A 57,671-nucleotide genomic window follows, 5' to 3' on the forward strand; every position below is an offset into this window, starting at 1 on the left:
AGATCCATCACTTTCAGCTCGCGCTCCAGCACGTCCTGATAGGTTAATTGTTCATACAGCGTCGCATCCGGGTTTTTCACCGGATCGGCGGAGTATACGCCATCCACTTTGGTGGCTTTCAGCACCACGTCCGCTTCGATCTCGATGCCGCGCAGGCAAGCTGCGGAATCGGTGGTAAAGAACGGGTTGCCGGTACCGGCGGAGAAGATCACCACGCGGTTGTTGCGCAGCAGGCTGATAGCCTCTGCCCAGCTGTAATTATCACATACGCCGTTCAGCGGGATCGCTGACATCAGGCGGGCGTTCACATAGGCACGGTGCAGTGCATCACGCATAGCCAGGCCGTTCATCACGGTAGCCAGCATTCCCATGTGGTCGCCCACTACGCGGTTCATGCCGGCTTGCGCCAACCCCGCGCCGCGGAACAAGTTCCCGCCGCCAATAACTACACCGACCTGAATTCCCAGTTCGACCAGCTCTTTCACTTCCTGAGCCATGCGATCCAAAACGCTGGCGTCGATACCAAAACCTTCTGCACCTTGCAGGGCTTCGCCACTCAGTTTAAGCAGAATACGCTGATATACGGGTTTTGCATTGGTTGCCATGGTGTTCTGTCCTAAGAAGCAGTATTAGTATTGGGGATTTCAGCCGATGAAACGCGCCTGAGGTGAGCATCACGCTGCAGGGCCTGCCACCGGTGTAATTCTGGCTGGATAGTATGGAACCGCCAGACGGCGGTTCCATCGACAGTCATTAAGACTGTTTGCTCATCGCGGCAACTTCAGCAGCGAAGTCGGTTTCGACTTTCTCGATGCCTTCGCCCACTTCGAAGCGAATGAAGTTGGTCACGTCAGCGTTGTGCTCTTTCAGCACCTGAGCAACGGATTTGCTCGGATCCATAACGAAAGGCTGACCGGTCAGAGAAACTTCGCCGGTGAATTTCTTCATGCGGCCTTCAACCATTTTCTCTGCGATTTCTTTCGGCTTGCCGGACTGCATGGCGATGTCCAACTGAACCTGGTACTCTTTTTCTACCACTTCAGCAGACACGTCTTCAGGCTTCACGAACTCTGGCTTGCTCGCCGCAATGTGCATTGCGATTTGCTTAACCAGCTCTTCGTCAGCGCCTTTAGCCGCAACCAGAACGCCAATGCGCGCGCCGTGCAGGTAGCTGCCCAGCACGTCGCCTTCCAGGGAAGCAACGCGACGAATGTTGATGTTTTCGCCGATTTTTGCCACCAGCGCTACGCGCTCTTCTTCGAACTGTGCTTTCAGCACGTCAACGTCAGTGATTTTGCCGGCCATAGCGGCATCCAGCACTTTGTCGGCGAACGCCTGGAAACCGGCGTCTTTCGCAACGAAGTCAGTCTGGCAGTTAACTTCCAGAATGATGCCGTAGTTGCCTTCGATCTTGGTTTTGATCACGCCGTCAGCAGCTACGTTGCCTGCTTTTTTAGCGGCTTTGATCGCACCGGACTTACGCATGTTTTCGATTGCCAGTTCGATGTCGCCGTTGGATTCAACCAGCGCCTTCTTGCAATCCATCATGCCAGCGCCGGTACGCTCGCGCAGTTCTTTTACCAGGGCAGCGGTAATATCAGCCATTTATTTTTCCTCGGTTATCTCGCGTGGAGACAGTTCTCATTCAGATAAGCAAAGGGGGCCTTTACAGGCCCCCCTAACCAACATATGTCAATACCTGGTTAATAAGGGCTCAGTGACGAGCTTGCCTTATTATTCAGCTTCTACGAAGCCTTCTTCCGCCTGAACGGCCAGATCTTGAGAACGACCTTCACGCACAGCGGCAGCAACAGCAGTCAGGTACAGGTTTACTGCACGGATTGCGTCGTCGTTACCAGGGATGATGAAGTCAACGCCGTCTGGGTTGGAGTTGGTATCAACGATAGAGAATACCGGGATACCCAGGTTGTTGGCTTCTTTGATCGCGATGTGCTCGTGATCGGCATCGATAACGAACAGTGCGTCTGGCAGACCGCCCATATCTTTGATACCGCCCAGGGAGTTTTCCAGCTTGGCCAGTTCACGAGTGCGCATCAGCGCTTCTTTCTTGGTCAGCTTGTCCAGGGTGCCGTCTTGAGACTGGATTTCCAGATCTTTCAAACGCTTGATGGACTGACGAACGGTTTTCCAGTTAGTCAGCATGCCACCCAACCAGCGGTGGTTCACGAAGAACTGGTCACAGCTGTTCGCAGCGTCTTTTACCGCTTCGCTTGCTGCGCGTTTGGTACCAACGAACAGGATCTTGCCTTTACGGGAAGAGATCTTGCTCAGTTCAGCCAGAGCGGCGTTGAACATTGGTACGGTCTGCTCCAGGTTGATGATGTGAACCTTGTTACGAGCGCCGAAGATGAAAGGCTTCATTTTCGGGTTCCAGTAACGGGTCTGGTGACCAAAGTGAACACCAGCCTTGAGCATGTCGCGCATGGAAACAGTTGCCATGATTAAACCTCTATAGATTAATTGGGGTTATGCCTCCACGTATCCCATAACGCCGACCCTGGCGGCGACAAGTCACCTCAGGGCACCCCGGCGGATGTGCCGATACGTGTGTGTTATTTACACAAAATGAGTGCAGTTAAAGTATTTTCGGCTCATTCCCGCCAGGTCACAAGAACCAAGACACGGATCGCCGGCGCGCTTTATACCATAAACCCGCCGCCGACACCAACTTTTGTTGCGTTTCGCCGGGCGTCAGGAAATGAAATTTGGCAGCCCCCGGCCGGGCTGATACCATAAGTCACTGCTTCTTATTGTCGACGATAACGACACCTGCGGACGAATTTCATGGCAATCTCAATTAAAACACCTGATGACATCCAAAAAATGCGCGTGGCCGGCCGCCTGGCCGCCGAAGTGCTGGAGATCATCGAGCCGCACGTCAAACCTGGCGTGACCACCGGCGAGCTGGACCGTATCTGTCACGAGTACATCACCAACGAGCAGCAGGCCATTTCCGCCTGCCTCGGCTATCACGGCTTCCCGAAATCCGTGTGCATTTCGGTGAACGAAGTGGTGTGCCACGGCATCCCGAGCGACGACAAAACGCTGAAAGACGGCGACATCGTCAACATCGACGTGACCGTGATTAAAGACGGTTTCCACGGCGACACCTCGAAGATGTTCATCGTCGGCAAACCGACCATTCTGGGCGAGCGCCTGTGCCGCGTTACTCAGGAAAGCCTGTATCTGGCGCTGAAGATGGTCAAACCGGGCATCCGTCTGCGCACCCTGGGCAAGGCTATCCAGCAATTCGTCGAAGCCGAGAAGTTCTCCGTGGTGCGCGAGTACTGCGGCCACGGCATCGGCGAAGTGTTCCACGAAGAGCCGCAGGTGCTGCACTATGACGCGGACGACGGCGGCGTGGTGCTGCAGCCGGGCATGGCCTTCACCATCGAACCGATGGTCAACGCCGGCGACTACCGCATCCGCACCATGAAAGACGGCTGGACGGTAAAAACCAAAGATCGCAGCTTGTCGGCGCAGTATGAGCATACTATTGTGGTGACTGATAACGGCTGCGAGATAATGACGTTGCGCAAGGATGACACCATCCCCAACATCATTACGCACGAGATGTAAGCACCGCGGCGAACGCCGCGTGCAGAATATCACCAGGCCGGCTTATGCCGGCCTTTTTTATGGGCTGCGCACTATGTCTGACAATCTTCTTCAACAGGCGGCCCCGGCCGTGCCGATGCCGCCCGCCTCCCCCAGCGCCTACGGCGACGACGAGCTCACCTGCCCGGTGCTGAAACAGCGGCTGGAACAGTTTCAGCTGTGGCTGGCGGCGGCGTTCGACGCCGGCTCCAGCGCAGAAAGCCTGGTGGCGGCGCGCAGCGACTTCATCGATCGCCTGCTGCGCCGGCTGTGGACGTTCTACGGCTTTGAAGATATCCCGGAAACCGCGCTGGTGGCGGTCGGCGGCTACGGCCGCGGCGAGCTGCACCCGCTGTCGGATATCGACGTGCTGGTGCTCAGCCAGCGCCGGCTGACGGAGCAACAGTCGCAGCGGGTCGGCGAATTCATCACCCTGCTGTGGGATCTCAAGCTGGAAGTGGGCCACAGCGTGCGCACCCTGGAAGAGTGTCTGCTGGAAGGGCTGGCGGATCTGACCGTGGCCACCAACCTGATCGAATCGCGCATGATCTGCGGCGACGTCGCGCTGTTCCTGCAGATGCAAAAACATATCTTCAGCGACGGCTTTTGGCCTTCGCCGCAGTTTTTCCACGCCAAGATCAACGAGCAGCAAGAACGTCATCAGCGCTACCACGGCACCAGCTATAACCTGGAGCCGGATATCAAAAGCAGCCCCGGCGGCCTGCGCGACATCCACACGCTGCTGTGGGTGGCGCGCCGCCACTTCGGCGCCACCTCGCTGGACGAAATGGTCGGCTTCGGCTTTCTCACCCAGGCCGAACGCAACGAGCTGAACGAATGCCAGAGCTTCCTGTGGCGCATCCGCTTTGCGCTGCACTTGGTGCTGCCGCGTTACGACAACCGTCTGCTGTTCGATCGCCAGCTCAGCGTCGCGCAGCTGCTGCGCTATGAAGGCGAAGGCAACGAGCCGGTCGAGCGCATGATGAAAGACTTCTACCGCATGACGCGGCGCGTCAGCGAGCTGAACCACATGCTGCTGCAGCTGTTCGACGAAGCCATCCTGGCGCTGGACGCCACCGAAAAACCGCGTCCGCTGAACGACGATTTCCAACTGCGCGGCGCTCTGATCGATCTGCGTGACGAAACGCTGTTCATCCGCGAGCCGCAAGCCATCATGCGCATGTTCTACCTGATGGTGCGCAACCGCGAGATCAAAGGCATTTACTCCACCACCGTGCGCCAGCTGCGCCACGCGCGCCGCCACCTGAAACAGCCGCTGTGCACCATCCCGGAAGCGCGCGATCTGTTCATGGCCATCCTGCGCCATCCCGGCGCGGTGTCGCGCGCGCTGGTGCCGATGCACCGTCACAGCGTGCTGTGGGCCTATATGCCGCAGTGGGGCAAGATCGTCGGGCAGATGCAGTTCGATCTGTTCCACGCCTATACCGTCGACGAACACACTATCCGGGTGCTGCAGAAGCTGGAGAGCTTCGCCGATCCGCAAACCCGGCCGCGCCATCCGCTGTGCGTGGAGCTGTATCCGCGCCTGCCGCACCCGGAACTGCTGCTGCTGGCCGCCTTGTTCCACGATATCGCCAAAGGGCGCGGCGGCGATCACTCGATCCTCGGCGCGGAGGACGTGGTGGAGTTCGCCGAGCTGCACGGCCTCAACTCGCGAGAGACCCAACTGGTGGCCTGGCTGGTGCGCTGCCACCTGCTGATGTCGGTCACCGCGCAGCGCCGCGATATCCAGGATCCGACGGTGATCCAGCAGTTCAGCAGCGAAGTGCAGAGCGAAACTCGCCTGCGCTACCTGGTATGCCTGACGGTGGCGGATATCTGCGCCACCAACGAAACCCTGTGGAACAGCTGGAAGCAGAGCCTGTTGCGCGAGCTGTATTTCGCCACCGAGAAACAGCTGCGCCGCGGCATGCAAAACAGCCCGGATCTGCGCGAACGCGTGCGCCACCACCGGCTGCAGGCGTTGGCGCTGCTGCGCATGGACAACATCGACGAAGAGGCGCTGCACCGCATCTGGAGCCGCTGCCGCGCCGACTATTTCCTGCGCCACTCGCCGAATCAGCTGGCCTGGCACGCCCGCCATCTGCTGGCCCACGATTCCACCCAGCCGCTGGTGCTGGTCAGCCGCCAGGCGACGCGCGGCGGCACCGAGATCTTCATCTGGAGCCCGGATCGTCCTTATCTGTTCGCCGCCGTCGCCGGGGAGATGGATCGCCGCAACCTGAGCGTGCACGACGCCCAGATCTTCACCAACCGCGACGGTATGGCGATGGACACCTTTATCGTGCTGGAGCCGGACGGCAGCCCGCTGGCGCAGGATCGCCACGCGGCGATCCGCCAGGCGCTGCTGCAAGCCATCACCCAGCGTGAGTACCAGCCGCCGCGCGTGCGCCGCCCCTCTTCCAAGCTGCGCCACTTCAGCGTGCCGACCGAGGTCACCTTCCTGCCGACCCACACCGATCGCCGCAGCTACCTGGAGCTGACCGCGCTCGACCAACCCGGCCTGCTGGCGCGGGTGGGCGAAGTGTTCGCCGATCTGGGGCTGTCGCTGCACGGCGCGCGCATTTCCACCATCGGCGAGCGGGTCGAGGATTTGTTTATCCTGGCCGACGGCGAGCGGCGCGCGCTCGACCAAGAAACGCGCAGAAAGTTGGAGCAACGGTTGACAGAGGCCCTCACCCCAAACGATAAAATGTGATACAAGTAACTTTTTACCGACAACATCAGGAAAGAGAACAGCATGCAGCAATTACAGAACGTTATTGAAAGCGCCTTCGAACGCCGTGCGGACATCACCCCGGCGAACGTAGACACCGTAACGCGCGAAGCGGTAAACCAGGTGATCGGCCTGCTGGACAGCGGCGCCCTGCGCGTCGCCGAGAAGATCGACGGTCAATGGGTCACCCACCAGTGGCTGAAGAAAGCCGTGCTGCTCTCTTTCCGCATCAACGACAACAAGGTGATGGACGGCGCGGAAACCCGCTACTACGACAAAGTGCCGATGAAATTCGCCGACTACGACGAAGCGCGCTTCCAGAAGGAAGGCTTCCGCGTCGTGCCGCCGGCCACCGTGCGCCAGGGCGCGTTCATCGCTCGCAACACCGTGCTGATGCCGTCTTACGTTAACATCGGCGCCTACGTCGACGAAGGCACCATGGTCGACACCTGGGCCACCGTCGGTTCTTGCGCGCAGATCGGCAAAAACGTTCACCTGTCCGGCGGCGTCGGCATCGGCGGCGTGCTGGAGCCGCTGCAGGCCAACCCGACCATCATCGAAGACAACTGCTTCATCGGCGCGCGTTCCGAAGTGGTGGAAGGCGTGATCGTGGAAGAAGGCTCGGTGATTTCGATGGGCGTCTACCTCGGCCAGAGCACCCGCATCTATGACCGCGAGACCGGCGAAATCCATTACGGCCGTGTGCCGGCGGGTTCGGTGGTGGTTTCCGGCAACCTGCCGTCGAAAGACGGTTCTTACAGCCTGTACTGCGCGGTGATCGTCAAGAAAGTCGACGCCAAAACGCGCGGTAAAGTCGGCATTAATGAGTTATTGCGTACTATCGACTAAATTGAAATAGCGGGTGATTCACCCGCTATTTTTTTGTCTGCGTTTCGCTGGCAGTCACAGTCGCAGATCTCGCTTTCCGCCATAATCGCAGTCGTGGAATATAACGATCACATCTAAAGAGGGCGCAGTATGTACGATAACTTGAAGAGTTTGGGCATCAATCAACCGGAAGACGTCGATCGCTATAGCCTGCGTCAAGAGGCCAACAACGACATCCTCAAGATCTATTTCCGCAAGGACAAGGGCGAGTTCTTCGCCAAGAGCGTGAAGTTCAAGTATCCGCGCCAGCGTAAAACCGTGGTGGCGGACAACGCCGGCCAGGGCTACAAGGAAATTCACGAGATCAACCCGAACCTGCGTTACGTGATCGACGAGCTGGATCAGCTGTGCCAGCGCGATCAGGTGGAAGTGGATCTGAAGCGTAAAATCCTCGACGACCTGCGCCATCTCGAAGGCGTGGTGTCGCACAAGATTGCCGAGATCGAAGCCGATCTGGAAAAACTCACCCGCGGCAAATAATGCGGATCGGTTGACCCGCATCATCGTTAAGGCGCCCTTTTGCGGCGCCTTTTTACGTTATGACTGCAGCAGCGTGCCCCACTGCTCGACCCACGGGCAGGCGGCCACTTCCGGCTCCGGCTGTTCCATCGCATCGATTTCCAGCACTTCGCCAACGCGGGTGGCGCCCTGTTCCTGCAGCAGCGCATCGAACGTGCGCCCGGCGCCGCAGAAGTGGTCATAGCTGCTGTCGCCGAGGGCGATCAGCCCATAGCGCAGCTCCGGCTGATAGCCAACCTGATCGCGGATAGCGTGGAACAGCGGCGCGATGCTGTCCGGCAGATCGCCCTGCCCGGTGGTGGAGGTGATCACCAGCGCGTAGTGCTGACGATAAAACTGCCAGGCCTCCAGCGTGCCCTCTTCGAACAGTTTGACCTCATGGCCCTGCTCGCTGAGGATGTTTTGCGCCTCTTCCGCCACCAGCAGCGAATTGCCGTAGACCGTTCCCACGAAGATACCAACCTGAGCCATGGCTCCTACTCCCTTCATTACCTTTAAAAATTGTCAGCTATCCTGACCGTTAGCCGCGCTAAACTCAACCCCGGCAAGTTCAGGGAATACCCCCGCCCAGCCGAACTGCGCCATCACCCCTTGCCAGGCCTCGTCCCAGCGCGCCGTTACCTGCAGCGGCTCGCCGGTCACCGGGTGCGTCAGCTGCAGATGGCTGGCGTGCAGCATCAGGCGCGGGCAACCGAAATGCTGCGCCATCCCGCGATTCTGCCGCAGATCGCCGTGCTTGCTGTCGCCGATGATCGGGTGGCGCAGGTGCGCCATATGGCGCCGCAGCTGATGTTTGCGGCCGGTTTCCGGCTGCAGTTCCACCAGACTGTAACGCGCGCTGTCGTAGCGGCCGACGGCCACCGGCATCTCTACCTGCGCCAACGGCCGGTAGTGCGTCACGGCCGGCTGCGGCCCCTTGTCGGCATCGGCATGTTTATCGGCGATTTTATCCAGCTCCGCCGTCAGCGGGTAGTCGAGGGTCGCCTCCTCCTGCACGTAACCGCGCACCACCGCATGGTAGGTTTTCTGCACCTGATGCTGCTCGAACTGCTGCGACAGCAGGCGCGCCACCTCGCTGGAGAGCGCCATCAGCAGCACGCCGGACGTCGGACGATCGAGACGGTGCACGGTAAATACGTGCTTCCCGAGCTGATCGCGCACCGTCTGCATCATAAAGCGAGTTTCATGACGGTCCAGCCAACTGCGGTGCACCAACCAGCCCGACGGTTTGTTCACCGCCACCAGGTGTTCATCCTGATACAAAATCTCAATCACATCGCATTCCCAGGTCAATAGCCGTTTCGGGCGCGAGTATAACAGGCATGAGACGCAACGCTAGTTCACCCATTCGATGGTCACCAGGCGCGTATCGGCGCGGCCGCGATCGTCCACCGCCCGAATGCGGTAGCGCCCGTTGTTGATCGGCCGCCAGTCGATCGGTTTTTTGCTGGCGCTGCTGCCGAGATAGATATCGTCGACGAACCAGTACACCGTCTTGCTGTCGGCGTCCGTCACCGCATTGAAGGCGATTTTGTCCCGTCCCTGTTGCGACTGGCGCAGGGTATAAGTGGTGTTTTTCAACGGCGAGGTGATGCGCGGCGCGTTGCCGCCGACGGCGATGCCGTTGTCCTTGCAGCGATTGACCGGCGGCGCCCGCTTCGGCAGCCCGGCCTGGGCGAACACGTTGGCCAAATCGGAAGGCCAGAATTCAAAAATTTCGGTGCGGGTCTGCGCCGCGTCATACGGCGGGCAAACAACCTCGCCGCTGTGAATATCCAGCACCACCGGCCGGTAGACGCTGTCTACCTTGATCGGCGACTTGCCGGGAATGAACCAGGTCTTGCCCTTTTGCTGGCACCACGGCGTCGGCAGATCGCCGCTGGCGAGACAGATGTCTACCCGCCGCAGCCGCTTGGGGAACGGATGTTTCGGTTCCCGCAGGGCGGGATAGCTGGCGTTGACGCTGTCGATGATATTGAAAAACAGCGGCGCGGCCGCCTCGGCGCCGACCAACGCATTGTTGCCGCGCCCATCGAAGTTGCCTTCCCACACCACCAGCACGTAAGGGCCGAAAATCCCGACGCTCCAGGCGTCGCGAAAGCCCCATGAGGTGCCGGTCTTCCAGTACACCGGCAGCGACGAAGAACGCTGCGCCAGCGTATCGCCCGGCCGCCGGTGCTGGCGCAGCATATCCAGCGTGATGAAGCTGGCCTCCTCGCTCAACAGCCGCACCGGCCTCGGTTCACCCTCGTTCAGCCGCAATCGCAGCGGCCGCAGCTCGCCGCGGTTCGCCAGCAACGCGTACAGCTTCGCCAGCTCCTGCGCCGTCACCTCGCCGCCGCCCAGCACCAGCGACAGTCCGTAGTGGCTCTCATTGGCCATATTGGCGACGCCGGTCAGGCGTAAGAACTGATAAAAAGTCGGCTGGCGCAGCTGTGAGGCGACATAGACCGCCGGGATGTTACGGCTGAAATTCAGCGCGTCGGTGGCGGTCACCGGGCCGAGAAAACGCCGGTCGAAATTTTCCGGCGCATAGGCGCCGAACGACGAAGGCACGTCTTTCAGAATGGTCATCGGATGCAGCACGCCCTGCTCCATGCCCAGCGCGTAGATGAACGGCTTCAGCGTCGATCCCGGCGAACGCTTGGCGTTGGTGCCGTTCACCTGCCCCTGGATCGGACGATTGTAATAGTCCGCCGAGCCCACCAGCGCGCGCACCCCCATATCGCGGCTGTCCACCAGCAGCACCGCGGCGTTTTGGATGCCGCGGCTGCGGTTGCGGGCGATAAAGGCGTTGACCTGCCGTTCGACCAGCCGCTGCAGCCCGGCGTCCAGCGTCGTGTCTACGCGGGTATCGCGCTGCACCAGTTGCTGCGTCTGCAGGCGCAGCTGTTCGATAAAGTGCGGTGCGATATAAGGCACTTGTTCAGGCTGCCGCAGCGCCAACGGCAGGCGGAACAGCGTTTGCTGGCTGGCGTCGGTGGGGTAAACCCGCTGCCAACGCTGGAACAGACGATTGCGCGCCTGCGTCAACGCCGCGCCGAGCACGCCGGTTTTCGGCTCCAGACGGTAGCTGGGTGACTGCGGCAAGACCGCCAGCGTCAGCGCCTCCGGCAGAGTCAACTCCCGCGGCGGCTTGGCGAAATAGATCAGGCTGGCGGCGCCGATGCTTTCAATGTTGCGGCCGTAGGGCGCGTAATTCAAATAGGCTTCCAGGATATCGCGCTTGGAGTAGCTCAGTTCCAGCTGCACCGCACGCAGCACCTGCAACACCTTGCCGCCCGGCGTACGGGTATTGAGATGCCAGCGCATCCGCGCCAGCTGCATGCTGATGGTCGAACCGCCCTGCATTTTGCCGCCGGCGACATAGCTGCGCCAGAAACCGCGCATCAGGCTGACAGGGTTAAAGCCGGGGTTATAGTAGAACCAACGATCTTCGTGCAGCAGCAACCCGCGCACCGCCAGCGGCGACACTTGCTCCAGCGGGGTCCACAGCCGGTAGCGATCGTCGTTGGCCAGCGTAATGCGCAGCAGCGCGCCGTGCCTGTCGTAATAAACGGAAGACTGCGGCAGCCCCTGCCACAGGGGCGGATGCGGCCACAGCCGAATTGCGGTCAACAGCAGCGCCAGTAAAAACACCGCCATCAAGCCGTTTTGCAGCACGCGCCCGGTCAGGATCTTCATACGTTCTCAGCATACCGGCGCCAGACGCTGGCCTGGCGCCGGATACGGCCTAGCCGTTGCCCGCCGGCACCACCACCAGCTTGCCGCCGCCGGCCGACATGGCCTGCACTTCTCGGTCATACATGGCTTCGCCGTAGGCCGGTGGAATAATAAAGCTGCCGGTATTGGTGGCCTTGATCTGATAGACGAACTCCTGCACCTCGGTGCCGGCGCTGCCGTAGATAATCACCCGATCTTCACGGATGTCGCTGTAATCCGGCGCCCAGGTGGAGCCGGTGGCGGCCAGCGGCGACTGCCAGCCGCCGCGATCGTCGCTCTCCTCACCGGCATCGGCCGGTTCCGGCGGCGTCTGCTGCACCACTTCGAACCCGCCCGGCAGCAGATCGACAATCGCCAGGTTGCTCTGCCCCTCTTTCGAGTTGGCGCGCACCTTCAGATGGACGTTGATCTTCTGCCCCAGCGTCACCTGCGTCACCGGTTTGCCCTGTTCGTCGGTGTACTCGCGGACGATCTCAATCCCGCGCGACAGCGCTTTTTGCGGCGCGTTCAGATCGTAACCGGCCTGCGTCACCACATACCAGGCCGGCGCGCTGCCGCCGTTAGTGAAGCGCACGGCGGTGGCATCAGCGTTGAACTGCCCCTGAACGAACAGCCCCTGCAGCTCACTGATGCGCTGCGGGTCGCCGCCGCTTTTGCCCACCTGCACGATGCCTAATGCGTCCGCATTGGCGGATTGCGCCGCCACCTGGGCCGAATAGCTTTCCAGCGCCAGGATGCTCATTGCAGAGGAGTAGGTGGTGTAACGCTCTTCTTTCAGTGCCTTGACCATATTCTCCAGCACCTGCGGCGGAATCGACGCCACCTTCTCAGGGAAGTGACGGGTAATCAAATACAGCCGCGTCGCATCCTGCACCAGCGGATCGAAATAGTTCTGCGTCCACCAGGCGCTGTCATAGGCTTTGCTCAGTTGCTGCCAGCTGGGTTGCAACAGCGCGGCGGCTTCGTCGTCCATCTTCAACAAACGATAGGAAGAGGCCAGATACAGCGCGCTCAGATCGGTTTTCCACTCTTCGCCATAGCGTTTTTGCAGCGTATCCTGCACGGCCGCCAGCGAGTTGGTGGTCACTTCGCCCTGCAGCGTCAGCAGGTAGACCGCCCAACTGCGCAGGCGCAGCAGATACAGATCGTCGAAACCGCTGGCCGCCAGCTCGCGCAGCGCGCCGTTGGCTTCGTCCAGCATGCCTTCCGGCAGGGCGTAACCCGCCGCTTTGGCTTCGAGCAGATATTGCACCACATAAGGCGTGACGAAAGGATCGGCATCCGGAGACGAACGCCAGGCGCCGATCGCCCCGCTGTCGTTCTGACGAGCGCGCAGCACGCCCAGCAGGTTGCGCAGCTGCTTGCTGACTTCCGCCTGGCTCAGGCTGCTTTTCATCTCTGGATGGCGGCTCTGCAACATCAGCGGAATGGAACGGCTGACGATCTGCTCGGAACAGTAATACGGATAATCCGCCAGGTATTGCGCCAACCCGCTGGTCAGCACCAGCGGCGAATTCGACACCGCCGCCCGGCGCTGCGCGAAAGCGTCGAACATCTGGCGCAGGCCATCGACGTTCTGGCTGCCGCCGCTCATGCGCCCCATCACCGATTGAGTACGGTACGGCGCCGCCGGCCGCACCGAGGTGCTGACGGTGCGACGGCTGGCCTGGTCGCCGTAACGGGCGTCGAACACCAGCGGCGCATCGCCCAAAACGGCTTTGGCGCGCAGACGGAAGGCGATCACGCCCTCGCGTTTTTCCGCCAGCGTCAGGCTTTGCGTCGCGTTGCCCACCACCTCCAATTGCGGCGGCGGCGTCAGCAGGACGTTGATGGCTGCCGACTGGCCGTTCAGCCCTTCGAGATTGTTGCTGACGCCCACGCTGACGTCGAACTCATCGCCCGGCGCCACCATCGCCGGCACGTTCGGCGTCATGATGAAGCTGTCGCGCACCGTAGCGGCGGTTTGCGCCTTGCCGATTTTCTCCGGCGTCACCGAAATCGCCATGACGCGGATCTTGCCGTTGAAGTAATCCGGCACCGGGTAGACGAACTGCTTCTCGCCGCTGACCTCGGTAATGCCGGACCAATAGGCCACCGGCTTATCGCGCTTGCGCTTGAACGGGTTGAGGTTGAGATCCAGCCCTTCGCCCGCATCGCCGCCCGGCGCCGCGGTCAGCGCCATCAGCTTGCTGAATTCCGGCAGGATCAAATCGAGGATCTGCGAGCTGCTCACGTTCAGTTCGCGCTTGCTGAAGAAGAACTCCAGCGGATCCTTCAGGCGATAACGCGCCACCTGCAAAATGCCCTCATCGACGGCGAACAGCGCCACCTGCTGCGGCGCATCGGTCTTGACCGTCATCGTCAGGTTTTCACCCGGTTTGATGACCTCCGGTGCCGTCACCTCAAGGCTGTTTTGGCGCGCCCTGGTACTGATCTTGAACGGCATCACGCCATAGCTCAGCGGGCTCATGAAGATCTCGCTGGAGTTGATGTCGCGCACGAACTGCACGTTGATGTAGCCGTTGCCCTCCATGCCGGCCGGCACGCGGATCGTCTGCACCGAGCTGGTGGTGTCGGTGTGGAACCACTGCCAGGCGTAAACCTTGTCCTTCTCGATGGTGATCAAGCCGCTGCCGGTATAAGGCGCGTTGATCGCCACCTCGATCTCTTCGCCGGGCTGATATTCCGCCTGGTTGAGTTTTAGCTTCAGTTCGGCGTTGCGATCCAGCGAACGGCTCAGGTTGGCGTTGCCGGCCACGCTGTAGGCGACGCGGTTGAGCGTCTTGCCCTGCGCATCTTCGATCACCAGCACGAAGTCGCCCGGCTTATCGGTCGCCAGCCGCAGATCCGCGCCCTGATCGCCCAGCGCCAGCGGCTGTTCCGAGAGCTGCACTTCCTTCATCTTCGACTGGTATTTGTAAACGCCCGAATCCTGTTTGGTCAGCACCGAAATGTATTTCTGTTCGATCAGCACCTGCTTCAGGTTCGGCATGGCGATCTGTTTCAAGGCCGGATCGATGGCGATCACGTTCAGATGCCGCTCCGCATCGCGATTGATGTAGCCCAGATCGCCGTCGGCCTTCACCCCAATCAGGTAATCGTAAGGCGAAACCAGCGTACGGGCGGTAGCCGCCACCGAGCGACCGCCGCCGGCAACGAACGCCTCCGACAACAGCTGCAGCTGATAAGTGGCGTCGGCGTAAGATTTCAGATCGAGCGGAATATCAGCCGCGCCGTGTTCATCGGTGGTGCGATCTTCCAGCTCGGTTTCGAACCCGTCGCTGTTTTGTCGGTTTTCGTAGAACGCATAATCCGGGAAGCGATCGAAGCTCGGATACATTGGCCGCAGCGTCAGCCTGGTGGTCACACGGCGATCTTGCGCCGGGGTGCCGAACAGGTTCTGCACATCGATGCTGGCCTTCAGCTCAGACGGTTTGACCCAGCCTTGCTGGCGGTCCGGCGTCAACGCCAGCTTCACTTTCAGCTGATCCGGCTCGAACTCCTTCACATTGACTGCGGTATGGCCGAGCAGCGTGGAGGTGTCGTTGTTTTTGCCGATCAGATACAGATAAACGTTCCACTCGCCGGTGGGCGAGTTTTCATCGGTGGTATAGCTCAGTTCGTTGAAACCGCTGGCGCCCAGCGTCAGCGGCACGGTGGACATCAGCTTGTCGCGCGGATCGCGAATTTCGGCGCGCACCGGCACGCCGGCGAGGCCAACGCGCCAGTCGGCGGCGCGAGTGATCAGGCCGATATTGAAGGTGTCTCCCGGCCGATACACGCCGCGGTCGGAGAACAGGTAGCTGCTGAGCGTGCGCGGATCGGTCGGCGTTTGTTCACCGGCAACGTCGAAGCGCGAGAAATCCAGCCCGCGATCGTTAGAGCTGCCGGTCGGCAGGAAGGAGACATCCCCTTCTTTCTCCACCAGGAACATCACCGGCTGGCGCTCGTTGGTGTACACATCCAGCGCCGGGAAACGCACGTGGCCGTCGGCGCCGGTGGTTTGGCTGAGCAGCGTCACGCCGTTTTTGGCCACCACAGATACGTTGGCGCCGCTGACCGGCGCACCGCTTTGGATCGACTGCACGAAGACGTCGCGCGTCTTATCCTGCGAGCTCTTGGCGACGATGCCCAGATCGGTCACCACCACAAAACGCGAATCGCCGACGTCGGGCTGTTCTTCCCCTGCGCTCTCGTCCTGTTCCTGCTCCTGCTCGGCGCCCGCCTCTTCCGCCGCCGGTTTGCGATTCGGCTGCCATTCCGACAGCGTCAACAGAAACACCCCGCGATGGGAACTGGCGTTGGTGGAGAGATAGCGGGAAAGATCGATGCCCTGATAGTTCACTTCCCCCGGCCGCTCGTTGTTGAGCGCCGTCTGGTATTTGAAATGCTCGGTGAAATACTCATCGTTGAGCCGGTTGAATTCCGTGGACGAGTATTCCCGGCTTTTGAAGGAAACAATGTGCTGCAGCTGACTCGGGATCACCCGCTTGATGTCCAGCCGCAGGCCCGCCACGTTGCGCGCCGCCACGCTGATCTGCTTGTCGCCGTTGACCGACAGCAGCGAGCCCTGCGACATGAACTGCAGCGATTTCGGGAACTCCGGCACTTCGACCACCCGATAAACCTTCTTCGGCATTTTGTAACCGCCGGCGGAGATTAGCTGGTTATCGATCTCGAGCAGCATAAAGCGGTGCGCCGGGGCGTCAAAACGGAAGCTGAACTGCGGCTGATAGGCCTCTTCCGCCTCGTTAAGCGTCAACGGCAGCGGCGTCGCCTGCGCCAGCACGTTCTTGCCGACGCTGTCTACCGTCCATGGGTAAAAGTCTTCAGCATCATTGGCGGCCTCGGCATCGCTCGGATCGTGCTGCGGCAGCAGCCAGGCTTTCGCGGCTCGCGCCAGCTCTTTATCCTTCACCGCATCGCTGAAACCAACCACCAGCGCACGCTGCCCTTTGCCGCCGTCGGTGTCCACCACCTGGGCGCTGGCGTCGCTCAGCGCCAGGCTGTACAGGGTGGGAACCTTGACCCAGTTGCTTTTCGCCTCTTCGACCGCGTTGCCGGCCGCCGTCGATTTAACGCCCTTGCCGACGGTCAGATGTACTGCGCCGCCCTGATCCAGCGCCTGCAGCGGCTCGGAATGCACCCAGGCGTTCAGTTTTTTCTCGTCATAGACCAGAGAGAAATTCAGCTTCTTCTCGGAGGTGGCGCTGCCTTCTTTCAATCCCAGCGAAATCTGTTTTTCAAAGCTGGCGACGTCGACCGGCGCGTTGAACTGCAGATTGAAAATCGCGCTTCGTTTCTGCGCATTCTGCGGATCGCGGTAGTACTCGGCCTGCCCCAGACGGTAGTCGAACGCAGGCACGGTGAAGGCATAGCGGGTTTTGGCGAGTTTGACCTGCGGCGCCAGCAAGGCGGCGGGCTCGAGGGTCACGTCATATTTCGCGCCCATCGGCAGCGGCTTTTTCGGCGTGAACACCAGCGTCGATTCATTGTTCCACGCCCACTGTCCTTCCGCCGTCGGTTTGAGGGTGATGCCGGCGCTCACGGTTTTGCCCACCGCGGCGATCGGCGCGACCGAGCCGCTGAAGGCCAGGCTCACCGTTTGTGGCGCTTGCCGGGCGGCGGTGTAATCTATCGGCGCGGGGTTAGCCAGCGATGCGCTGACCTCCTGAACCACCATCGGCGCCGGTTCGATCGGCTGAGGCCGATTTTGCCACCAGTGCCAACCGTAAAACGCGCCGCCCGCGGCGCCTGCCAGCAGCAGCAGGCCCAGACCGATCGCTTTCGGATGTTTATCCACGCCGCTTTCCAGCCGCAGAAAACTGCGCGGCAGCGCAGCCCACCAGGCCGGCGCGCGCCAGCTGAGGTTGCCGACCAGCGGTCTCAGCAACCGCCCCAACAGCGACAAGACCCCACCCAACAGGCGGCAAACGCCCTTAACCAGGGTAAAAGGCAAACGAAGGATAAACCTTAATAAATCCATTATTGCAGCACCTCATCATCCTAATGCAGCCCCCGGTCAACCGCCGCGGTTTAACCGAGCCGAAAGACGCCGTCGGCTCTCCTGCCCGGCATCCGCGCGAGTACTCTACACTGCCGGGCGGCAAAAATCTGCGCGCCGCCGGCGAATTACGGCTCTTTATTCAACATCAAATCCAACTGCTGCAGCAGCACCAACAGCGGCAGACTGCTCGGCTCACGCTCCTTCAACGCCTCCTCGAAGTAAGGCGTGATGGCAAAACGCGTCGGCAGCGGCGCTTCGGCGTCCAACAGCGCATACATGCGCGGCAGAAACACCCACTGCAGCCAAGCCTCGGCCGACATGCTGTCGATGCAGAACGGCTCGGTGCTGGAGAAAGCCTCAGGCTCGGGCGGCGCGGCCTGCCACAAGGCCAAATCGCGCATGGATTGTTCAATCGCCTGCAAACTGCGGCGAACCTGATTATGTATACTCATCTGCATTCCCGATCTCTTTTCATCATGATATTCAGCTCGCTGGCTGAAAGGCGGCAAAGCATAGCATTTTTATAGCCCAAATTTGGCGCGCCTGAGACCGGCTGCCGTTTTTATCTGGTGGCGTGCGCCGCCGCGCGGCACAATAGGCCCACCGAATTCACCACACAGATAAAGATTCATGTCCGTAATAACAGAGAAAAAAAATCACGCGACGCCCGGTAAGGCCATGCTGGCCTCGGTCACCGGTTACGCCATGGACGGGTTTGACCTGCTGATCCTCGGCTTTATGCTGCCGGCCATCAGCATCGAATTAGGATTAACCTCATCGGCCGCCGGCTCGCTGGTCACCTGGACGCTGATCGGCGCGGTGCTGGGCGGCGTGATCTTCGGCCATCTCAGCGATCGCTTCGGCCGCATCCGGGTGCTGACCATCACCATCCTGATGTTTTCCCTGTTCACCGGCCTGTGCGCCGTGGCGCAAGGCTATTGGGATCTACTCGCCTATCGCACGCTGGCGGGCATCGGGCTGGGCGGCGAGTTCGGCATCGGCATGGCGCTGATCGCCGAAGCCTGGCCGGCGGAGAAACGCAACCGCGCTTCGGCTTACGTCGGCATGGGCTGGCAATTGGGGGTGCTGGCGGCCGCTTTCCTGACGCCGTTGCTGCTGGAACATATCGGCTGGCGCGGCATGTTCCTGGTCGGCCTGCTGCCGGCGCTGGCGTCATTCCTGATCCGCCGCACGCTGGGCGAACCGGAGGAATTCGTGCGGCAGAAAGACGCCGGGCAGCCGCTCTCCTTCCTTCAGCGTTTGCGCCTGCTGTTTAAGGATCGCGCCACCAGCAAGGCCAGCATCGGCATCTTCATTCTCTGTTCGGTGCAGAACTTCGGTTACTACGGGCTGATGATCTGGATGCCGACTTATCTGGCGAAAAACTTCGGCTTCTCGCTCACCAAGTCCGGCCTGTGGACGGCGGTGACGGTGGTCGGCATGACGTTCGGCATCTGGCTGTTCGGCGTCCTGGCCGACCGCTTCGCCCGCTGGAAGATTTTCGTGCTGTATCAGGTCGGCGCGGTGGTGATGGTGATCGGCTACGCCCAGTTGAGCGATCCGATGCTGATGCTGTTCGCCGGCGCAGTGATGGGCATGTTCGTCAACGGCATGATCGGCGGTTACGGCGCGTTGATTTCCGATACCTACCCGGTGCAAGCACGCGCCACCGCGCAAAACATCCTGTTCAATCTGGGACGCGGCGTCGGCGGCCTGGGGCCATTGGTGATCGGCGCGCTGGTGACGCAGGTATCGTTTACCGCCGCCATCAGCCTGTTGGCGGCGATTTACCTGCTGGATATCTACGCCACGCTGTTCCTGCTGCCGAAAAAACAGGGCGCAGGCGATACGCTGGGCGCGATTGGTTAACGCGGAAGAAGGATTGAGACGGGGCGCACGCGCGGCGGAATAGAACAAAAAGTTGGGGGCACTGCGTTAACAGTGCCCCCGGTTCGTTTTATAGCCATCCCGCTACACAGCATGCTCCCTGCTCAATCCTTGAAAACTTTTCCTGCGGCCATCCTGACCAAGTGGTCCTTGCATCATCCTGCAGCATCGTCCTGACGCGGTTCCTCAGCCTTCCTGACCCGCCGACAGTCCTGCGCCGGCTCTCAATCTCCGTCCTGGAGGTGTCCTTGGTTTCAATCCTGAAACATCCTGGGCATCTCCTGACGCCATCCCTCGCTCTTGCCTGAGCGCATCCCTTTCTTCTTCCTGAAGCTGCATCATCCTGATGCTTTCCTGCTCCGCCGGGTCCGTGCCGGTAATGATAAGATCGCTCAAATTTCCCGGAATCACAAGGGTTTGAGAGGTGTCTCACACTAAATTAAGACTAAGAGTTATCCTAAAGAAATTCTAACCAATTGATCTGGATAACAATAATCTCATGGTCCAAAGAGAGGTGAAAAAAATTAAGAGCGATCTCTCACAACCCGTGTGAGAGATCTCTTACACGACCGACGGCGAATCCGCCGCGCTTTAGTCCAGCACTGGGCGCAGCGCATCGAGGAAATTCCCCAGCGTCGCCGCCAACAAGGTGCGCTTATCGCTGCCAAACTGCTCCAGCACTACGTTGCCGCTGACGTTGCACAGCGACACCATCGTCATCTCGGATTCGGTGGTCGCCAGGAAGAGGGTCGGTGACAATTTGAGGCGCTTTTGCGTCACCAGATGGCCGATCAGATTCTCCTGCAGGCGGATGAAATCCTCTTCGCTCCATACCTGCAGCAGGCTCAGGCGATGCTCCCCAAATTGCGCGCTCATGTCACCGGCGTATTGCTGCGTGTAGAAACGGTGCGCATCCGGCTGCAAACGCAGCTCCAGTGCGGCCTCTACCTTCTCCAGCGTCGCCGCCGGTTCGAAAGGCTGCGGCAACCACAGCACGTCGTCCTCGCGATTCTCCACGATGCAGGGCGATGGCACGCCGTACAGCGCCTCGCTGGCCGGCGCGTGGCCGCGCTCTTGCTGCCACAACTCGACATAGCGTTGAGTGAATTCACGCAGAGCGTGCGATACATCATGGTCCATATTCTTTCTCGCATACGTTAAACTGACGGCCATTGTACCTATCTCTGACCGAGGTGACAGCAGATGTCCTCATATCAAGACCACCAGGCCCTGTCAGGGCTGACGCTGGGCAAACCCACCGCCTATCGCGATCGCTACGACGCCACGCTGCTGCAGGCGGTGCCGCGCAGCATGAACCGCGAGCCGCTGGGGCTGTATCCCGACAACCTGCCCTTCCACGGCGCGGACATCTGGACGCTGTACGAACTCTCCTGGCTGAACGCCAACGGGCTGCCTCAGGTGGCGGTGGGCGAGATCGGCCTCAACGCCGACAGCCTGAACCTGATCGAATCGAAAAGCTTCAAGCTGTATCTCAACAGCTTCAACCAAACGCCGTTCGCCGATTGGGAAACGGTGCGCAGCACGCTGCAACGCGATTTGTCCGCCTGCGCCCAGGGCGAGGTGAGCGTCACCCTGTTCAGCGTCGACCAACTGGAAGGCAGCCCGATCGCTCGTCTGGCCGGCGACTGCATCGACCAGCAGGATATTCGCATCGACAATTATGAGTTCAACGCCGACTACCTGCAGAACGCCGCCGGTGAAGAGGTAGTGGAAGAGCAATTGGTCAGCCACCTGCTGAAGTCCAACTGCCTGATCACCCATCAGCCGGACTGGGGCTCGGTGCAGATAAGCTACCGCGGCGGCAAGATCGATCGCGAAGCGCTGCTGCGCTATCTGGTTTCCTTCCGCCACCACAACGAATTCCACGAGCAATGCGTCGAGCGCATCTTCAACGATCTGATGCGCTATTGCCGGCCGCAAAGCCTGACGGTTTACGCCCGCTATACCCGCCGCGGCGGACTGGATATCAACCCGTGGCGCAGCAACGTCGCATTCGCTCCCGAGCACGGCCGCCTGGCGCGCCAATAAGTGCGAAACATTGCTCAACAACTGAGCTAACGAGCGGTTTGTGTTGGTAAAAGCGCAGGGACGGCGGTAAGGTTAAAACGAGGCTGCGGCCGGGCAGAGCGCCCGCTTCGCCGCAGCACGCCAACCATAACGAGATGCTGTTTTGCTGCGTATGGATTACTACCGCCCCACACCGGGTGCAAAGGAGTTACCTTGATTACACACATCAGCCCGCTTGGCTCTATGGATTTATTGTCGCAGCTGGAAGTAGACATGCTGAAGCGCACCGCCAGCAGCGACCTGTACCGCCTGTTTCGCAACTGTTCGCTGGCCGTGTTGAACTCCGGCAGCCAAACCGACAACAGCAAACAGCTGCTGTCGCGCTATGAAACCTTCGATATCAACGTGCTGCGCCGCGAGCGTGGCGTGAAACTGGAGCTGGTCAACCCGCCGGAAGAGGCGTTCGTCGACGGCCGCATCATCCGTTCACTGCAGGCCAACCTGTTCGCCGTGTTGCGCGACATTCTGTTCGTGCACGGCCAAATCGCCAGCGCCGGCCGTTTCCAACACCTGAACCTGGAAAACTCGGCCCACATCACCAACCTGGTGTTCTCGATCCTGCGCAATGCGCGCACGCTGCATCTGGATGAAGATCCCAACATGGTGGTGTGCTGGGGCGGGCACTCGATCAACGAGAACGAATACCTGTACGCGCGCAAGGTCGGCAGCCAGCTGGGCCTGCGCGAGTTGAACATCTGCACCGGCTGCGGGCCGGGCGCCATGGAAGCGCCGATGAAAGGCGCGGCGGTCGGTCACGCGCAGCAGCGTTACCGCAACAGCCGCTTCATCGGCATGACCGAGCCGTCAATCATCGCCGCCGAGCCGCCTAACCCGCTGGTGAACGAGCTGGTGATCATGCCGGACATCGAAAAACGTCTGGAAGCGTTTGTGCGTATCGCGCACGGCATCATCATCTTCCCGGGCGGCGTCGGCACTGCCGAAGAGCTGCTGTACCTGCTGGGTATCCTGATGAACCCGGAGAACAGCGAGCAGGTGCTGCCGCTGATCCTGACCGGGCCAAAAGAGAGCGCCGATTACTTCCGCGTGCTGGACGAGTTCATCATGAACACGCTGGGCGACGCCGCGCGCCGTCACTACACCATCATCATCGACGATCCGGCGGAAGTGGCACGGCAGATGAAAAAAGCCATGCCGCTGGTGAAGGAAAACCGCCGCAACACCGGCGACGCCTACAGCTTCAACTGGTCGATCCGCATCGCGCCGGATCTGCAGCTGCCGTTCGAGCCGACCCACGAGAACATGGCGAACCTCAATCTGTATCCGAACCAGCCGCCGGAGCAATTGGCCGCCGCGCTGCGCCGCGCCTTCTCCGGCATCGTGGCCGGCAACGTGAAGGAAAACGGCATCCACGCCATTGAGCAGTTCGGCCCGTACAAGCTGCACGGCGAACCGCAGATGATGAAGCAGATGGACAGCCTGCTGCAGGGCTTTGTCGCCCAGCACCGCATGAAGCTGCCGGGCAGCGCCTATGTGCCCTGCTACGAAATCGTCGCCTGATCCTCAATCCCGGGCGGCGTAACGGCCGCCCTGTTTTTTCTGACCTTACCGCCCATGATGATACACCTACTGATTGTCGACGCCCTGAACCTCATCCGCCGCATTCACGCCGTACAGGGCTCCCCTTGCGTCAACGCCTGTCGCCACGCGCTGCAGCAGTTGCTTCAGCACAGCCGCCCGACCCACGCGGTGGCGGTATTTGACGAGGACGACCGCAGCGAAAGCTGGCGCCACCAAATTCTGCCGGACTACAAGGCCGGGCGCTCGCCGATGCCGGAAAACCTGCAACAGGAGATGCCGCAGCTGCGTGAAGCCTTCGCCGAACTGGGCGTCGCCAGCTGGCATTCACCCGGCAACGAGGCAGACGATCTGGCGGCCACGCTGGCGGCGAAGGTCGCCGGCGGCGGCCACCAGGTGACCATCGTCTCCACCGACAAAGGCTATTGCCAACTGCTGGCGCCGAACGTACAGATCCGCGATTACTTCCAGAAACGCTGGTTGGATATGCCTTTCGTGCAGCAGGAATTCGGCGTGCAGCCGCAGCAACTGCCGGACTACTGGGGGTTAGCGGGGATCGGCAGCAGCAAGATCCCCGGCGTGGCAGGCATCGGGCCGAAAACCGCCGTGCTGCTGTTGCAGCAGTCGGGCAGTCTGGACGGGATCTATCAGCACCTGGAGCAGGTGCCGGAGAAATGGCGCGGCAAGCTGGAGCAGCACCGCGAGCTGGCCTACGTCAGCAAACACGTCGCCACGCTGCGCACCGATCTGTCGCTGGACGGCAACCTGCAGCAGCTGCGCCTGCCGATACAATAAGGGCGCTGCAAGCAGCGCCCTTCATCAGGTTTAACGCGATTAATCGCGCTCGTCGCGGCGGCCCGGCACCGCCGACCACATGCGGCGCACGTGTACGGTGATCTCTTCGCGGTCGTGATACAGCTGTTTGGCATGCACTTCAACGCTGATGCCGGCAGCGCCCAGCGCTTCACGGATGCTCATCAGGTTTTGCGACACTTCCTCGTAGCGTTTTTTCATCGGCAGTTTGAGGTTAAAGATCGCTTCGCGGCACCAGCCTTTCACCAGCCACTGAATCATCAGGCTGGTCACCTTCGCCGGTTTTTCCACCATGTCGCACACCAACCAATAAATTTTGCTGCTGTTCGGCTCGAACTTGAAACCGTCAGCGCGGTGATGCGTTACCTGGCCGGTTTCCATCAGGCTCGGCGCCATCGGGCCATTATCCACCGAATGCACCATCATGCTGCGCTTCACCAGCTGATAGGTCCAGCCGCCCGGGCAGGCCCCCAGATCGACCGCATGCATGCCGCTGGCCAGGCGCTCGTCCCACTCGTCGGCGGGGATGAACACATGGAACGCTTCTTCCAGCTTCAGCGTCGAACGGCTCGGCGCATCGGCCGGGAAACGCAGACGCGGAATGCCCATATAGAACGGTGAGTTGTTGTTGCTGTAGGAGTAACCGACGTAACAGCAGCCCGGCGCGATGAAGAACACGTGCACCACCGGGCGAGTCGGGTTCTCCCGCGCCATCAGCACCTTCTGCTCACGCATCGCGGCGCGCAGCGGCACCGTCAGCTTGCGGCAGAATTTCATCAGCTCCTTGCTTTCGTTGGTGTCCGGCACTTCCACCCGCAGCTCGCCGCCGCGATCAACCACGCCGATCAGCATGCCGACGATCGGCGATACCCGATCTTCCGGCGGCAGATCGCGCAGCAGCTCACCCACCACGATCATTTGGCGGGCGAAAATCAGTTCGCGGAACGGAATCTCCCGCGCCAGGCGGTCGGCATCGTCCGGCTGATAGCATTCGAACAACACGTAACCGCTGTGCTCTTTTACCCGCGCAAAGCCGTAAATCTCCAGCTGGGCGGCTTTATCGGTGATCTCCGCCGCACACTCTTTTTCGAAGCCGGGACGGCAGTACAACGCAATCTTATTCATGGCGCTCGGCCTTTTTCCTCAGACGCAAAGCGCCAATCAACATCAATATCCAGCCGATCAAGAAGCACACGCCGCCAACCGGCGTGATATATACCCAGACCTTCAGGTGCGACAGCGCCAGACAATAGAGGCTGCCGCTGAACAACACGGTGCCGAACGCCAACAGCGCTCCGCTCCAGTAAAACCACAGGCTCACGCGGCGCTGCATCGCGACCGCCAGCGCCAGGATAGCCAGGGTGTGGAACCCCTGATACTCCAGCCCGGTGCGGATCCAGGCCATTTCGTTGGCGCCCAGCGTGCCGCTTAACACATGCGCGCCGAATGCGCCCAGCGCGACAAACACAAAGCCGCTGATAGCGGCGAAAACCAGCATGGAACGGCTGCTCATCGTGATCTATCCCATTAAAAATCACCGACCGCGGCAAGGCGGCGGCCGGCCTTATTGTTCGTAGCGGAAGCGGAACTTCTCTTGTTCGCTGGCGGCACGCGCCAGGATCCACTGCCGGAAGGCGGCTATTTTACCCAGTTCTGCCTGGCTGTCATGACATACCAGATAAAAAGCATTTTTACTGACCAACACATCGTTGAACGGGCACACCAGACGACCGGCTTCAATCTCGGTTTGCGCCATCACGTTGTTCACCAGCGCCACGCCCTGACCGTGCACCGCCGCCTGCACCACCATGGCGCTGTGGCTGAAGATTGGCCCCTGCTGCACGTTGATGTGCTGCAACCCCAGCTGGCGCGTATAGGCCAGCCAGTCGCGACGTGAAACGTCATGCAGCAGCGTATGATAAGCCAGATCGTCTGCGGTTTTCAGCGGATGATCGCCGGTCAGCAGGCTCGGCGAACAAACCGGCAGCAAATATTCCGCATACAGGCGCTCGGCGCGCAGCCCCGGCCAATTGCCGCGGCCATAGAAAATCGCCACGTCGACGTCGTCCGCCAGCTTGTCCTCTTCACGGTCCACCGCCTGGATGCGCACGTCGATGCCCGGATAAGCTGAGTTAAAGCCGGACAGACGCGGCACCAGCCACTGAATGGCGAAGCTCGGCGGCAAACTGACGGTCAATGCCCCCTTGGCGCTGCGCGCCTGCAGCTTGCGCGTCGCCTCGTTGATCGAAGAGAAGATCTCCTTGATATCAAGGTAGTAACTTTGCCCCTCTTCGGTCAGCAGCAGCGAGCGATTGCGCCGGCGAAACAGCTTCAGCCCGAGGAAGTCCTCCAGCGACTTGATCTGGTGGCTCACCGCGGCCTGAGTCACGAACAGCTCTTCCGCCGCCTTGGTGAAACTCAGGTGGCGAGCGGCCGCATCGAACACGCGCAGCGCATTGAGGGGAGGTAAGCGTTTAGACATTAAATTAGCTACTTTTGTGTAACATTAATCCGAATGATTCGGCGCCGAAAATCGGGCGGCTTTGTGTGGCAAGCCATGGACAAACGCTAACGGCGCATTGCCATTAGTTTTTTTAATCCGAGCCATTATAATTTGTCCGTTGAGGATGCGCCAGCAAATACCTATAGTGGCGGCACTTCCCGGGCCGGAACGAAAAGGGAGTGGGTGTCGAGGACGCCGATGAACTTTTGGCTTGTGGTTGTGATGTTGTGTTTGCAAATTGTCCGGCGATTCCGGACATGGTAGCTAGGCTACTGTTTTTTCACTTCCTGTACATTTACCCTGTCTGTCCATAGTGATTTTATGCAGCACCGCAAAACTTGCGGTGCTTTTTTTTGCCTGACGGTTACTGGTTGCTTTCAACCATCTCTTTCACATCGGCGCGGTTGATCTGCTGTTCGACGCCGTTGGCGTCTTTATAGCTGATCATGCCGGTATCGTTATCCACTTTAGGCTTGCCGTCAGCGACAATGGTGCGTCCGTCATTGGTATGCATCACGTAGTTGCTGGAACAGGCGGCCAGGGTGAACGTAAGCATCAGGGCAGAGAGAACTGCGGCTGTTTTCTTCATTGAGGACTCCTTTGTAGTTTTAAATGCTGATAAATACCTTTTATGTGTATAGATGCGATTAATAAGCGCACATTTAATAGCATAACAAACTTTCCCAATTTTGCCAGGCGATAAGTCCTAATCGGCGCGAACGCTTGTCTCCGGCGGCAAAATAGGACAGGATCACCCATCGACTCAAGCCAGTGACAATCAGGGTATGACGCCTTTTAACCCCAGCCTTTTTCGCCAACAGTTTCCCGCGCTCGCGCAGGACGGCATCTATCTGGACAGCGCCGCCACCGCGTTGAAACCGCAGGCGGTGATCGACGCCACGCAGCAGTTTTATCGCGACGACGCCGCCACCGTGCACCGCAGCCAGCATCGGGCGGCGCAGGATCTGACCGCCCGTTTCGAGCAGGCGCGCGGCCAGGTCGCGCAACTGATCCATGCGCCGTCGGCCGACGACATCGTCTGGACGCGCGGCACCACCGAGGCGATCAACCTGGTGGCGCAGAGTTATCTGCGTCCGCGTCTGCAGCCGGGGGATGAAATTCTGGTGAGCGAAGCGGAACACCACGCCAACCTGATCCCCTGGCTGATGGTGGCGGATCAAACCGGCGCCCGGGTAGTGAAACTGCCGATCGGCGCCGACCGGCTGCCGGACCTGGCGCAGCTCCCCGCCCTGCTCAACGATAGAACCCGCCTGTTGGCGCTGGGGCAAATGTCCAACGTCACCGGCGGCTGCCCGGATCTGGCGCCGGCGATCGCGCTGGCCCATGCCGCCGGCGCGCGCGTGATGATCGACGGCGCACAGGGCGTGGTTCACGACCCAGCCGACGTACAGCGGCTCGATATCGATTTCTACGCCTTCTCCGGCCACAAACTGTATGGACCGACCGGCATCGGCGCGCTGTACGGCAAATCCGAGCTGCTGGCGCAGATGGCGCCGTGGCAAGGAGGGGGAAAGATGTTGACCCAGGCGTCGTTCGACGGTTTTATCCCGCAAAAACCGCCGCACTGCTTCGAAGCCGGCACGCCAAACATCGCCGGCGTGCTGGGGTTGGCCGCCGCGCTCACCTGGCTTCGCGAACAGGACATGGCGGCGGCGGAGCGCTACAGTCGCGAGCTGGCGGATCGGGCGGAACAGCGGTTAGCGCAGCTGCCGGGCTTTCGCAGCTTCCGCAGTTCCGGTTCCAGCCTGCTGGCGTTCGATATCGCCGGCGTACACCACAGCGACATCGTCACGCTGCTGGCGGAGCAAGGCATTGCGCTGCGCGCCGGCCAGCACTGCGCGCAGCCGCTGATGGCGGCGTTAGGCGTCAGCGGCACGTTGCGCGCGTCGTTCGCCCCCTACAATACTCAACAGGACGTCTATACGCTGGTCAGCGCGTTGACCCACGCCCTCGACCTGCTGGCCGACTGACTTGACTCCCGGAGACGCTATGCTCGCCCCCCATCCTTTTGGCCGAGAGATCACCGCCGAAGCGTTGATCGCCACCTTCAGCGCGCTGAAACAGTGGGAAGACCGCTACCGCCAACTGATTATGCTCGCAAAACGGCTGCCGTCGCTGCCGGAGGCCTTGCGCAGTGAAGAAATGGCGTTGAGCGGGTGTGAAAACCGCGTCTGGTTGGGGCACCAGTTGCTGGAAGACGGCACGCTGCACTTTTATGGCGACAGCGAAGGCCGCATCGTGCGTGGCCTATTGGCGGTGCTGCTGACCGAAGTGGAAGGCAAAACGCCGCAGCAGATCGCCGAATTGGATCCGCTGGCGCTGTTCGACCGCCTGGCGCTGCGCGCTCAGCTGAGCGCCACTCGCGCCAGCGGGCTGGCGGCGTTGGCCGCCGCCGTGCAGGCGATCGCCGCCCGTTACGCCTGACGCGCCGCCTTCGCCACCATCTTTTTCAGCGCGTGCGACACGGCGACGAAGCCAAAGGTGGCGGTGACCATGGTCGCCGCGCCGAAACCTGCGCTGCAATCCATTCTTTTCGGCCCTTCCGCCGTGCTGCGCGAAGCGCATACCGAACCGTCCGGCTGCGGATAAACCAGCGGCTCGCTGGAAAAGACGCAGTCGATGCCCAGCTTGCCCTTGCCGTTTTTCACCACGTTAAAATCGTGCTTCAGCCGCTCGCGCAGCTTGGCGGCCAGCGGATCCTGAATGGTTTTCGCCAGATCGGCCACTTCGATTTTGGTCGGATCCATCTGCCCGCCGGCGCCGCCGGTGGTCACCACCGGGATCTTGAAGCGGCGGCAGTATGACAGCAGCGCCGCTTTCGGCCGCACGCTGTCGATCGCGTCGATGACGTAGCTGAAGTTATGGTCCAGCAGCTCGGCGACGTTGCCCGGGGTAATGAAATCGTCAATGCAGGTCACCCGGCATTCCGGGTTGATCGCCAGGATACGCTCCGCCATTACCTCGGTTTTCGATTGCCCGACGTGCTGGCGCAGCGCGTGGATCTGACGGTTGGTATTGGTGACGCAAACATCATCCATGTCGATCAGAGTGATGGCGCCGATGCCGGTGCGCGCCAGCGCCTCAGCCGCCCAGGAACCCACGCCGCCGATGCCGATCACGCAGACGTGCGCCTGCGCGAACACCGCCAGCGCCTGCTGGCCGTATAACCGCGCCGTGCCGCCGAAACGCTGCAGATAGGCTTCCGAATAAGCTGTGCTCATAACGCTTTAATTACCTTCGTAATGCAAATGATAAGGGCCGGAAAATCCGGCCCTTGCGGGTCAATCTTTTCACGCCGTGCGCGTTTAGCGGGTGACCAGCAACGAACCGCCGCCGTTTGACTGATTGGCGCTGAACAGCTGGCCGCCGCCGTTGTTCTTCAGCACCCAGACGCGGCCATAGTGGTTGTAGTACCCCGCCGAGTGGCCGGCTTCCGGCCCGATGCCCTGATACATGTCAAAATGCTGGCCCTTGATGGCGCCGCCCACGTCGAGCGCGACCATCAGACGCATCTCGTATTTTCCCGTGAATTTACCCTTGTTGTCCAGCAGCGGCACTTCGGCCAGCAGCGTGGTGCCTGCCGGGATCAGCGAACGGTCGGAGGCCACCGACGCTTTGGCGATCAGCGGCACCGCGCTGGCGCCTTTCACCGGCGCAAAAGCTTCCGGGCGGAAGAACACGAACGACGGGTTCTGCTCCAGCAGCTCGCGCACCTCTGCGGCGCTGTGGGTATCCGCCCACTGACGGATCGCCTGCATCGACATGTCCGCCTTGGCCACTTCACCGCGATCGATCAGCACTTTGCCGATGCTGCGGTAGGCGTGGCCGTTCTTGCCGCCGTAGCCGAAGAATACCAGCGGCTGACCGTTGCCGTAGTCGACGTAGCCGCTGCCCTGGACTTCCATCATGAAGTTGTCCATCAGCGAGTTGGTGTAAGCGATGATATAGCGATCGTCGAGCGCGCCAGAATAAATGCCCGCGCGATCCGGCAAGCGGCCCCTACCCTTCGGCGGCATGCGGTACAGCGGATAACGGAACTCGCCCTGTTGGGTATAGCGCGCCTGCACCACCGGCGTGTAGTAGCCGGTAAACTGCACGTTGCCGTAATTGTCGACGCCTTCCATCTGGTAAGCGCTGAGGCCGTACTGGCTCAGCATGCGCGTGTCGGCGCCGGACGCCATCCAGTTTTGCACCGCCTGATAGGTGCTGTTGTTGCGGTTAAACAGCGAAGGCGACGCGTACTTGATCTCCATCAGCTGATCCGAATAATCCTTGGCGTTGACCGGCGAACCTTTGGCGTTGGGCTGATTGACCAGCTCCAGCGATTGATCCAGACGGCCGTCCTTATATTGCTGACCCCGATCGGTCGGCTTGGACGAACAGCCCGCCAATACCGCCACCATCAACCCGCCCAGCAGGTATTTGCCCCAACGTCCTTTCATCGCGCACACTCTCAAACTGATATGATCTACCGGCTGAACGATAACAAACGCTCATTGATAAAGGAATCGCTGCAAATAAAAAAAGCCGCACGGAGGATGGTGATGAAAAAGAAGGCAAATTGCGGGCAAATTCAGCAGAAAAACGGGTTTAGGCCAATAAAATGCAAAAAGGGTTTGCAACAAAACGCATGGAGAGTATAGTGCGCATCCATCGGACGCGGGGTGGAGCAGCCTGGTAGCTCGTCGGGCTCATAACCCGAAGGTCGTCGGTTCAAATCCGGCCCCCGCAACCAACCGATGCCGCAGTGGCGGTATTTTGCGTTTGGGTTCGATAACAAAGTATTACACGGACGCGGGGTGGAGCAGCCTGGTAGCTCGTCGGGCTCATAACCCGAAGGTCGTCGGTTCAAATCCGGCCCCCGCAACCAACCGATGCCGTACCAGCGGCATAACATGAACGGTGGTTTCGTCGTAATACCGCATCAAGACGGACGCGGGGTGGAGCAGCCTGGTAGCTCGTCGGGCTCATAACCCGAAGGTCGTCGGTTCAAATCCGGCCCCCGCAACCAACTCTTGATGACAACAGATAAGCACCCTGACGGGTGTTTTTTTGTATCTGCAATCCGCAAAAACAGCCGGACTTGCGCCCGGCCCTGCCGCTATCGGCTCGCCAACGCGCCGCCGTTGGCGAAATAAGCCTTGATGCCCGCCAGAATCGACTCCGCCACCTGCTGCTGGAAATGGCTGGTGCGCAGCTTGCGCTCCTCTTCAATATTGCTGATAAACGCCGTTTCCACCAGGATCGACGGGATATCCGGCGCCTTCAACACCGCAAAACCGGCCTGATCGACGCGATTCTTGTGCAACCGGTTGATTTTACCCATCCGGTTCAACACTTCCTTGCCGAACTTCAGGCTATCGTTGATGGTTGCGGTCTGGATCAAATCGAACATGGTGTGGTCGAGATAGCGGTCGCCGCTCTTGCTGACGCCGCCGATTTGGTCCGAGGCGTTCTGCGTCTGCGCCAGGAACTTGGCCGCCGAGCTGGTGGCGCCTTTGGTGGACAACGCGAACACCGATGACCCGCGCGCGGCGCGGCTGGTGAAGGCGTCGGCGTGAATCGAAACGAACAGATCGGCGCGCTGCTTGCGCGCCTTGGCGACGCGCACCTTGAGCGGGATAAACACGTCTTCATTGCGCGTCATGAACACCTTCATGTTCGGCTCGCGCTTGATCATGGCGCTCAGCTTGCGGGCAATCTGCAGCACGATGTCTTTCTCGCGCGTCTTATACTTGCCGATCGCACCGGGATCTTCGCCCCCGTGGCCAGGATCCAGCATGATGACGATCGGCCGATCGCGCCCCGCCTTGCCGGCCTGCGGCGCTTCGGGCGGCAGCGTGCGCTCCAGATCGCCTTTGTTGTAATCTTCCAGTAACGCCAGTAGCGGATCATACTCCTCGCCGCCGCTGCCGCCCTTGGTCGGGTAGAGATCCATCACCAGACGGTTGCGATACTCCGGCACCGGCGCCAGCGAGAACATGTGCGGGCTGACGCTTTGCTTGAGCTCCAGCACCAGCCGCACGGTATTCTGATCGAACTGGCCGACGCGCGCCTGCTTGAGATAAGGATCGTCGGCGCGCACCTGCCCGGCGATGCCCTTCAGCACGCTGTTGAGATGCACGCCTTCGATATCCACCACCACGCGATCGGGATTGGTCAGGGCGAACTGCTTGTATTTCAGTTCGACGTTGGATTCCAGCGTGACGCGGGTATAAGTGGAGGACGGCCAGACGCGCACGGCAATCACGTGCGATGACGCGGCGAAGCCCGTGCGACTCACACTCAGCAACCAGCTGGCGGCAACGCCCTGTAATAAACGACGGCGGCCCAGATTGTGATTAGCGTTTGGCATGCGGCTCCGGCAGTAATAACTGTTTACAACAGATGAAAAAAACACCAATGACTTGGGAATGCCGAAAACTTTAACCAATCATTCCAGCCCTGTCATCAGAAAATCTTTTTATGGTTTTTCAATTTATTAACGATTTAGCGCCCTTAGCTCGCTCTTCATGACGATTTCCCACTTGCCATTGGCGCAATAAAAGAATAAAAATACAAAAATATCGTATAAATATGCAAAGAGGTTTGCCCGTGAAGGAACGTAGTACAGAGCTGGTGCAAGGATTCCGTCACTCCGTCCCCTATATCAACGCCCACCGCGGCAAGACGTTTGTCATCATGCTCGGTGGGGAAGCCATCGAACACGAGAATTTTTCCAACATCGTCAATGATATCGGGCTGCTGCATAGCCTGGGCATTCGCCTGGTGGTGGTTTACGGCGCACGGCCGCAGATCGACGCCAACCTGGCGCAGCACAACTATGAACCGATCTACCACAAGCATACGCGCGTGACCGACGCCCATACGCTTGAGTTAGTCAAGCAGGCGGCCGGTTTATTGCAGTTGGACATCACCGCCCGGCTGTCGATGAGCCTCAACAACACGCCGCTGCAGGGCGCGCACATTAACGTGGTCAGCGGCAACTTCATCATCGCGCAGCCACTGGGCGTCGATGACGGCATCGACTACTGCCACAGCGGCCGCATTCGCCGCATCGATGAAGAAGCGATCCATCGTCAGCTCGACAGCAACGCCATCGTGCTGATCGGCCCGGTCGCCGTCTCGGTGACCGGCGAGAGCTTCAACCTGACCTCGGAGGAAGTCGCGACTCAGCTGGCGATCAAACTGAAAGCGGAAAAAATGATCGGTTTCTGCTCCTCGCAGGGCGTGACCGACGCGGAAGGCAACATCCTTTCCGAGCTGTTCCCCAACGACGCGCAAAAGCGTCTTGAAGAGCTGGAGGAAGGCGGTGATTACCATTCCGGCACCGTGCGCTTCCTGCGCGGCGCGGTGAAAGGCTGCCGCAGCGGCGTGCGCCGCAGCCACCTAATCAGCTATCAGGAGGACGGCGCGCTGGTGCAAGAGCTGTTCTCACGCGACGGCATCGGCACCCAAATCGTGATGGAAAGCGCCGAACAGGTGCGCCGGGCGACGATCAACGACATCGGCGGTATTCTGGAACTCATTCGGCCGCTCGAACAGCAGGGTATTCTGGTGCGCCGTTCGCGTGAACAGCTGGAAATGGAGATCGACAAGTTCACCATTATCGAACGCGACAACCTGACCATCGCCTGTGCGGCGCTGTACCCGTTCTCGGAGGAAAAAATCGGTGAGATGGCCTGCGTGGCGGTGCATCCCGATTACCGCAGCTCTTCGCGCGGCGAGATGCTGCTGCAGCGGGTGGAAAATCAGGCGCGGCAGATGGGATTGAAGAAGCTGTTCGTGCTGACCACCCGCAGCATCCACTGGTTTCAGGAGCGTGGCTTCACCCCGGCGGAGGTCGACGTGCTGCCGATGCAGAAACAGGCGTTGTACAACTACCAACGCCGCTCCAAAATTCTGCTGGCGGATCTGTAATCCCTGTGGGCGCGGCCGCTACCGCGCCCCTTCATCGCTTATTCCGTCGTCTGCAGCCGTTCAGCCAATCCGCTGCGACGCTGGGTCGGCGTGCGAATGGCCCGCAGCAGCACCGCGTCCGTGGCGTACAGCGAGAGCTGCTGACGCGCACGGGTGATCGCGGTATAGACCAGTTCACGCGTCAGCACCGGCAGGAAATGGTTCGGCAACACCAGAACCGTATGCTCAAACTCCGATCCCTGGGACTTGTGCACCGTCATGGCATAAGCGGTTTCATGCGCCGGCAAACGGCTCGGCTGCACCGACTTGATGCTGCCGTCCGGCAGTTGGAAATGCACGCGCAGCTCGCCGCGCTCATCCGGCAGAGTAATGCCGATATCCCCATTGAATAACCCCAGCGCGCTGTCGTTGCGGCCGATCATTACCGGCCGCCCCCGATACCAGCGGCCGAGCACACCCGGTTTGCGGTCGATCAGACCGGCGCGCTGCAGCCCGAGTTCAATACGTTCATTCAGGCCGGCAACGCCGAACGGCCCTTCACGCAGCGCGCACAGCACCTGGAAGCGGCTAAAGGCGGCCAACACCGCCGCCGCATCCGCGCCTTCGGCAGTCAGCCGCAGATAGTCGCGATAGCCCGCCACGCACGCGTCCAGCAGCGCCTGATACTCTTCGCTCGTCGCCAGCGCATAGCCCGCAACATCGCCGAAACGGCCGTTTAATGCCGCCAGCGCGCGATCCCCCGCACCGGCGTTGACCGCCAACGCCAGTTGACCGATGCCGGAACGGGCGTCGAAGCGATAGCTCTTGCGCAACAGGCACAGGCTGTCGCGCACCGCCGCTTGCGCGTCGGCCCGCTGCCCAGCGATCGAACAACCGGTCAGGCGGCTCAGCTCTGCGGCGCGCGCCTCGCTGTATCCCTGCTCGGCAAAACGGCAAATATCCCCCAGCACCGCGCCGGCCTCCACCGAGGCCAGCTGATCGCGGTCGCCGAGGAAAATCACCCGGGCCCGATCGGGCAACGCCGCAATCAGGCGCGCCATCATCGGCAGATCGACCATCGAGGCCTCATCCACCACTAACACATCCAAATGCAGCCGGTTACCGCGGTGATAGCGCATGCGCTGACTGTTGGGTTGCGCCCCCAACAAACGGTGCAACGTCGCCGCCTCCGTTGGGAACAACGCCTGCTGCGCCGGGGTCAACGCCAGCTGACGGCTGGCGCTGCCAAGCGACTCCGTCAGGCGTGCCGCCGCCTTGCCGGTTGGCGCCGCCAGCTGAATCCGCAAGCGCGCGCTTTCATCCAGCTGCACCAGCGCCGCCAGCAGTTTAGCGACGGTGGTGGTTTTACCGGTGCCCGGTCCGCCGGAAATCACCGCGATACGCCGCGTGGCAGCTACCGCGGCGGCGATCTTCTGCCAGTCGGGTTCATCGCTCGCCGCGCCGAACAAGCGGTCGAGAATGGCGCGCAACGCCTCCTCCGGCACCGTCAGCGATTCACCTTCACCGCCGATAAACGCCGCCACTTCACCTTCGTTTTGCCACATGCGTTGCAGATATAAGCGCTGCCCACGCAGCACCAGCGGCGTAGCGCCGCTGCCGTCCCCAACCGCCGCGCTGCTCGCCAGGCGCTGCTGCCAACGTGCGCTATCCGGTCGCCCGGCCGCCTCCCATAGCGCCAGCGCCAGCGCCGGTTGGCGCCCTTCAAACAGCGTGTCCGCCTGCAGCTGCTCCAGCATCAGGCAAACATGCCCCGCCCCCGCCTCTGCGCTCAGACAGGCGGCGGCCAGTAAAATATCAGGCTCGTCTTCGCTCGCCACCACGCGGGCGAACTGCACGTCCAGCGGGCGCAGCGCGCCAAGCGCCACCGCCTGCTCCAGCAGTGCGATCATGATTTTTCCTCCGTCGCCGCAGCTTCGCCGCTGAACAAGCTATCCATTCCCGCCACCAGTTCAAACGCGGGGAGACAGGTGAAAATGCCGTTGCCCGGGTGCGCCGCATCCACGCCGCGCAGGAACAGATAAATCACCCCGCCGAAATGGCGCCGGTAATCATAATCCGGCAACCGATGGCGCAAATAACGATGCAACGCCAGCGTATACAGCTGGTATTGCAGATCATAACGATGCTCCGCCATCGCCTGCTCCATCGCCGGCCGGGTATAGGCGCTGCTATCCTCCCCCAGCCAGTTGGACTTGTAGTCCAGCAGGTAGTATTTGCCTTGCCAGCAGAACACCAGGTCGATAAAGCCTTTCAGCATGCCCTGCACCTGATGGAAATCCAGCGCCGGGCAGCGGGCGGAAAGCGGATCGTAACGCTTCACCAGAGCATCGAGCTCCTTCGCCTGCAACAGCCGGTTGATCGGTAAATAGAACTGCAGCTCTGCCTGCTTATGCTGCGGTGTCAGCGCCGCCAGCGTCACGCCGCTGTCATCGAGCGGCGTATTGAGCAGCACCTGCATCCACGCCAGCAGTATCGGTTGCCAGTGTTCGGCGAACCCTTGCTGCTGCAGCTGTTCCAGCAGCCACTGTTCATCGAGCGGTTGGGTGAAGTCCAACGTTTCAAACAGGCTGTGCAGGAAGGTGCCGGGCGTTGCGCCGCGCGGGAAGGTATGCGGTGTAAGCGCTGGCTCACTTTCTTCCCCGCGCTCACCGGCCGCGTCGACATCCAGACGCGGCAGCAGATCCTGCATCAGGCTCGCGCCGTGCTGTTGCAAACCGGTATAGCTGGTCACCCGCCAAAAATCCTGGATCCGCCGGGTAAAGCTTTTCGCCGCCAACGCTTCGGCCAGCGACGCCTGGGGTTGCCAGGGTTCTGCATCCGGCGGTTCAACCAGCGACAGCGCGATACCGCCGCCCACCAATTGCTGCAGCCGCTCCTGCAGATACACGGCGTCGCCGGGCTGCCCGCCCTGCACCAGATAGCCCAATGCGCTGCGGTGCAGGTCGGTATCGCCCTGTTTCTTGCGCGTGCCTTGGAACAGCGGCGCAATGCCGATACTGCAGTGGTACACCGAGCGGGTCAGCGCCACATACAGCAGACGCAGATCCTCCGCCAACCGCTCCTCCTCCGCCCAGGCCTGGCTCTCTTCATTGGCGTCGAGGTCCAGCAGCGCCTGGAAACTGTGGCGATCGTGATACAGCGCCTGCTGCTGCTGGCGGAAGTTGCCGACGAACGGCAGCCACACCAGATCGAACTCCAGCCCCTTGGACTTGTGGATCGTGATCACCTGCACCAGATGCCGGTCGCTCTCCAGCCGCAGTTGCTGATTGTCGGACTGGCGATTAGGCTGAGCGATCTGCTGCGCCAGCCAGCGCACCAGCGCATGCTCGCTGTCGAGCTGCGCCGCCGCTTCTTGCAACAGCTCCCCCAGATGCAGCACGTCGGTCAAGCGACGCTCGCCGCCGGCGCTGGCCAGCAGGTTCTCCGCCAATTGGCGCGCTTTCATCACCTCGCTCAGCATCGGCAACACGCCGCGGCGCAGCCAGAGCGTGCGGTAATTATCGAATTCATTAACCAGCGCGTCCCAGGCGCGCTCATCGCGGCTCAGGCCGTCCAGCGTCGGCGCGTCCAGCCCCATCAGCCCGGTGGCCATGGCGCTGCGCAGCGTGCGCTCCTGCTCCGGCGCCAGCACCGCCTGCAGCAACCACAGCAGGTCTTTGGCCTCCGGGGTGTCAAACACGCTGTCGCGGTTGGACAGGTAGACCGACGGAATAGACAGCGCGCTGAGCGCATCGCGCACCAACGCCGCCTCGTTGCGGCTGCGCACCAGCACCGTGATATCAGAGGCTTGCACCGGCCGTGACGCCTTGCCGCTCTGCAGCCGCGCCAGGCCCTGCTGCCCGGCGCTGAGCCAGTCGCGAATTTGCGTGGCGCACAGGCGCGCCATTAGCTGTTGGTAATCACTTACACCCGCGCCTTCCCCCTGCTGCAGCCAGAATTGCATCGCCGGCTGCGGCTTGCCGTGCAATTCAAACGCCAGCCCTTGGTTCTTTTCCGCCGCGTTAACCTCAATAAAGGGGATTTGGCCGAACAGGAAAGGTTTTTCTACCTGAGAAAACAGGTGATTGACGCTGGCGACCATCGACGGCGACGAGCGCCAGTTGGTCTCCAGCGTATAGTGGGCGCTCACCTCTGAACGCGCGCGCATGTAGGTAAAGATGTCGGCGCCGCGAAAGGCGTAAATCGCCTGCTTGGGATCGCCGATCAGCAGCAGGCCGCAATCAGGCCGGCCGACGTAAAGTTTTTGGAAAATACGGTATTGCTGCGGATCGGTATCCTGGAATTCATCGATCATCGCCACCGGATAGCGCTGGCGGATCGCCTGCGCCAACTGTTCGCCGCCGCCGCTTTGCAGGGCGCTGTCCAAACGGCTGAGCAGGTCGTCAAACCCCAGCTCGGCGCGCTGGCGCTTTTCCTGCTGAATGGAGGTGCGGATCTCGCTGAGCGCGCGCGCCATGATCAGATCGCGCAACGTCAAGGGTTCATCGAACAGTTCGTCTATCGCCGTGAACAGCGCATGACGCGGCGGCTCGCCCTTCTTGGTCTTATCCAGCAGCACCGACTGGCGAAACTTGTCCAGCTCCTTCGGCAGTTGGTAATCCTGGGTCTCCTGCCCGCTCCATTCGCCGACCTTGTTCAACCAGTTCGGCAGGTGTTTGCTGCTGTAGCTGCGCTTATCGACGCCGGACTGGGCGATTAACGCCTCAAGATCGCCCGCCGCCGCCCGCCATTGCGCCTTGATGGCGTCGATGCGCGCGACGATCTGCTCGTGGCGCATCAGGACGGTTTCTTCGTCCTTCGGCGGCCGCCGCAGCGCCGGCGCTTCACCGTGCAGATAACCGGAAAGGTCGGCCAGCAACGCTTCCGGGCCGCTCCACTCCTGGCTGATCGCTCGCGCCACGCCCAGCGGCAACGGATAGCAATGACGGCGCCAGAAATCGGCGCAGGCCTGCCGCCGCAGCGGCAGTTCGTCCTGCACCAGCGTTTGTTCAAACAGCATGCCGGACTCGAAGGCGTTGTGGGTCAACATCCGTTGGCAAAAACCGTGGATAGTGTAAATCGCCGCTTCGTCCATCTGCCGCTCCGCCGCCAGCAGCTGCGCAGCGGCGTCAGACAAATCGTCAATTTCTTCCATCAGCGCCGAAAACAGCGGGTTAGCGCTGATGCCGCGCACGCAGGCGATGCGCAGCCCGTGGATATTGTCACGGATACGCCCGCGCAGCTCCTCGGTGGCGGCCTCGGTAAAGGTCACCACCAGGATTTCTTCGACCGTCAACGGGCGGGGAAACGCCGCTTCCCCCCCCAATCCCAGCAGCAAGCGCAGATACAGCGCGCCGATGGTAAAAGTTTTGCCGGTGCCCGCCGACGCCTCGATCAGGCGTTCGCCAAACAGCGGCAGCGTCAGCGGTTCTAGCCTCTGCGGGGCGACTTCCGTCATGGCGTAGCCACTTTACGCGGCAGGATCTGCTGCAATGCCGACGCGTTCGGATAGGTGACCCAATCCTTAGGCGCCGCGTAATCCGCTTTGTCTTGCCCGCTGCCGCTGACCTGCGACAACACCGCCAGCCCCTGCGGCTGGATCACTGCCTGGTGGAAATAATCCGCCAGTTTGGTCGGCGTCAGCTGTTGCACCTGCGCGATCAGCTTCTGGCGGGTATCAAAGGCGAAGTTGCCGCGATCGAAATCATTGGCGAACCGGCTGGCCTCCTCGCTGAGGGTTTGCGGCCGCTGTTTGAGTTCGTTGATCAGCGCCTGTTTGTACTGCTCAAAATCGGCCTCACTCATTTCACGCAGGCGTTTCTCGGTTTTCGGATAGAAATCCTGATAGCGCTGGTACAGGTAGGCCGGCTGTTTGCTGTTGCTCTGCAACAGGAAGCCTACGCCCCACTGGCGGCCCACCGACATCGGGAAGGCAAAGACCGCATACCCCAATTGTTCCTGAGTGCGCAGCTGGCTGTAGAACCACGGCTGAATAATCTGCCCCAACAGCGAGCTGTAGGCCATGCCGGTCACTTCGTCGTAACCGGTCGGTACGTAGACCGCCGCCAGCGCCGAGTCGGTGCTGCTGCCTACCTGTTGCAGGTTGGCCAGCTGATTCTTGTCCACCACCACGTCTTCGCCGTGCCACCACTCAATACCGGTACAGCCCAGACGGTGCTTCAGCGTCGACGCCAGCGTATCGACCTGTTGCTTGCTCATGTTGCCCACCACCAGCAGCTCCGGCGTGGCCTCGGCCAGCAGGCTGTCGCGATACGCCAGCACGTCTTTCAGCGTCAGCGTTTTCAGCACTTCGCGGCGCTCGCTGCGTTCGGAATACGGCACGCGGGAAACCATCTGCACCGGCTGAATGGCCAGTTCAAACGCCTTGCCCTTCTCGGCGGCGTCCAACTGCTCCAGGTACCAGGACTTGGCCTGCGCCAGCTGATCTTCCGTCGGCGTGAAGCTAGAATAGCCCTCGATCAGCGCCGTCAGCAACTGCGGCAGGCGCTGGGTAAAGCCGTTGGCGTTAAACATCAGGCCGTTGTTCGGCGACGTCGAGAAACTCAACCCGCCGACCGACGCCTGATAGCTCAGCTGATCCAGCGCCAGGCCGGCCAGATAATCCGTCAGCGAGAACAGCACCTGGTTGCGCGCGGAATCCATGGTCTTGGCGTTGCGGAAAGCGACGGTGACGTCGGCCTTCGGCTCATCGGCGAAGTAACGGCTCGGCATATACAGCACGCGCAGGCCGGGCTTATCCACCACCATTTCCGGCTTTTTGAATTCATGCGACGGTTTGGTCAGGGTGAAATCATCCGGAATATACGGGTTGAGCGCCGGCAATGACAGGGAAATGCCGCTGCCCAACTGCTGCCACTGCGTAAAGCGCTGTGGCGTGATTTTGTCGACCTGGTAAGGCGCATTGACGAAATAGGCCGTCTTGTTGTGCGGCTCATCGGGGCTGACGAACCAGATGCGCGCATTTTGCGGCGTCATGGCGTCCAGACGTTCAGCGATCGCCTTAGGATCATAGCGATCGGCCAGGTAAGGCGCGTCCAGCGCATGCTCAACCGGCACGCGCAGCATAGTGTCTACCAGCCATTCGATGTAGTCCATGTCGCGCGTGATCGACGGATAGCGGAAGTCCAGGTTCAAAACATGCGATATTTCGTCGAAGTAACTCTGCTTGATACCTTCGCTGCGCAGCATTTTCAGGTAGTTGAAAATGGCGGCGACGACTTGGTCGCGCTGGGCCAAGCCTTTGTCAGTCAGCGAGACGCTGATGGCGAAGACGCCGCCGTTGCGATCCACCATCGGATCGGCGCCGGCATTGATGGCGTCCGCCAATCCCTGCTTCTGCAACCAGTCGGACAGGGTATTTTTACTGCGGTTGCCGATCAGGTAACCGATGTAGGTATCGGTTTTGCTGCGAAACGCGGCGCTGTTGTTATCGATGCGGAACTCAACCTTCAGCTGCTTGCGCGGCTGCGCCGGCACATAGTGAATGATGATGCCCTGCTGCTCCGGCGTGACGGCCGGTACGGTGATCGGCGGCACGCTGGCGTCATGATTCGGCACGCGGCCAAAGGTTTTTGCAGCAATGTCAGCCAGCTGCGGCAGCGGTTGATTGCCGTACAGCACCCCCATCATCAGATTGGCGGAGTAGTAGCGCTTATAGAACCCCGTCAGCTCATCGTGCAACTTGCTGCCCGGCTTGTCTTTCAGCGTGTCCAGATTACCGCCGGAGAAGCGCGCGCTCGGGTGCGCCGGGTTGAGGGTTTCCGCACCGACCTGCGCCATACGCATGCCGTCGCGCGAACGCGCCATCGTCAATTCTGCATTCACCGCGTTGCGCTCGCGATCGGCATTGCCCGGATCCAGCAGCGGCTCCGCAATGGCGTCGGCCATGCGATCGACCGCCGGCTCCAGCGCGTCATTCTCCACTTCCAGATAGAAGGCGGTGCGATAAGAAGCCGTGCTGGCGTTGTGGCTGCCGCCGTGCTTTTTCAGGAATTCGGACAGGTTTTCCGGCTCGGGATAACGTTTGGAGCCCATCAGCACCATATGTTCCAGATAGTGCGCCAAGCCCAGTTGGCTGTTCGGATCTTCGAGCGACCCGACCGGCAATGCTAGCGCCGCCAGCGATTTCGGCGCCTGGACATCGGACACCAGCAGCACCGTCATGCCGTTAGCCAACTTGATCGCCTCGTACTGACGCGGATCGTGCTCGCTCTTGTTGATCTTCTCCGCCAGTGGTTGCCATCCTTGTGCGGCCCAGCTCAACGGCGCCCAACACATAGCCAATAATACCAGCCCGGTGATGCGGGCCAACTGTCTGCGCATATCCAAAATAAACCCCTATTCTGACATCGCCACGCCCACTCCCTGACGCTGGCGACGTACATCAAAACCACATAACCAAATCTGTACTCGCCGGGTTCTTCGCCAATGTGGCGCCCCAAAACGCGGCGGGTATATGCCTGTACGTTATGTAAGACCGGGAATTACCCCAATGGTTGAATATAACCTTCGTTATTTTTACCACCTCCCGCCGCACAGCACCACCGGGGGATTGTTACCCCAGGTTATGACACGCCACCGGCAGCAGATAACGCTCTGTTTCGGCCAGTATTTGCGCCAGGTAGTCATTGTCCAATTGGCGGAACACTCGCTGAACATAGGGATCTTCCCCTTCTCCGGGAATACGCTGATCGCCCTGCCAAGCCTGCAGCAATTTGGCGCGAGCCTTTGCTTGCGCTTCTTCCTCCCAGTCGATTTGCTGCGTTTCCGGCTGATAGCACTGACTCAGCCACGCCCAGCCGCTCTTGTTCAGCAACAACAGCGGCTGACACAGACCGCGCTGATAGCCCGCCAGCAGTTCCGCCAGCTGCGCCTGCGCCTCTTCAGGCGCAAGCGCGGCAAAGCGCCAGGCGGAGTTCTTGCGACCGTACATGCGGCTCTCGCCGGTGCCGCCGGCGCAGCAGTACACCAGGTGCTCCAGCCACAGCAATATGCCGTCCACCGCCGACAACGTGGCGGGCCGCCAGCGCAACAGGCCGTCATCCTGCACCTGATGCAGCCAGCCGCTGAGGCGCACGCCGGCGATATCGATATCCAATTCCAGGCTGTGGCTCTCTGCGCGTTCCGCACGCACCTGCTCGGCCAGTTCGCTCATCTCTTCCTGCTGCTTTTGCCAATAGATCTCGCCGAAGGCGCCATAGGGCAACCCCCCGGCGGCGCGCACCCGTTGGAACAACCGTTCGGGATCGTCGCCGTCAATCAGGGTATTCAGCAGTTGGCTGTTGAACTGGTAGCGGCTGAGGTTATCCAGCGTGAAGGGCTCTTCGTCCGGCAGCTCGGTCTCTTCCAGGATAAAGCTGACGCCCAACCGCAGCTGGAAGAAGGCGCGAATAGGATGGCGGTAAAACCGCAGCAGCTCATCCAACGCTATTTGCTGCAGCGTTTCGGCGGGCAGCAGCTGGTTGAACGCCGGGTGCGCCGCCCCGCGCCCGTCGGCGGCGGGCAGCCACTCGGCGGCATAGCTTTGCGCTTCCGAGCCCGGCAAGAAATTCTCGGCGGCGAACGGCATGCGCGCATGCCACTTCAGCAAATGCTCGCCCACTCGCCGGGCGCTGTCGTCTGCGGTGCGCGCCTCGTCTCCCGGCAGGCAATAGCTTTGCTCCAGATACTCCAGCAGCTCGGTAACCAGCACCGAAGGATAGCGCGGGCTGTTGTCCTGAATGGAACGGCCAATGAAGCTGATATACAGCCGTTGTTGCGCGGACAGAATCGCCTCCAGGAACAGATAGCGGTCGTCATCGCGCCGGCTGCGGTCGCCGCGCTTAACCTGCTGCGCCATCAGATCAAAACCCAATGGCGGCAACGTGCGCGGATACACGCCGTCGTTCATGCCCAGCAGGCACACCACCTTGAACGGAATCGAGCGCATCGGCATCAGCGTACAGAAGTTGATTTGCCCGGCGAGGAAGCGCTGGCTGATGCGCTCCTGATCGAGGCGCGCCGCCAAATCGTCGCGCAGAATCGTCAAGGGCACGTCATCCGGATAGCGCGCCGCCAGGCCAAAATTGATGGCCTGTTGCCACTGCTGCTCGATCAATGCCAGCACCACTTCGGTATCGCTATCCGCTTCGAAGAAGGCATCCAGCAGCTGTCGGCACAGCGGTAGCCATGCCTCGAGCGAGCGCGCTTCGCTCAAGACTTGCCGCCAATGGCTCAATTGGGCCAGCAGATCCGCCAACTGCCCCGCCAGTTCGGCGACCAACCCGCTCGACTCGTCGTAAGGCAAAATGCCCTGCCAATCGCCGGCGTTGCTGTCCATCGCGTAACCGAGCAGCATGCGCGTAATGCCGAATCGCCAGGTGTGCTGGCCCGTGGCGGGCAGATCCAGTTCGCGCACGTTATCGTCGTCCAGCCCCCAGCGCACGCCGGATTCACCGACCCAGTGACGCAACAGGCGCAGCCCCTCTTCGCCAATGGCGAAACGGGCGGCCAGGGCCGGCACTTCCAGCAGCGCCAGCACCTGCTCCGAAGTAAAGCGGCTTTGCGGCAGATCGAGCAGGGAGATGAACGCCTGCAAAGCCGGATGCGCCTGTCGCGCTTTACGGTCAGAAATGGCGAACGGCAGGTAGCGCTCGGCGGGAGCATTGCCGAACACGGCCTGAATATAAGGCGTATAGCTGTCGATATCCGCCACCATCACGATGATGTCGCGCGGCGTCAACGCGGGATCCTGCGCGAGCATGGTCAGCAGTTGATCGTGCAGCACCTCCACTTCCCGCTGTGGGCTGTGGCAGGCGTGCAGGCTGAGGGAACGATCTTGCGGATCGAGCCTGCGCTTGCTGAAACTGCTTTCCAGCGTTTCTGCCGTGATGCCGATCACCGCGTGATCTTCCAGCTCCAGCATATCGCGTTGAACGGCGTGCAGCATGGTATCCGCCGGGATATCGACAAAGGCGTCGACCTCTTGCGCCCCTTCCATCTGCGACAGCAAATAGAGGTGATCGCGCCCGAGCTTGCCCCAGGAGGCCAGCAGCGGGTTACTGAGCTGCTGCTGCCCTTCAGCATCAAACAGACGCGCCGCGTCAGCCGGTTCGCGAAACAGCCCTTGCTCGCGCGCCTGATGATAGTGACGGCGCTTGCGGCTCTGCAAGCGGGCCAGGAAAGCGTAATCCTGAATGTCGCCCCAGTAATAACGACAAGGGTTGGTGAACATCAGGTGGATATCGATATGCCGCCCCAGCGCCTGCAGCGCCTCCAGATAGACCGGCGGCAATGCCGAGATGCCGCAGATAAACACCCGCGGCGGCAAACCGGGCGGGCACGTTGTTGCCTGCTCCAGCGCGTGGATAAAGCGGCTATACAGATTGGCGCGGTGCCATTCCGGCTGCCCCAATTCGCGCGTGTACTCCACCAGCCGCGCCCAGAGCGGCGCCTGCCACTGCTGAGCCTCGGGCAGACCGTCGATGCGTTCACCGCGCTGCCAGCTCTCCAGCCACTGCGGACGATAAACCAAATACTGGTCGAACAGGTCGGCAACCCGGCCGGCCAATTGGTGGATTTTTCGCTTGTCGCCGTCATCGGTGAGATAGTGCTGCAGTGGCGCGAACGCCGGCTGGGTCAGCATCTCCGGCAGCAGCCACATCAGCTTCCAGGTCATGGCGTCCTTGCTGAAGGCGCTCTCTTTCGGGATATCCGGCAACACGCGGGTGAACATGTCCCAAATGAAGGTCGCCGGCAGCGGAAACGCGACATTGGCGGCGATGCCGAACTGCTCCGCCAGCTGCATTTGCAGCCATTGCGCCATACCGGGGCTCTGAACCAGCACCACTTCCTGTTGAAAAGGATCGGCCAACGGATCTCTGGCTATCAGCGCGCTGGTCAGCGTTTTCAATAAATCCAGCTGATTGGAATGATAAACCGTGAACATGATGGCTCCTTTAAAACAAGATACGTACCGGCTCAAAAACGGGTGCAATACCAGCGGCTCAGCGTCGCCCACTGCCGTTGCGGAGTTTGTACTCTGACCGTCAATCGGCGGCAATCAGCATCCGCGCCGTCGAACGCCGTCTCGCGTCGCCAGCCTTCCGGCAGCGGTTCGGCATCGAGCCGACCGGTGACGGCGAACGCCTCCAACTGCTGATGCGCCATCACCCAGGCTTGCCGGTAGTGCCACTGGCGCTGGAACGACTGCAACAGCACCTGATGATACTGTAACAAGCCCAGCAGCGACACCGAGAACAACAATGCCGCCACCAACACTTCCGGCAGGCTGAAGCCGTTGCGGGATAACCGCCCTGCGCGAGCGTTAACCCTCACAGTCGGCCGGCCTTTTCTCGGGGCAAAAATCCAGCCGGCCGCCCGGCTGCGCTTGCACCCTGCCGACCGATTCCGCACCGTCAAACGCGCCCCATTGATACAGCCAAAGCGGCTCACCGCCGCGCATCTCCCCAAGGCCGCGTACCGTCACGACGCCCGCTCTGGCAGACAGCCGGGCGCAGGCCGTCAGTTCCGCGCGCTGCCTGCATAACCAGGCCGCCGCACTCAGCTCGGCGCGCGGCCAATGCTGGAGCATGCCCCAACTCAGCGCCGAAGCGGCCTGATTGTAAGCCTGGAGGTAGCGCTGCTGATCGGCGGCCAGTAACAGCGCGTTATCCAATTGCCGGTGCTGGGCATTGAGCAACATCAACCCCAACGCCAACAGCAACATTACCGCCGCCAAAGTACTGCCGCCTCGCTGGCTCCACCGGTTCATGGCAACGCCGCCATTTCGACGTTCCCGCTCAGGCTGCGCCTGATACGCGCATCGCCGACAGAGCGCCCCGCCAGAGTCAAACGGCCCAGCGCACCGCCATGCTCCCCGCGCTCTATCGCCACATGAAACCGCTCAATGCGCACTTCGTCACGATCGAGCAGCCGCTCCCAGCCGCCGCCGTCGCATTGGCTTACTCCGCGCTGCCCTTCCAAGCCGCCATTGCGCAGCCGATAACCGAAATAACCTGCATCCTCGCCCGAGGTGAGCCATTGCCCGCTGCGGGTGATGTCGTAAGCGACGATAACGCAGCTGCCCGCCGCTTCTCCCGCCGCCTGGCCGATCAGCAGCGGGCGGCCGGCGCACTGCCCGGCACAGAAACCGGCGCGGCGCAGGTCTTTCTCGATACCGAACGCCAGTTGCCGCAGCGTTGACTCCAGCCGAAAATGCTGGCCGACGGCCACGTTTTGCTGGCGCAACAGCGGGTAGGTTTTCGCGGCGCCGAGCGCGATCACGCTGCCGAACACCAGCGCCAACATCACCTCCGGCAAGGTAAAACCGCGTTCGACAGTCAGCATGGCGCGATCCCCCTTATCCGGAGCCCTTCGCTGCACAAACGCAGCCGCCCTCGGGCGGACAGCACCAGCCGCAGGCCGCCTGACTCGTTGCTGAGCAGGATGTGCCCCGCCTGCGCGGTATTGCGCAAGCCGTAAAACCCGATCTCTTTGTCGGTGTAGCCGCTCAAAACGACATCGCGGTAAGACGGTGAGAAAACGGAACCCTCGGCGGAAGCGCAATCCGGCGGCGGCACACCGCCGCCCAGGCACCAGGGCGTGCCGTTCTTGAACCACAGCAGCGTCGTGCGGTTGCGCCAGTTGGCGTCCGCCTGCAGTCGCAGTAAAAACGCCAGCAGCTGCTGGGCAGTATGTTCCAGGCGCAACGTTTGCTGATGGTGGCGCCATTGACCGACGCCCCAGCCGGTGAGCATGCCGGCGATCAGGAGCGCCGCCAACAGCTCAATCAGTGTCATGCCACGCTGGCGGTCATCGATGTTCGAGAGCGTATTTTCTTTCATGCGGCCAGTTTAAGGGCCGTAACAAGGCGGTAAAGCCGCATGCGCAAGCCTTGCGGCAAGCTGCGCAATGTTTTCCCTATAGCGACAAGTGGCGACAATAAAATGCGGCGCGGCGCGCAATGCGGATAAAAAAAGGGGCGCAATCGCTGCGCCCCTGGTGTGATGCGGTTAAGATCAGATCGCGACCGGCGCCTTGATGGCCGGGTGCGGATCGTAACCTTCGATCTCGAAGTCTTCGAAACGGTAATCGAACAGCGAAGCCGGCTTGCGTTTGATCACCAGCTTCGGCAACGGACGGGGTTCACGCGTCAGCTGCAGCTTCGTCTGTTCCATATGATTGCTGTACAGATGGGTATCGCCACCGGTCCAGACGAAGTCGCCGACGTCCAAATCGCACTGCTGCGCCATCATATGCACCAACAGCGCGTAGCTGGCGATGTTGAACGGCAGGCCGAGAAACACGTCGCAGGAACGCTGGTACAGCTGGCAAGAGAGCTTGCCGTCCGCCACGTAGAACTGGAAGAACGCGTGGCACGGCGCCAGCGCCATCTGGTCCAGCTCACCGACGTTCCAGGCGGAAACGATGATGCGGCGCGAATCCGGATCTTGTTTCAGCTGCTGGAGCACGTTGCTCAGCTGATCGATCTGACGACCGTCCGCCGCGCCCCAGGCTCGCCACTGCTTGCCGTACACCGGGCCGAGATCGCCGTTTTCATCGGCCCACTCGTCCCAAATGGTGACCTTGTTGTCACGCAGATAGGCGATGTTGGTATCGCCGTTCAGGAACCACAACAGCTCATGAATGATCGAACGCAAATGACATTTCTTGGTGGTCACCAACGGGAAGCCTTCCTGCAAATTGAAACGCATCTGGTGGCCGAAAATCGACAACGTGCCAGTGCCGGTACGGTCGGCTTTAGGAGTGCCCTCGGCGAGCACCTTGTTCATCAAATCCAGATACTGTTTCATTTGTTCCTCACGACAGTTGTTGCTGCGGGCGACGACGGTACGCCCAAATCATCATAATAACACCGGCCACCACCATCGGGATGGAGAGGATCTGCCCCATGCTGATCACGCCGTCGAACAGGCCAAGCTGGGCATCCGGCTGGCGGAACGCTTCAACGATGATGCGGAATGCGCCATAACCGATCAGGAACAGGCCCGATACGGCACCCATCGGCCGCGGCTTGCGGATGAACAGGTTCAGAATGATAAACAGCACCACGCCTTCAAGCAGCAGTTCATACAGCTGGGACGGGTGACGCGGCAGCACGCCATACTGATTCAGCAGCGGCAGCAGAGAAGGATCGGCGGCGGCGAGCGCCACGTCTTCGCTGCGCGAGCTTGGGAACAGCATCGCCCAAGGGGTGTCGGTGGTCACGCGGCCCCACAGTTCACCGTTGATGAAGTTGCCGAGGCGGCCGGCGCCCAAACCGAACGGGATCAATGGCGCGATAAAATCGGAAACCTGGAAGAAGGTGCGTTTGGTGCGGCGAGCGAACCAGAACATCACCAGAATCACCCCCATCAATCCGCCGTGGAACGACATGCCGCCATCCCAGACTTTAAACAGATAGAGCGGATTATCCAGGAACAACGGCAGGTTGTAGAACAGCACATAGCCCACGCGGCCGCCGACGAATACGCCCAGGAAACCGGCGTAGAGCAGGTTTTCCACTTCGTCTTTGGTCCAGCCGCTGCCCGGCTTGTTGGCGCGGCGCACCGCCAGCCACATGGCAAAAACGAAGCCGACCAGATACATCAGGCCGTACCAATGCAAAGAAACCGGGCCAATGGAGAAAATGACCGGATCAAATTTAGGAAACGCCAGATAGCTATTGCTCATCTATCACCACAACATGTCTGTTATTTTTCCCCATGCGGGGGCGGCAGGTGCCAAACGTCGGCGCAGGTTGTCACACGCCTTTCAAACGGCAGCGTTGGCCGCTGCGGTTTGCAAGACGACGAACATGCGTCGCGCTGAGGTTGCGCATCATAACATAGGCTTAGCGCGGTCCGGGCCGGCAGCGCGGGAAAAGTTCTGTAAAAAAATCACATCGCGCGGCGATTATCTGCCGCCGCGAATCAACCCGCCCATGCCGCGTCGCTCCATAAACGCCGCCACCAAATGGCGCACTTCCGTGGTCATTTGGGTGTTCAACACTCGGTGCGCCAACACTTCGGCGTCGGCAAGATCGATATGCCGCAGCAGGTATTTGATGCGCGCCACGCTGCGTCCGTTCATGCTCAGATTGCGATAGCCCATGCCTACCAGCAACAGCGCGCCCATCGGATCGCCGGCCAGTTCACCGCACAGGCTAAGCTGCAGCCCGGCCGCTTTCCCCTGTTCGGCGATCAGCTTCAGCACCTGCAGCATCGCGGGATGCAGGCTGTCGTACAGCGAGGCTACCCGCGTGTTGTTGCGATCCACCGCCAGCAGGTACTGGGTCAAATCGTTGGTGCCTACCGAGATGAAGTCGACGCGCCCCGCCAAATGCGGGATCAGGAAAATCATCGACGGCACTTCCAGCATCACGCCGATTTTCGGTTTCGGGATCGCGTAGCCAAGCACCTCTTCCACCTCGCGCCCGGCGCGGTCAATCAAGCGCTTGGCCTCATCGACCTCTTCCAGGCTGGTGACCATCGGCAGCAAAATGCCCAGGTTGCCGGTGCCGGCATTGGCGCGCAGCATGGCGCGCACCTGTATCAAAAAAATCTCCGGCTGGTCCAGAGTGATGCGAATGCCGCGCCAGCCCAGGCAGGGATTTTCTTCGCTGATCGGCATGTAGGGCAGTTGCTTGTCGGCGCCGATGTCCAGCGTGCGCAGCGTGACCGGTTTGTTGGGATAAAGCTGCAGCATGCCTTGATACTGCGCGACCTGTTCTTCTTCAGAAGGGAAACCGCTTTGCAACATGAACGGAATTTCAGTGCGGTACAACCCCACGCCGTCCACCCGGCCGCCCAACAGCTGTTCATGTTCCGGGCTGAGGCCGGCATTCAGCATCACCTGAACGCGTTCGCCGCTTTTCAACTGCGCCGGTTGTTCGACGTCGTCTTCCGCCAGCTTGCTCAGTTCCTGTTCTTCGCTGATCAGCCGTTGGTATTCCTGCACCAGCACCGGCTCAGGATCGACCAGCAGTTCGCCGCGATACCCATCAACGATCAGCAGCCGCTGGCTGAGCAGAGAAGGCTGGATGTCGGCGCCCATCACCGTCGGCACCCCCATCGCCCGCACCAAAATCGCCGCATGCGAATTGGCGGCGCCGTCGCGCACGACCACGCCAACCAGGCGATCCTGCGGCACTTCGGCCAGCAATGTCGCGGTCAGTTCATCCGCCACCAGCACAAAACGCGCCGGCCACTGGGTGGCGCCCTGAGTGGTGTCGTCGAGGTGGAACAGCAGGCGCTGGCCCAGCGCACGCAGGTCGCTGCCGCGCTCGCGCATATAGGTGTCCTGCAGTTTGGCAAACTGTTCGGCAAAGGCTTCTATCACCTGCTTCACCGCCCATTCCGCCACCGAGCCGTTGTCAATTTCGGCGAACAATTCGCGCTTGAGGCGGGCGTCGTTTAGCAGGTGAGAATAAAGATCGAAGATCGCCGCGCTCTCTTTTTGCGAGCTGGCGGCAAAACGCTTGCTGAAGCGGCGAAATTCCGCGCCGGCCTCTTCCAACGCCAACGTCAGGCGCTCGCGCTCGCTGGCGGTGTCCAGCGTCGACGCGCGGTAAACCTGATCGAGCGAAGGCTGGCTGCTATCCTGCCACCCTTCCGCCACCGCTACGCCGGGCGAGGCCGCCAGCGCGCGCACGCGCGTTTGGCGATACTGGCCGAAAATGGCATTAAGCTGCGACTGTGAAAGGATCCCGGCCATCTGCGTGGCCAGGGTGACCATGAACGACTCTTCGCTTTCGTCGAACTGGCGCAGCTCGCGCTGCTGCACCACCAACACCCCCAACAGCTGGCGCCGGTGAATGATCGGTACCCCGAGGAAGGATCGGAAACGATCCTCTTTGACCTGCGGAACGTACTTGAAGCTGGGATGGCTTTGGGCATCGGCCAGGTTGATGGGTTCGGCCCGGCGGCCGACCAACCCGACGACACCTTCGTCAAACGCCAATGCGATAGTGCGCCCGCGCGGCTTTTTCAGCCCGCGCGTGGCCATCAGGTAGTAACAGCGGCGATCGTTGTCCGCCAGGTAAATGGAGCACACTTCGGTGTCCATCGCCAGACAGGTTTCATTGACCAGCAGATCCAGCGCATCCGTCAGACTGGCCGCCGCGGCCACCTTCTCTACAATTTCTCGCAAGCGCGTGAGCATAGTCGGCTTAACTTAACCTCTCTTTCGGCGATAAGCGGGGGCCTGCCGCGGCGCCGCCTGCTCTTGCATCGGCATCACGGTCACGGCGAATTCTTTCATCACCCGGCGGTAGACGTCGCGTTTAAATGACACCACCTGGCGCACCGGATACCAGAAGCTCACCCAGCGCCAACCGTCGAACTCCGGCGTGCTGCTGCGCTGCATATTGATATCAGCGTCATTGCACAGTAGCTGCAACAAAAACCATTTTTGCTTTTGGCCGATACAAACCGGCTTTGTGTCCCAACGCACCAAACGTTTCGGCAATTTATAGCGCAACCAGTTGCGGGTCGAAGCCAGGATGCGCACATCCTTTTTACTCAGCCCCACTTCTTCGAACAGCTCACGGTACATCGCCTGCTCCGCAGTTTCGCCAGGGTTAATCCCACCTTGGGGAAACTGCCAGGAGTGCTGACCGTAACGGCGGGCCCATAAGACCTGCCCCTGACGATTACAGATTACGATACCAACATTCGGGCGGTAGCCATCATCATCGATCACCGGACTACCTCGATAAGCTTAAATTCGCATAGATGTCCTGATTGTTTCACACAAGCTACAGGCGGTAAACCACTGCTTTACGGCGCTGCGGGCCGGATAACATTGGGATAACTCACAGATATAGGCAAAGTTATAAACATGCATCGGCATTTCAGACCGGTTTTATTCACTTTTTCTGTGGATAGGTGTGTGCAGAACTCGAGGGATAAGCCGGTAAAACTCTCGTCCCCGAAAATCCCTCCTCACACCGAAAAAACAATATTATTCCTAAAAACATATAATTAACCAATATTCCACAGTTATATACAGGGCAAAAATGTGATCTATGCACGGTAAGGATCTTACCCTGGCGAAAGATCCACCAACGCCGTTTTTATCCACAGATTATCCGGGCAAGTTACGCACAAAACGGACAAATTCGTAAAAAACCGCCCGAGTCAAGGCTGTAAATTGAACCAGTGATCGGTAAAAATTTGGGTTATCCCATAAATCTGTGGATAAATAGGTGTAAGATCCTGTTTATTGTCGGTGGCTTCAGGTGAACAAGCCTCGTGGGTGCATTGTCGCTCGCGCAAGGAAAGAAAAAAAGTCATGTAAAATCATGCTACTATTATTCTTTTCCCCAGGCGACTGGGGTTACCGTTTCCCGTGTATCTTTGCAGTACGTTTTTCAACCAAATTCGACAGGCTTGATTTATGGCGTTTTTATCCCCTCTGCCACCCCCGCCGGAAAATGAACGGCAGCTGTTCGAGCGCGCTCAGGCGCTGGCCGGCTTCAGTTTTGGCGAACTGGCCGCCCGCGCGCAGTTGCCGATCCCCAAGGATCTGAAACGCGATAAAGGCTGGGTGGGCATGCTGCTGGAGCTGTACCTCGGCGCCATGGCCGGCAGCAAACCGGAACAGGATTTTCCTGAGCTGGGCATTGAGCTGAAAACCATTCCTGTCGACGCCGCCGGCAAACCGCTGGAGACCACTTTCGTCTGCGTGGCCCCGCTCACCGGCAACAGCGGCGTCACCTGGGCCAGCAGCCACGTTCGCCACAAGCTGGCGCGCGTGTTGTGGATACCGGTAGAGGGCGAACGGCAAATCCCGCTGGCGCAGCGCCGCGTCGGTTCGCCGCTGCTGTGGAGCCCGAGCGCTGCAGAAGAAGAGATGCTGCGCCGCGATTGGGAAGAGCTGATGGATCTGATTGTGCTCGGTCACGTAGAACGCATCACCGCACGCCACGGCGAAGTGCTGCAACTGCGCCCCAAAGCGGCCAACAACAAGGCGCTCACCGAAGCCATCGGCGAACAGGGGCAACCTATCATGACGCTGCCGCGCGGTTTCTATCTGAAAAAGGGTTTTACCGGCGCGCTGCTGGCAAGACATTTCTCAATCTAAGCGATTTCGTTTAACTCTGGTTTAGCTAGCCCTGTCAGCGCCACGATAAACGCGTATAATTCACCCTTTGCATTTATTAAGTATTAAGGTGTGTCGGGCAATGTTCGAATGGATTATGGATCCCAATGCCTGGTTAGCGTTAGGTACGCTAACCATTCTTGAGATCGTACTGGGTATTGATAACATCATTTTTCTGTCGCTGGTGGTGGCGAAGCTGCCCAAAGCGCAACAGAACAAAGCTCGCCGAATGGGCTTGGCCGCCGCCATGCTGATGCGCCTGGCGCTGCTGGCCTCCATCGCCTGGGTGATCCGCTTGACGCACCCGCTGTTCACCGTGCTGGATCACGCCATTTCCGCCCGCGATCTGATCCTGCTGCTCGGTGGATTGTTCCTGATCTGGAAAGCCAGCAAAGAGATCCACGAAACCATCGAAGGCACGGAAGAAGAGCACCACACCAAGGTGCACAGCTTCTTCGGCGCGATCGTACAGATCATGCTGTTGGATATCATCTTCAGTCTGGATTCGGTGATTACCGCCGTAGGCCTTTCCGATCACCTGTTCATCATGATGGCGGCGGTGGTGATTGCCGTCGGCGTGATGATGTTCGCCGCACGGCCGATCGGCGAATTCGTCAATCGCCATCCGTCGGTGAAAATGCTGGCGCTGGCGTTCCTGATCCTGGTGGGCTTCACGCTGATGCTGGAAAGTTTCCAGGTGCACGTGCCGAAAGGCTACATCTACTTCGCCATGTTCTTCTCCATGTCGGTAGAAGCGCTCAATCTGATGCGCAGCAAGAAAAACCGTTCGCCGGAATAACCCTACGCGGAGGCCGCCATCGGCGGCTTCCGCCGTTTCGTTGCCCCCTCATTTCAGTTTTTCTTATCAGATAAAGACTTATCTGAGACGCTCTCTGCCAAGAGTTTGCTAATCTTGAAAGAACATTGTTTTCTGCATAATCGAGGATCCGCAGGATGAAAAAGTGGGTAATGGCAGTGTCTGCGCTGGTTATGGCCGCCGGTTTGGCGGGATGTTCCAGCGACTACGTCATGGCGACCAAAGACGGCAACATGATCCTGACGCAAGGCAAACCGGAGATCGACACAGATACCGGGCTCATCAGTTATAAAGATGAGAAAGGCAATCACCGCCAGATCAACGGCGATCAGGTTTCCCAGGTTATCGAACGCTAATCACCGCACGCCGGCTATCGCCCGCTCGAGCGCGGTAGCCCTCATTCGTGTCCGCACGGAATCCGCTTCCCCCATCTTCACCGCTTGGTTATAGTCAGGAAAGGCGACATCGCCGCCCGACGGACTTTGCGCCGTCTTCTGAATTGGGCTCCTGTTTCACCGGGCCGCACGGCCCGTCAGCGCTAACAAGAAAGGAAGGCCGTTAATGCAATACCACCGTATTCCCCACAGTTCTTTAGAAGTGAGCGTGCTGGGACTGGGCACCATGACCTTTGGCGAACAGAACAGCGAAGCCGACGCCCATGCGCAACTGGACTATGCATTGGCCGCAGGCGTGAACCTGATAGATACCGCCGAACTGTACCCGGTGCCGCCCCGCCCGGAAACCCAGGGCCTGACCGAAAGCTATATCGGCAGTTGGATCAAAGCGCGCGGCAATCGCGAAAAAATCGTCCTGGCCAGCAAAGTCTCGGGCCCGGTGCGCGGCACTGACAGCAGCATCCGCCCGCAGCAGGCGCTCGATCGCAAAAACATCCGCGCCGCTCTGGACGCCAGCCTCAAGCGGCTGAACACCGATTATCTCGATCTTTACCAATTGCACTGGCCGCAGCGCGCCACCAACTGCTTTGGCAAACTCAACTATCAATATACCGATGACAAAGCCACGGTCACGCTGCTGGAAACCCTGGAGGCGCTGACCGAGCAGGTGCGCGCCGGTAAAATTCGCTATATCGGGGTATCCAACGAAACGCCCTGGGGCGTGATGCGCTATCTGCAACTGGCGGAGAAACACGAGCTGCCGCGCATCGTGTCGATTCAAAACCCGTACAGCCTGCTGAACCGCAGCTTTGAGATTGGCCTGGCCGAAATCAGCCAGCACGAAGGGGTAGAACTGCTGGCCTATTCCAGCCTGGCGTTCGGCACGCTGAGCGGTAAATACCTCAACGGCGCTAAACCGGCCGGTGCGCGCAATACGCTGTTCACCCGATTCAACCGTTATTCAGGGCAGCAAACCCAACGGGCGATCGCCGAATACGTGGCGCTGGCCAAAAAACACGGGCTGGATCCTTCACAGATGGCGTTGGCCTTCGTGCGTCAGCAGCCGTTCGTCGCCAGCACCCTGTTGGGCGCCACCTCGGTGGAGCAGTTGAAAATCAACCTCGATAGCCTCGACGTGATTCTGGATGAGGACGTGCTGCAGGCGCTCGAAGAAATCCACACCCGGTTTACCATTCCGGCGCCTTGAAGCCGGAGGGCGCAGCCTGGCTGCGCCCCGCTTCACCGCCGCTGCGACCACCACAACGCGCTAATCGCCAGCGCAAACACCACGCCAAACCCTACGCCGACGCCCACCACCGGCACGCCCAGCTTCACGACCAAAGAATACAGGCCCAGCATCAGCAACATGGCAGCGTTTTCACCCAGGTTTTGCACTGCGATCGCATTGCCGGCGCCGACCGAATGTTTGCCCCGCTCCTGCAGCAACGCATTGAGCGGCACGACGAAGAAGCCCCCCAGCATGCCGATGAGCGCCAGCAAGACGTAGGCATTGAGCATGGTCGTTTGCAGCGCAAACACCGCGACCGCGACGCCGATCAGGATCCCGGCCGGCATACAGCGTTTCACCGTTTTAAGCGTGACGAAGCGCGCGGCGGCACCCGCGCCCACCACGATGCCGACGGCCACCATGGCGTTCAGCAGCGTTGGCGTGGCGTTATCGGCGATGCCGAGCGCCACCGGTACCCACAGCACCAGCAGAAAACGCAGCGTCACGCCGGCCCCCCAAAACAGGCTGGTGCCAATCAATGAGAAACGCGTCTGTCCATCGCGCCACAGCGTAACGCAGGCAGCAAAGAAGCTGTGCGTCATGGCCTGCGGACGCCACGAAGCGCCAGGACGCGCCGCCGCCAAACGCGGAATATACAGGTTGGCGACCACCGCTCCCGCGTAAACCAACGCGCAGGCCGCCAGCGCCGCCGCTACGTGCCAGTCCGCCAGAATACCGCCGGCCACCGAACCGGTCAGAATGGCCGCAATGGTCGAAGCCTCGATCAGGCCGTTAGCCTTGACCAGTTTCTCGCCGCTGGTGATCTCGCCCAGAATGCCGTATTTAGCCGGTGAATACGCGGCGGCTCCCACGCCGACCAGGCTGTAAC

General features: G+C 60.6%; 44 protein-coding genes and 3 tRNA genes (1 of these 47 running past the window's edge). 18 read left to right on the forward strand and 29 right to left on the reverse strand.

The window, feature by feature from the left end:
- The 3 genes from pyrH to rpsB all read right to left on the reverse strand — a co-directional run.
- A partial coding sequence (gene pyrH / locus H7A77_RS02235; protein WP_182073770.1) for a UMP kinase occupies positions 1-605 on the reverse strand: 605 nt, incomplete at its 3' end.
- Between the two features lie 148 nt (positions 606-753).
- Positions 754-1,605 (reverse strand): translation elongation factor Ts, encoded by an 852-nt coding sequence (gene tsf, locus H7A77_RS02240; RefSeq protein WP_033644872.1) that lies wholly within the window; start codon positions 1,603-1,605, stop codon positions 754-756.
- Between the two features lie 129 nt (positions 1,606-1,734).
- Positions 1,735-2,460 (reverse strand): 30S ribosomal protein S2, encoded by a 726-nt coding sequence (rpsB, locus tag H7A77_RS02245; protein WP_016929891.1) that lies wholly within the window; start codon positions 2,458-2,460, stop codon positions 1,735-1,737.
- Positions 2,461-2,805: 345 nt separating this feature from the next.
- Here rpsB and map point away from each other — a divergent pair, with 345 nt between their 5' ends.
- The 4 genes from map (at position 2,806) to H7A77_RS02265 (ending at position 7,723) form a co-directional block, all read left to right on the forward strand.
- Positions 2,806-3,600 (forward strand): type I methionyl aminopeptidase, encoded by a 795-nt coding sequence (gene map / locus H7A77_RS02250; protein ID WP_028127527.1) that lies wholly within the window; start codon positions 2,806-2,808, stop codon positions 3,598-3,600.
- Between the two features lie 73 nt (positions 3,601-3,673).
- Complete coding sequence (gene glnD / locus H7A77_RS02255) at positions 3,674-6,337, forward strand: bifunctional uridylyltransferase/uridylyl-removing protein GlnD (RefSeq protein ID WP_042785782.1); 2,664 nt, start codon at positions 3,674-3,676, stop codon at positions 6,335-6,337.
- A 42-nt stretch (positions 6,338-6,379) separates the two neighbouring features.
- On the forward strand, positions 6,380-7,204 hold the full coding sequence (gene dapD, locus H7A77_RS02260) for a 2,3,4,5-tetrahydropyridine-2,6-dicarboxylate N-succinyltransferase (protein WP_004931932.1): 825 nt from the start codon (positions 6,380-6,382) through the stop codon (positions 7,202-7,204).
- Positions 7,205-7,333: 129 nt separating this feature from the next.
- Positions 7,334-7,723, forward strand: coding sequence for a DUF3461 family protein (locus tag H7A77_RS02265; RefSeq protein ID WP_004931929.1), 390 nt, complete (start codon positions 7,334-7,336; stop codon positions 7,721-7,723).
- Positions 7,724-7,780: 57 nt separating this feature from the next.
- Here H7A77_RS02265 and H7A77_RS02270 read toward each other — a convergent pair whose 3' ends face one another.
- The 5 genes from H7A77_RS02270 to H7A77_RS02290 all read right to left on the reverse strand — a co-directional run bounded on the left by H7A77_RS02270 (position 7,781) and on the right by H7A77_RS02290 (position 17,944).
- Positions 7,781-8,233: a flavodoxin gene (locus H7A77_RS02270; RefSeq protein ID WP_033644870.1), complete on the reverse strand. Its 453-nt coding sequence runs from the start codon at positions 8,231-8,233 to the stop codon at positions 7,781-7,783.
- Between the two features lie 33 nt (positions 8,234-8,266).
- Complete coding sequence (gene truC / locus H7A77_RS02275; RefSeq protein WP_042785783.1) at positions 8,267-9,037, reverse strand: tRNA pseudouridine(65) synthase TruC; 771 nt, start codon at positions 9,035-9,037, stop codon at positions 8,267-8,269.
- A gap of 60 nt (positions 9,038-9,097) precedes the next feature.
- Positions 9,098-11,446 carry a penicillin-binding protein 1C gene (gene pbpC, locus H7A77_RS02280; protein ID WP_033644869.1) on the reverse strand — a complete coding sequence of 783 codons (2,349 nt, stop codon included), beginning with the start codon at positions 11,444-11,446 and terminating at the stop codon, positions 9,098-9,100.
- 49 nt (positions 11,447-11,495) lie between these two features.
- Positions 11,496-17,471, reverse strand: a complete 5,976-nt coding sequence (locus H7A77_RS02285; RefSeq protein WP_182073771.1) for an alpha-2-macroglobulin — start codon at positions 17,469-17,471, stop codon at positions 11,496-11,498.
- Between the two features lie 146 nt (positions 17,472-17,617).
- On the reverse strand, positions 17,618-17,944 hold the full coding sequence (locus H7A77_RS02290) for a YqcC family protein (protein ID WP_033644943.1): 327 nt from the start codon (positions 17,942-17,944) through the stop codon (positions 17,618-17,620).
- 178 nt (positions 17,945-18,122) lie between these two features.
- On the opposite strand from H7A77_RS02290, the gene H7A77_RS02295 reads away from it, so the two are divergent.
- Complete coding sequence (locus tag H7A77_RS02295; RefSeq protein WP_033644867.1) at positions 18,123-19,361, forward strand: MFS transporter; 1,239 nt, start codon at positions 18,123-18,125, stop codon at positions 19,359-19,361.
- Positions 19,362-19,970: 609 nt separating this feature from the next.
- On the opposite strand, the gene syd is transcribed toward H7A77_RS02295, so the two are convergent.
- Entirely contained in the window at positions 19,971-20,519 is a 549-nt protein-coding gene (gene syd, locus H7A77_RS02300; RefSeq protein WP_033644866.1) for a SecY-interacting protein, read from the reverse strand.
- Positions 20,520-20,582: 63 nt separating this feature from the next.
- On the opposite strand from syd, the gene queF reads away from it, so the two are divergent.
- The 3 genes from queF (at position 20,583) to xni (ending at position 23,798) form a co-directional block, all read left to right on the forward strand.
- On the forward strand, positions 20,583-21,428 hold the full coding sequence (gene queF, locus H7A77_RS02305; protein WP_046687717.1) for an NADPH-dependent 7-cyano-7-deazaguanine reductase QueF: 846 nt from the start codon (positions 20,583-20,585) through the stop codon (positions 21,426-21,428).
- Between the two features lie 192 nt (positions 21,429-21,620).
- Complete coding sequence (gene ppnN / locus H7A77_RS02310; protein WP_019455737.1) at positions 21,621-22,985, forward strand: nucleotide 5'-monophosphate nucleosidase PpnN; 1,365 nt, start codon at positions 21,621-21,623, stop codon at positions 22,983-22,985.
- 54 nt (positions 22,986-23,039) lie between these two features.
- Positions 23,040-23,798, forward strand: a complete 759-nt coding sequence (xni, locus tag H7A77_RS02315; protein ID WP_060660313.1) for a flap endonuclease Xni — start codon at positions 23,040-23,042, stop codon at positions 23,796-23,798.
- A 39-nt stretch (positions 23,799-23,837) separates the two neighbouring features.
- On the opposite strand, the gene rlmM is transcribed toward xni, so the two are convergent.
- The 4 genes from rlmM to H7A77_RS02335 all read right to left on the reverse strand — a co-directional run bounded on the left by rlmM (position 23,838) and on the right by H7A77_RS02335 (position 26,908).
- Entirely contained in the window at positions 23,838-24,941 is a 1,104-nt protein-coding gene (gene rlmM, locus H7A77_RS02320; RefSeq protein WP_019455735.1) for a 23S rRNA (cytidine(2498)-2'-O)-methyltransferase RlmM, read from the reverse strand.
- Positions 24,934-25,329, reverse strand: coding sequence for a DUF423 domain-containing protein (locus H7A77_RS02325; RefSeq protein ID WP_004931896.1), 396 nt, complete (start codon positions 25,327-25,329; stop codon positions 24,934-24,936). The genes rlmM and H7A77_RS02325 overlap by 8 nt, the downstream gene beginning before the upstream one ends.
- Positions 25,330-25,380: 51 nt before the next feature.
- Positions 25,381-26,298 carry a transcriptional regulator GcvA gene (locus H7A77_RS02330; RefSeq protein ID WP_004931894.1) on the reverse strand — a complete coding sequence of 306 codons (918 nt, stop codon included), beginning with the start codon at positions 26,296-26,298 and terminating at the stop codon, positions 25,381-25,383.
- A 385-nt stretch (positions 26,299-26,683) separates the two neighbouring features.
- Entirely contained in the window at positions 26,684-26,908 is a 225-nt protein-coding gene (locus tag H7A77_RS02335; RefSeq protein WP_025304050.1) for a YgdI/YgdR family lipoprotein, read from the reverse strand.
- Between the two features lie 196 nt (positions 26,909-27,104).
- Between H7A77_RS02335 and csdA the strand changes: the two genes are divergently transcribed.
- Both csdA and csdE read left to right on the forward strand, forming a co-directional pair.
- Entirely contained in the window at positions 27,105-28,310 is a 1,206-nt protein-coding gene (csdA, locus tag H7A77_RS02340) for a cysteine desulfurase CsdA (protein WP_182073772.1), read from the forward strand.
- 19 nt (positions 28,311-28,329) lie between these two features.
- Positions 28,330-28,764, forward strand: a complete 435-nt coding sequence (gene csdE / locus H7A77_RS02345) for a cysteine desulfurase sulfur acceptor subunit CsdE (protein WP_046687719.1) — start codon at positions 28,330-28,332, stop codon at positions 28,762-28,764.
- On the opposite strand, the gene tcdA is transcribed toward csdE, so the two are convergent.
- A complete protein-coding gene (tcdA, locus tag H7A77_RS02350; protein WP_108681842.1) occupies positions 28,755-29,561 on the reverse strand; it encodes a tRNA cyclic N6-threonylcarbamoyladenosine(37) synthase TcdA in 807 nt (268 codons plus the stop codon). The genes csdE and tcdA overlap by 10 nt on opposite strands.
- 84 nt (positions 29,562-29,645) lie before the next feature.
- Positions 29,646-30,782, reverse strand: a complete 1,137-nt coding sequence (gene mltA, locus H7A77_RS02355; RefSeq protein ID WP_033644860.1) for a murein transglycosylase A — start codon at positions 30,780-30,782, stop codon at positions 29,646-29,648.
- A 216-nt stretch (positions 30,783-30,998) separates the two neighbouring features.
- Between mltA and H7A77_RS02360 the strand changes: the two genes are divergently transcribed.
- The 3 genes from H7A77_RS02360 to H7A77_RS02370 all read left to right on the forward strand — a co-directional run bounded on the left by H7A77_RS02360 (position 30,999) and on the right by H7A77_RS02370 (position 31,351).
- Positions 30,999-31,075 (forward strand) — tRNA-Met (locus H7A77_RS02360).
- A gap of 58 nt (positions 31,076-31,133) precedes the next feature.
- Positions 31,134-31,210: transfer RNA gene (locus tag H7A77_RS02365), tRNA-Met, on the forward strand.
- A 64-nt stretch (positions 31,211-31,274) separates the two neighbouring features.
- Positions 31,275-31,351: transfer RNA gene (locus H7A77_RS02370), tRNA-Met, on the forward strand.
- 90 nt (positions 31,352-31,441) lie between these two features.
- On the opposite strand, the gene amiC is transcribed toward H7A77_RS02370, so the two are convergent.
- A complete protein-coding gene (gene amiC / locus H7A77_RS02375; RefSeq protein ID WP_033644859.1) occupies positions 31,442-32,695 on the reverse strand; it encodes an N-acetylmuramoyl-L-alanine amidase AmiC in 1,254 nt (417 codons plus the stop codon).
- Positions 32,696-32,934: 239 nt separating this feature from the next.
- Here amiC and argA point away from each other — a divergent pair, with 239 nt between their 5' ends.
- Complete coding sequence (argA, locus tag H7A77_RS02380) at positions 32,935-34,260, forward strand: amino-acid N-acetyltransferase (RefSeq protein WP_182073773.1); 1,326 nt, start codon at positions 32,935-32,937, stop codon at positions 34,258-34,260.
- A gap of 38 nt (positions 34,261-34,298) precedes the next feature.
- Here argA and recD read toward each other — a convergent pair whose 3' ends face one another.
- The 12 genes from recD to rppH all read right to left on the reverse strand — a co-directional run bounded on the left by recD (position 34,299) and on the right by rppH (position 52,941).
- Positions 34,299-36,149 carry an exodeoxyribonuclease V subunit alpha gene (gene recD / locus H7A77_RS02385; protein WP_047573888.1) on the reverse strand — a complete coding sequence of 617 codons (1,851 nt, stop codon included), beginning with the start codon at positions 36,147-36,149 and terminating at the stop codon, positions 34,299-34,301.
- Positions 36,146-39,697, reverse strand: a complete 3,552-nt coding sequence (recB, locus tag H7A77_RS02390; RefSeq protein WP_072627065.1) for an exodeoxyribonuclease V subunit beta — start codon at positions 39,695-39,697, stop codon at positions 36,146-36,148. The genes recD and recB overlap by 4 nt, the downstream gene beginning before the upstream one ends.
- Positions 39,694-42,582, reverse strand: a complete 2,889-nt coding sequence (gene ptrA / locus H7A77_RS02395) for a pitrilysin (RefSeq protein WP_033652194.1) — start codon at positions 42,580-42,582, stop codon at positions 39,694-39,696. The genes recB and ptrA overlap by 4 nt, the downstream gene beginning before the upstream one ends.
- Positions 42,583-42,814: 232 nt before the next feature.
- On the reverse strand, positions 42,815-46,186 hold the full coding sequence (recC, locus tag H7A77_RS02400) for an exodeoxyribonuclease V subunit gamma (RefSeq protein ID WP_164107391.1): 3,372 nt from the start codon (positions 46,184-46,186) through the stop codon (positions 42,815-42,817).
- 32 nt (positions 46,187-46,218) lie between these two features.
- The gene (locus tag H7A77_RS02405; RefSeq protein ID WP_015378915.1) at positions 46,219-46,575 is read right to left on the reverse strand and encodes a prepilin-type N-terminal cleavage/methylation domain-containing protein; all 357 of its coding nucleotides are present in this window, start codon (positions 46,573-46,575) and stop codon (positions 46,219-46,221) included.
- Positions 46,565-47,011 (reverse strand): YgdB family protein, encoded by a 447-nt coding sequence (locus H7A77_RS02410; protein ID WP_182073774.1) that lies wholly within the window; start codon positions 47,009-47,011, stop codon positions 46,565-46,567. The genes H7A77_RS02405 and H7A77_RS02410 overlap by 11 nt, the downstream gene beginning before the upstream one ends.
- On the reverse strand, positions 47,008-47,586 hold the full coding sequence (locus H7A77_RS02415) for a prepilin peptidase-dependent protein (RefSeq protein ID WP_033652127.1): 579 nt from the start codon (positions 47,584-47,586) through the stop codon (positions 47,008-47,010). The genes H7A77_RS02410 and H7A77_RS02415 overlap by 4 nt, the downstream gene beginning before the upstream one ends.
- On the reverse strand, positions 47,580-48,083 hold the full coding sequence (locus H7A77_RS02420; RefSeq protein ID WP_072627060.1) for a prepilin peptidase-dependent protein: 504 nt from the start codon (positions 48,081-48,083) through the stop codon (positions 47,580-47,582). Before H7A77_RS02420 ends, H7A77_RS02415 begins: the two co-directional genes overlap by 7 nt.
- A gap of 174 nt (positions 48,084-48,257) precedes the next feature.
- Positions 48,258-49,052 (reverse strand): thymidylate synthase, encoded by a 795-nt coding sequence (gene thyA / locus H7A77_RS02425; RefSeq protein WP_015378919.1) that lies wholly within the window; start codon positions 49,050-49,052, stop codon positions 48,258-48,260.
- Positions 49,053-49,059: 7 nt separating this feature from the next.
- Entirely contained in the window at positions 49,060-49,932 is an 873-nt protein-coding gene (gene lgt, locus H7A77_RS02430) for a prolipoprotein diacylglyceryl transferase (protein ID WP_015378920.1), read from the reverse strand.
- A 222-nt stretch (positions 49,933-50,154) separates the two neighbouring features.
- Positions 50,155-52,401 carry a phosphoenolpyruvate--protein phosphotransferase gene (ptsP, locus tag H7A77_RS02435; RefSeq protein WP_033644849.1) on the reverse strand — a complete coding sequence of 749 codons (2,247 nt, stop codon included), beginning with the start codon at positions 52,399-52,401 and terminating at the stop codon, positions 50,155-50,157.
- A 12-nt stretch (positions 52,402-52,413) separates the two neighbouring features.
- Positions 52,414-52,941 carry an RNA pyrophosphohydrolase gene (rppH, locus tag H7A77_RS02440; protein WP_004931849.1) on the reverse strand — a complete coding sequence of 176 codons (528 nt, stop codon included), beginning with the start codon at positions 52,939-52,941 and terminating at the stop codon, positions 52,414-52,416.
- A gap of 696 nt (positions 52,942-53,637) precedes the next feature.
- Here rppH and mutH point away from each other — a divergent pair.
- The 4 genes from mutH to H7A77_RS02460 all read left to right on the forward strand — a co-directional run bounded on the left by mutH (position 53,638) and on the right by H7A77_RS02460 (position 56,761).
- Positions 53,638-54,324 (forward strand): DNA mismatch repair endonuclease MutH, encoded by a 687-nt coding sequence (mutH, locus tag H7A77_RS02445; RefSeq protein WP_033644848.1) that lies wholly within the window; start codon positions 53,638-53,640, stop codon positions 54,322-54,324.
- 100 nt (positions 54,325-54,424) lie between these two features.
- Positions 54,425-55,141 (forward strand): TerC family protein, encoded by a 717-nt coding sequence (locus tag H7A77_RS02450; protein ID WP_033644847.1) that lies wholly within the window; start codon positions 54,425-54,427, stop codon positions 55,139-55,141.
- Between the two features lie 155 nt (positions 55,142-55,296).
- The gene (locus H7A77_RS02455; protein ID WP_016929923.1) at positions 55,297-55,515 is read left to right on the forward strand and encodes a YgdI/YgdR family lipoprotein; all 219 of its coding nucleotides are present in this window, start codon (positions 55,297-55,299) and stop codon (positions 55,513-55,515) included.
- Positions 55,516-55,720: 205 nt separating this feature from the next.
- Complete coding sequence (locus tag H7A77_RS02460) at positions 55,721-56,761, forward strand: NADP(H)-dependent aldo-keto reductase (RefSeq protein ID WP_033644844.1); 1,041 nt, start codon at positions 55,721-55,723, stop codon at positions 56,759-56,761.
- Positions 56,762-56,793: 32 nt separating this feature from the next.
- On the opposite strand, the gene lplT is transcribed toward H7A77_RS02460, so the two are convergent.
- A protein-coding gene (lplT, locus tag H7A77_RS02465; protein WP_033644843.1) for a lysophospholipid transporter LplT crosses the window boundary here: on the reverse strand, positions 56,794-57,671 show its 3' portion. 307 nt of this gene lie beyond the right edge of the window; 878 of the gene's 1,185 nt are visible here — the last part of the coding sequence; the start codon falls outside the window, past its right edge; its stop codon occupies positions 56,794-56,796.

The sequence above is a fragment of the Serratia sp. ME47 genome (genome assembly GCF_903970925.1).
Lineage (GTDB): Bacteria > Pseudomonadota > Gammaproteobacteria > Enterobacterales > Enterobacteriaceae > Serratia > Serratia ureilytica.

Coding starts and splice junctions, on each gene's coding strand:
- ptrA (WP_033652194.1), bottom strand. CDS start 42,582: ATGCGCAGACAGTTGGCCCGCATCACCGGGCTGGTATTATTGGCTATG.
- H7A77_RS02415 (WP_033652127.1), bottom strand. CDS start 47,586: ATGCTGACTGTCGAACGCGGTTTTACCTTGCCGGAGGTGATGTTGGCG.
- H7A77_RS02265 (WP_004931929.1), top strand. CDS start 7,334: ATGTACGATAACTTGAAGAGTTTGGGCATCAATCAACCGGAAGACGTC.
- amiC (WP_033644859.1), bottom strand. CDS start 32,695: ATGCCAAACGCTAATCACAATCTGGGCCGCCGTCGTTTATTACAGGGC.
- H7A77_RS02325 (WP_004931896.1), bottom strand. CDS start 25,329: ATGAGCAGCCGTTCCATGCTGGTTTTCGCCGCTATCAGCGGCTTTGTG.
- thyA (WP_015378919.1), bottom strand. CDS start 49,052: ATGAAACAGTATCTGGATTTGATGAACAAGGTGCTCGCCGAGGGCACT.
- H7A77_RS02450 (WP_033644847.1), top strand. CDS start 54,425: ATGTTCGAATGGATTATGGATCCCAATGCCTGGTTAGCGTTAGGTACG.
- queF (WP_046687717.1), top strand. CDS start 20,583: ATGTCCTCATATCAAGACCACCAGGCCCTGTCAGGGCTGACGCTGGGC.
- H7A77_RS02295 (WP_033644867.1), top strand. CDS start 18,123: ATGTCCGTAATAACAGAGAAAAAAAATCACGCGACGCCCGGTAAGGCC.
- H7A77_RS02420 (WP_072627060.1), bottom strand. CDS start 48,083: ATGAAAGAAAATACGCTCTCGAACATCGATGACCGCCAGCGTGGCATG.
- recD (WP_047573888.1), bottom strand. CDS start 36,149: ATGATCGCACTGCTGGAGCAGGCGGTGGCGCTTGGCGCGCTGCGCCCG.
- csdE (WP_046687719.1), top strand. CDS start 28,330: ATGCTCGCCCCCCATCCTTTTGGCCGAGAGATCACCGCCGAAGCGTTG.
- H7A77_RS02330 (WP_004931894.1), bottom strand. CDS start 26,298: ATGTCTAAACGCTTACCTCCCCTCAATGCGCTGCGCGTGTTCGATGCG.
- mutH (WP_033644848.1), top strand. CDS start 53,638: ATGGCGTTTTTATCCCCTCTGCCACCCCCGCCGGAAAATGAACGGCAG.
- H7A77_RS02270 (WP_033644870.1), bottom strand. CDS start 8,233: ATGGCTCAGGTTGGTATCTTCGTGGGAACGGTCTACGGCAATTCGCTG.
- tcdA (WP_108681842.1), bottom strand. CDS start 29,561: ATGAGCACAGCTTATTCGGAAGCCTATCTGCAGCGTTTCGGCGGCACG.
- ptsP (WP_033644849.1), bottom strand. CDS start 52,401: ATGCTCACGCGCTTGCGAGAAATTGTAGAGAAGGTGGCCGCGGCGGCC.
- tsf (WP_033644872.1), bottom strand. CDS start 1,605: ATGGCTGATATTACCGCTGCCCTGGTAAAAGAACTGCGCGAGCGTACC.
- syd (WP_033644866.1), bottom strand. CDS start 20,519: ATGGACCATGATGTATCGCACGCTCTGCGTGAATTCACTCAACGCTAT.
- xni (WP_060660313.1), top strand. CDS start 23,040: ATGATGATACACCTACTGATTGTCGACGCCCTGAACCTCATCCGCCGC.
- glnD (WP_042785782.1), top strand. CDS start 3,674: ATGTCTGACAATCTTCTTCAACAGGCGGCCCCGGCCGTGCCGATGCCG.
- H7A77_RS02460 (WP_033644844.1), top strand. CDS start 55,721: ATGCAATACCACCGTATTCCCCACAGTTCTTTAGAAGTGAGCGTGCTG.
- pbpC (WP_033644869.1), bottom strand. CDS start 11,446: ATGAAGATCCTGACCGGGCGCGTGCTGCAAAACGGCTTGATGGCGGTG.
- map (WP_028127527.1), top strand. CDS start 2,806: ATGGCAATCTCAATTAAAACACCTGATGACATCCAAAAAATGCGCGTG.
- H7A77_RS02285 (WP_182073771.1), bottom strand. CDS start 17,471: ATGGATTTATTAAGGTTTATCCTTCGTTTGCCTTTTACCCTGGTTAAG.
- H7A77_RS02410 (WP_182073774.1), bottom strand. CDS start 47,011: ATGAACCGGTGGAGCCAGCGAGGCGGCAGTACTTTGGCGGCGGTAATG.
- H7A77_RS02290 (WP_033644943.1), bottom strand. CDS start 17,944: ATGAGTATACATAATCAGGTTCGCCGCAGTTTGCAGGCGATTGAACAA.
- recC (WP_164107391.1), bottom strand. CDS start 46,186: ATGTTCACGGTTTATCATTCCAATCAGCTGGATTTATTGAAAACGCTG.
- rpsB (WP_016929891.1), bottom strand. CDS start 2,460: ATGGCAACTGTTTCCATGCGCGACATGCTCAAGGCTGGTGTTCACTTT.
- mltA (WP_033644860.1), bottom strand. CDS start 30,782: ATGAAAGGACGTTGGGGCAAATACCTGCTGGGCGGGTTGATGGTGGCG.
- lgt (WP_015378920.1), bottom strand. CDS start 49,932: ATGAGCAATAGCTATCTGGCGTTTCCTAAATTTGATCCGGTCATTTTC.
- rlmM (WP_019455735.1), bottom strand. CDS start 24,941: ATGAATAAGATTGCGTTGTACTGCCGTCCCGGCTTCGAAAAAGAGTGT.
- recB (WP_072627065.1), bottom strand. CDS start 39,697: ATGACGGAAGTCGCCCCGCAGAGGCTAGAACCGCTGACGCTGCCGCTG.
- H7A77_RS02455 (WP_016929923.1), top strand. CDS start 55,297: ATGAAAAAGTGGGTAATGGCAGTGTCTGCGCTGGTTATGGCCGCCGGT.
- H7A77_RS02335 (WP_025304050.1), bottom strand. CDS start 26,908: ATGAAGAAAACAGCCGCAGTTCTCTCTGCCCTGATGCTTACGTTCACC.
- dapD (WP_004931932.1), top strand. CDS start 6,380: ATGCAGCAATTACAGAACGTTATTGAAAGCGCCTTCGAACGCCGTGCG.
- csdA (WP_182073772.1), top strand. CDS start 27,105: ATGACGCCTTTTAACCCCAGCCTTTTTCGCCAACAGTTTCCCGCGCTC.